The organism is Flavobacterium sp. MDT1-60 (assembly GCF_014844035.1).
Taxonomy (GTDB): domain Bacteria; phylum Bacteroidota; class Bacteroidia; order Flavobacteriales; family Flavobacteriaceae; genus Flavobacterium.
In genome coordinates this window covers 1,672,475-1,729,781 of sequence record NZ_CP062159.1, presented here as the reverse complement: position 1 = coordinate 1,729,781, position 57,307 = coordinate 1,672,475, and the positions used below count along the sequence as shown (strand labels likewise).

The 57,307-nt window shown below is 33.5% G+C and carries 61 protein-coding genes, 3 tRNA genes, 1 pseudogene and 1 riboswitch (2 of these 66 cut by a window edge); of the genes and pseudogenes, 42 read left to right on the top strand and 23 right to left on the bottom strand.

From position 1 onward, the window contains the following. From IHE43_RS07425 to tgt, 8 genes are all read right to left on the bottom strand, one after another. On the bottom strand, nucleotides 1-283 hold the 5' portion of the coding sequence (locus IHE43_RS07425) for a sensor histidine kinase (RefSeq protein ID WP_192187344.1). The gene continues 509 nt to the left of window position 1, outside the view; the window shows 283 of its 792 coding nt (coding positions 1-283); the start codon lies at nucleotides 281-283; the stop codon falls past the left edge of the window. 177 nt (nucleotides 284-460) lie between these two features. Continuing rightward, a complete protein-coding gene (locus IHE43_RS23500) occupies nucleotides 461-679 on the bottom strand; it encodes a hypothetical protein (RefSeq protein ID WP_225585437.1) in 219 nt (72 codons plus the stop codon). Between the two features lie 423 nt (nucleotides 680-1,102). Continuing rightward, a complete protein-coding gene (locus IHE43_RS07415; RefSeq protein ID WP_192187342.1) occupies nucleotides 1,103-1,468 on the bottom strand; it encodes a hypothetical protein in 366 nt (121 codons plus the stop codon). 134 nt (nucleotides 1,469-1,602) lie between these two features. Further along, nucleotides 1,603-3,147 (bottom strand): replicative DNA helicase, encoded by a 1,545-nt coding sequence (dnaB, locus tag IHE43_RS07410; RefSeq protein ID WP_192187341.1) that lies wholly within the window; start codon nucleotides 3,145-3,147, stop codon nucleotides 1,603-1,605. A gap of 140 nt (nucleotides 3,148-3,287) precedes the next feature. After that, complete coding sequence (locus IHE43_RS07405; protein ID WP_026984040.1) at nucleotides 3,288-4,241, bottom strand: acetyl-CoA carboxylase carboxyltransferase subunit alpha; 954 nt, start codon at nucleotides 4,239-4,241, stop codon at nucleotides 3,288-3,290. A gap of 111 nt (nucleotides 4,242-4,352) precedes the next feature. Continuing rightward, the gene (locus IHE43_RS07400) at nucleotides 4,353-5,240 is read right to left on the bottom strand and encodes a DMT family transporter (protein WP_192187340.1); all 888 of its coding nucleotides are present in this window, start codon (nucleotides 5,238-5,240) and stop codon (nucleotides 4,353-4,355) included. Further along, nucleotides 5,227-6,315 carry an LptF/LptG family permease gene (locus tag IHE43_RS07395; protein ID WP_192187339.1) on the bottom strand — a complete coding sequence of 363 codons (1,089 nt, stop codon included), beginning with the start codon at nucleotides 6,313-6,315 and terminating at the stop codon, nucleotides 5,227-5,229. Before IHE43_RS07395 ends, IHE43_RS07400 begins: the two co-directional genes overlap by 14 nt. Nucleotides 6,316-6,399: 84 nt before the next feature. Further along, a complete protein-coding gene (gene tgt, locus IHE43_RS07390; protein ID WP_192187338.1) occupies nucleotides 6,400-7,530 on the bottom strand; it encodes a tRNA guanosine(34) transglycosylase Tgt in 1,131 nt (376 codons plus the stop codon). Between the two features lie 402 nt (nucleotides 7,531-7,932). On the opposite strand from tgt, the gene IHE43_RS07385 reads away from it, so the two are divergent. From IHE43_RS07385 to IHE43_RS07375, 3 genes are all read left to right on the top strand, one after another. Next, nucleotides 7,933-8,229, top strand: a complete 297-nt coding sequence (locus IHE43_RS07385) for a hypothetical protein (RefSeq protein WP_192187337.1) — start codon at nucleotides 7,933-7,935, stop codon at nucleotides 8,227-8,229. Nucleotides 8,230-8,508: 279 nt separating this feature from the next. Then, nucleotides 8,509-9,360 (top strand): transketolase, encoded by an 852-nt coding sequence (locus IHE43_RS07380; protein ID WP_056190628.1) that lies wholly within the window; start codon nucleotides 8,509-8,511, stop codon nucleotides 9,358-9,360. 75 nt (nucleotides 9,361-9,435) lie between these two features. Then, nucleotides 9,436-10,389 carry a transketolase family protein gene (locus IHE43_RS07375; protein WP_192187336.1) on the top strand — a complete coding sequence of 318 codons (954 nt, stop codon included), beginning with the start codon at nucleotides 9,436-9,438 and terminating at the stop codon, nucleotides 10,387-10,389. Nucleotides 10,390-10,469: 80 nt separating this feature from the next. On the opposite strand, the gene IHE43_RS07370 is transcribed toward IHE43_RS07375, so the two are convergent. Together IHE43_RS07370 and IHE43_RS07365 are read right to left on the bottom strand one after the other, a co-directional pair. Further along, nucleotides 10,470-11,423, bottom strand: coding sequence for a hypothetical protein (locus IHE43_RS07370; protein WP_192187335.1), 954 nt, complete (start codon nucleotides 11,421-11,423; stop codon nucleotides 10,470-10,472). Nucleotides 11,424-11,640: 217 nt separating this feature from the next. After that, nucleotides 11,641-12,759 (bottom strand): FKBP-type peptidyl-prolyl cis-trans isomerase, encoded by a 1,119-nt coding sequence (locus tag IHE43_RS07365; protein ID WP_192187334.1) that lies wholly within the window; start codon nucleotides 12,757-12,759, stop codon nucleotides 11,641-11,643. A 79-nt stretch (nucleotides 12,760-12,838) separates the two neighbouring features. On the opposite strand from IHE43_RS07365, the gene IHE43_RS07360 reads away from it, so the two are divergent. Then, on the top strand, nucleotides 12,839-13,228 hold the full coding sequence (locus IHE43_RS07360) for an RNA-binding S4 domain-containing protein (protein ID WP_192187333.1): 390 nt from the start codon (nucleotides 12,839-12,841) through the stop codon (nucleotides 13,226-13,228). Between the two features lie 198 nt (nucleotides 13,229-13,426). Continuing rightward, nucleotides 13,427-13,927 (top strand): phosphoribosyltransferase domain-containing protein, encoded by a 501-nt coding sequence (locus IHE43_RS07355; RefSeq protein ID WP_192187332.1) that lies wholly within the window; start codon nucleotides 13,427-13,429, stop codon nucleotides 13,925-13,927. Here the strand turns inward: IHE43_RS07355 and IHE43_RS07350 are convergent. Continuing rightward, on the bottom strand, nucleotides 13,919-14,437 hold the full coding sequence (locus IHE43_RS07350; protein WP_192187331.1) for a shikimate kinase: 519 nt from the start codon (nucleotides 14,435-14,437) through the stop codon (nucleotides 13,919-13,921). The genes IHE43_RS07355 and IHE43_RS07350 overlap by 9 nt on opposite strands. A gap of 126 nt (nucleotides 14,438-14,563) precedes the next feature. Here IHE43_RS07350 and IHE43_RS07345 point away from each other — a divergent pair. The 18 genes from IHE43_RS07345 (at nucleotide 14,564) to IHE43_RS07260 (ending at nucleotide 26,999) form a co-directional block, all read left to right on the top strand. Then, nucleotides 14,564-14,636, top strand: a tRNA-Lys gene (locus IHE43_RS07345). A gap of 40 nt (nucleotides 14,637-14,676) precedes the next feature. After that, nucleotides 14,677-14,749: transfer RNA gene (locus IHE43_RS07340), tRNA-Lys, on the top strand. Nucleotides 14,750-14,793: 44 nt separating this feature from the next. Continuing rightward, a tRNA-Leu gene (locus tag IHE43_RS07335) sits at nucleotides 14,794-14,876 on the top strand. Between the two features lie 366 nt (nucleotides 14,877-15,242). Continuing rightward, on the top strand, nucleotides 15,243-16,061 hold the full coding sequence (locus IHE43_RS07330; protein WP_192187330.1) for a hypothetical protein: 819 nt from the start codon (nucleotides 15,243-15,245) through the stop codon (nucleotides 16,059-16,061). A 337-nt stretch (nucleotides 16,062-16,398) separates the two neighbouring features. Continuing rightward, nucleotides 16,399-16,722 carry a helix-turn-helix transcriptional regulator gene (locus tag IHE43_RS07325; protein WP_072974366.1) on the top strand — a complete coding sequence of 108 codons (324 nt, stop codon included), beginning with the start codon at nucleotides 16,399-16,401 and terminating at the stop codon, nucleotides 16,720-16,722. Nucleotides 16,723-16,728: 6 nt separating this feature from the next. Further along, nucleotides 16,729-17,196 carry an SRPBCC domain-containing protein gene (locus tag IHE43_RS07320; RefSeq protein ID WP_192187329.1) on the top strand — a complete coding sequence of 156 codons (468 nt, stop codon included), beginning with the start codon at nucleotides 16,729-16,731 and terminating at the stop codon, nucleotides 17,194-17,196. 6 nt (nucleotides 17,197-17,202) lie between these two features. Continuing rightward, on the top strand, nucleotides 17,203-17,583 hold the full coding sequence (locus IHE43_RS07315; protein WP_192187328.1) for a DoxX family protein: 381 nt from the start codon (nucleotides 17,203-17,205) through the stop codon (nucleotides 17,581-17,583). 17 nt (nucleotides 17,584-17,600) lie between these two features. Beyond that, nucleotides 17,601-18,179 (top strand): YdeI family protein, encoded by a 579-nt coding sequence (locus IHE43_RS07310; RefSeq protein ID WP_192187327.1) that lies wholly within the window; start codon nucleotides 17,601-17,603, stop codon nucleotides 18,177-18,179. 29 nt (nucleotides 18,180-18,208) lie between these two features. Then, entirely contained in the window at nucleotides 18,209-18,874 is a 666-nt protein-coding gene (locus tag IHE43_RS07305) for a DNA alkylation repair protein (RefSeq protein ID WP_192187326.1), read from the top strand. A gap of 15 nt (nucleotides 18,875-18,889) precedes the next feature. Then, nucleotides 18,890-19,450, top strand: coding sequence for a DUF4256 domain-containing protein (locus IHE43_RS07300; protein WP_192187325.1), 561 nt, complete (start codon nucleotides 18,890-18,892; stop codon nucleotides 19,448-19,450). Nucleotides 19,451-19,693: 243 nt separating this feature from the next. After that, the gene (locus IHE43_RS07295) at nucleotides 19,694-20,194 is read left to right on the top strand and encodes a tetratricopeptide repeat protein (RefSeq protein ID WP_225585436.1); all 501 of its coding nucleotides are present in this window, start codon (nucleotides 19,694-19,696) and stop codon (nucleotides 20,192-20,194) included. Between the two features lie 130 nt (nucleotides 20,195-20,324). Further along, entirely contained in the window at nucleotides 20,325-21,284 is a 960-nt protein-coding gene (locus IHE43_RS07290; protein WP_192187324.1) for an ion channel, read from the top strand. Nucleotides 21,285-21,359: 75 nt separating this feature from the next. Then, nucleotides 21,360-22,259, top strand: a complete 900-nt coding sequence (locus IHE43_RS07285; protein ID WP_192187323.1) for a MerR family transcriptional regulator — start codon at nucleotides 21,360-21,362, stop codon at nucleotides 22,257-22,259. Between the two features lie 38 nt (nucleotides 22,260-22,297). Further along, the gene (locus IHE43_RS07280; protein ID WP_192187322.1) at nucleotides 22,298-23,764 is read left to right on the top strand and encodes an NAD(P)/FAD-dependent oxidoreductase; all 1,467 of its coding nucleotides are present in this window, start codon (nucleotides 22,298-22,300) and stop codon (nucleotides 23,762-23,764) included. A gap of 4 nt (nucleotides 23,765-23,768) precedes the next feature. Beyond that, nucleotides 23,769-24,608, top strand: coding sequence for a phytoene/squalene synthase family protein (locus IHE43_RS07275; protein ID WP_192187321.1), 840 nt, complete (start codon nucleotides 23,769-23,771; stop codon nucleotides 24,606-24,608). An 85-nt stretch (nucleotides 24,609-24,693) separates the two neighbouring features. Then, a complete protein-coding gene (locus IHE43_RS07270; RefSeq protein ID WP_192187320.1) occupies nucleotides 24,694-25,134 on the top strand; it encodes a sterol desaturase family protein in 441 nt (146 codons plus the stop codon). A 7-nt stretch (nucleotides 25,135-25,141) separates the two neighbouring features. After that, on the top strand, nucleotides 25,142-25,609 hold the full coding sequence (locus IHE43_RS07265; protein WP_192187319.1) for an SRPBCC family protein: 468 nt from the start codon (nucleotides 25,142-25,144) through the stop codon (nucleotides 25,607-25,609). A 94-nt stretch (nucleotides 25,610-25,703) separates the two neighbouring features. After that, nucleotides 25,704-26,999, top strand: coding sequence for a deoxyribodipyrimidine photo-lyase (locus tag IHE43_RS07260; RefSeq protein ID WP_192187318.1), 1,296 nt, complete (start codon nucleotides 25,704-25,706; stop codon nucleotides 26,997-26,999). Nucleotides 27,000-27,092: 93 nt separating this feature from the next. Here IHE43_RS07260 and IHE43_RS07255 read toward each other — a convergent pair whose 3' ends face one another. Next, entirely contained in the window at nucleotides 27,093-28,397 is a 1,305-nt protein-coding gene (locus IHE43_RS07255; RefSeq protein WP_192187317.1) for an AarF/ABC1/UbiB kinase family protein, read from the bottom strand. Next, nucleotides 28,394-29,056 (bottom strand): TetR family transcriptional regulator C-terminal domain-containing protein, encoded by a 663-nt coding sequence (locus IHE43_RS07250; RefSeq protein WP_192187316.1) that lies wholly within the window; start codon nucleotides 29,054-29,056, stop codon nucleotides 28,394-28,396. Before IHE43_RS07250 ends, IHE43_RS07255 begins: the two co-directional genes overlap by 4 nt. A gap of 96 nt (nucleotides 29,057-29,152) precedes the next feature. On the opposite strand from IHE43_RS07250, the gene IHE43_RS07245 reads away from it, so the two are divergent. After that, nucleotides 29,153-30,064: a TIGR01777 family oxidoreductase gene (locus IHE43_RS07245; protein ID WP_192187315.1), complete on the top strand. Its 912-nt coding sequence runs from the start codon at nucleotides 29,153-29,155 to the stop codon at nucleotides 30,062-30,064. 2 nt (nucleotides 30,065-30,066) lie between these two features. On the opposite strand, the gene IHE43_RS07240 is transcribed toward IHE43_RS07245, so the two are convergent. From IHE43_RS07240 to rmuC, 4 genes are all read right to left on the bottom strand, one after another. After that, complete coding sequence (locus tag IHE43_RS07240) at nucleotides 30,067-30,636, bottom strand: YceI family protein (RefSeq protein ID WP_192187314.1); 570 nt, start codon at nucleotides 30,634-30,636, stop codon at nucleotides 30,067-30,069. Between the two features lie 233 nt (nucleotides 30,637-30,869). Next, nucleotides 30,870-31,262 (bottom strand): VOC family protein, encoded by a 393-nt coding sequence (locus IHE43_RS07235; protein ID WP_192187313.1) that lies wholly within the window; start codon nucleotides 31,260-31,262, stop codon nucleotides 30,870-30,872. A gap of 29 nt (nucleotides 31,263-31,291) precedes the next feature. Next, nucleotides 31,292-31,840, bottom strand: a complete 549-nt coding sequence (locus IHE43_RS07230) for an acyl-CoA thioesterase (protein ID WP_192187312.1) — start codon at nucleotides 31,838-31,840, stop codon at nucleotides 31,292-31,294. A gap of 33 nt (nucleotides 31,841-31,873) precedes the next feature. Beyond that, complete coding sequence (gene rmuC, locus IHE43_RS07225) at nucleotides 31,874-33,259, bottom strand: DNA recombination protein RmuC (protein ID WP_192187311.1); 1,386 nt, start codon at nucleotides 33,257-33,259, stop codon at nucleotides 31,874-31,876. Between the two features lie 189 nt (nucleotides 33,260-33,448). Between rmuC and IHE43_RS07220 the strand changes: the two genes are divergently transcribed. The 5 genes from IHE43_RS07220 to IHE43_RS07200 all read left to right on the top strand — a co-directional run bounded on the left by IHE43_RS07220 (nucleotide 33,449) and on the right by IHE43_RS07200 (nucleotide 37,891). Further along, nucleotides 33,449-34,327 carry a protease complex subunit PrcB family protein gene (locus IHE43_RS07220; protein ID WP_192187310.1) on the top strand — a complete coding sequence of 293 codons (879 nt, stop codon included), beginning with the start codon at nucleotides 33,449-33,451 and terminating at the stop codon, nucleotides 34,325-34,327. Between the two features lie 8 nt (nucleotides 34,328-34,335). Continuing rightward, the gene (locus IHE43_RS07215; protein ID WP_192187309.1) at nucleotides 34,336-34,731 is read left to right on the top strand and encodes a hypothetical protein; all 396 of its coding nucleotides are present in this window, start codon (nucleotides 34,336-34,338) and stop codon (nucleotides 34,729-34,731) included. Between the two features lie 49 nt (nucleotides 34,732-34,780). Next, nucleotides 34,781-35,335, top strand: coding sequence for an RNA polymerase sigma factor (locus tag IHE43_RS07210; RefSeq protein WP_192187308.1), 555 nt, complete (start codon nucleotides 34,781-34,783; stop codon nucleotides 35,333-35,335). After that, nucleotides 35,332-37,272 (top strand): hypothetical protein, encoded by a 1,941-nt coding sequence (locus IHE43_RS07205; RefSeq protein ID WP_192187307.1) that lies wholly within the window; start codon nucleotides 35,332-35,334, stop codon nucleotides 37,270-37,272. The genes IHE43_RS07210 and IHE43_RS07205 overlap by 4 nt, the downstream gene beginning before the upstream one ends. 61 nt (nucleotides 37,273-37,333) lie before the next feature. Further along, complete coding sequence (locus IHE43_RS07200; protein WP_370526705.1) at nucleotides 37,334-37,891, top strand: MepB family protein; 558 nt, start codon at nucleotides 37,334-37,336, stop codon at nucleotides 37,889-37,891. 56 nt (nucleotides 37,892-37,947) lie between these two features. Here the strand turns inward: IHE43_RS07200 and IHE43_RS07195 are convergent, their stop codons facing one another. Beyond that, nucleotides 37,948-41,385, bottom strand: a complete 3,438-nt coding sequence (locus IHE43_RS07195) for a T9SS-dependent choice-of-anchor J family protein (protein WP_192187306.1) — start codon at nucleotides 41,383-41,385, stop codon at nucleotides 37,948-37,950. A 213-nt stretch (nucleotides 41,386-41,598) separates the two neighbouring features. After that, nucleotides 41,599-41,934 carry a hypothetical protein gene (locus tag IHE43_RS07190; RefSeq protein ID WP_225585435.1) on the bottom strand — a complete coding sequence of 112 codons (336 nt, stop codon included), beginning with the start codon at nucleotides 41,932-41,934 and terminating at the stop codon, nucleotides 41,599-41,601. Nucleotides 41,935-42,110: 176 nt separating this feature from the next. On the opposite strand from IHE43_RS07190, the gene IHE43_RS07185 reads away from it, so the two are divergent. Beyond that, a complete protein-coding gene (locus IHE43_RS07185) occupies nucleotides 42,111-42,683 on the top strand; it encodes a pseudouridine synthase (protein ID WP_192187305.1) in 573 nt (190 codons plus the stop codon). Between the two features lie 94 nt (nucleotides 42,684-42,777). After that, entirely contained in the window at nucleotides 42,778-43,233 is a 456-nt protein-coding gene (locus IHE43_RS07180) for a tRNA (cytidine(34)-2'-O)-methyltransferase (RefSeq protein WP_192187304.1), read from the top strand. A 203-nt stretch (nucleotides 43,234-43,436) separates the two neighbouring features. On the opposite strand, the gene IHE43_RS07175 is transcribed toward IHE43_RS07180, so the two are convergent. The 3 genes and pseudogenes from IHE43_RS07175 to IHE43_RS07165 form a co-directional block, all read right to left on the bottom strand. Next, nucleotides 43,437-44,213 (bottom strand): ABC transporter ATP-binding protein, encoded by a 777-nt coding sequence (locus IHE43_RS07175; RefSeq protein ID WP_192187303.1) that lies wholly within the window; start codon nucleotides 44,211-44,213, stop codon nucleotides 43,437-43,439. 107 nt (nucleotides 44,214-44,320) lie between these two features. Continuing rightward, nucleotides 44,321-45,288 (bottom strand): annotated as a pseudogene (locus IHE43_RS07170) (iron chelate uptake ABC transporter family permease subunit). 61 nt (nucleotides 45,289-45,349) lie between these two features. Next, a complete protein-coding gene (locus IHE43_RS07165; protein ID WP_192187302.1) occupies nucleotides 45,350-46,492 on the bottom strand; it encodes an ABC transporter substrate-binding protein in 1,143 nt (380 codons plus the stop codon). Between the two features lie 173 nt (nucleotides 46,493-46,665). Between IHE43_RS07165 and IHE43_RS07160 the strand changes: the two genes are divergently transcribed. The 8 genes from IHE43_RS07160 to IHE43_RS07125 all read left to right on the top strand — a co-directional run bounded on the left by IHE43_RS07160 (nucleotide 46,666) and on the right by IHE43_RS07125 (nucleotide 54,363). Beyond that, nucleotides 46,666-47,028, top strand: a complete 363-nt coding sequence (locus IHE43_RS07160; protein WP_192187301.1) for a DUF5522 domain-containing protein — start codon at nucleotides 46,666-46,668, stop codon at nucleotides 47,026-47,028. 30 nt (nucleotides 47,029-47,058) lie between these two features. Next, nucleotides 47,059-47,439, top strand: a complete 381-nt coding sequence (locus IHE43_RS07155; protein ID WP_192187300.1) for a four helix bundle protein — start codon at nucleotides 47,059-47,061, stop codon at nucleotides 47,437-47,439. A 29-nt stretch (nucleotides 47,440-47,468) separates the two neighbouring features. Continuing rightward, entirely contained in the window at nucleotides 47,469-47,975 is a 507-nt protein-coding gene (gene cobU, locus IHE43_RS07150; protein WP_192187299.1) for a bifunctional adenosylcobinamide kinase/adenosylcobinamide-phosphate guanylyltransferase, read from the top strand. A 123-nt stretch (nucleotides 47,976-48,098) separates the two neighbouring features. Further along, nucleotides 48,099-49,778 (top strand): nicotinate-nucleotide--dimethylbenzimidazole phosphoribosyltransferase, encoded by a 1,680-nt coding sequence (cobT, locus tag IHE43_RS07145; RefSeq protein WP_192187298.1) that lies wholly within the window; start codon nucleotides 48,099-48,101, stop codon nucleotides 49,776-49,778. 57 nt (nucleotides 49,779-49,835) lie between these two features. After that, nucleotides 49,836-50,633 carry an adenosylcobinamide-GDP ribazoletransferase gene (locus IHE43_RS07140; protein ID WP_192187297.1) on the top strand — a complete coding sequence of 266 codons (798 nt, stop codon included), beginning with the start codon at nucleotides 49,836-49,838 and terminating at the stop codon, nucleotides 50,631-50,633. Next, a complete protein-coding gene (cobC, locus tag IHE43_RS07135; protein WP_192187296.1) occupies nucleotides 50,618-51,154 on the top strand; it encodes an alpha-ribazole phosphatase in 537 nt (178 codons plus the stop codon). Before IHE43_RS07140 ends, cobC begins: the two co-directional genes overlap by 16 nt. Nucleotides 51,155-51,222: 68 nt before the next feature. Then, nucleotides 51,223-51,426: riboswitch (cobalamin riboswitch) on the top strand. Nucleotides 51,427-51,452: 26 nt separating this feature from the next. Further along, the gene (locus tag IHE43_RS07130) at nucleotides 51,453-53,306 is read left to right on the top strand and encodes a TonB-dependent siderophore receptor (protein WP_192187295.1); all 1,854 of its coding nucleotides are present in this window, start codon (nucleotides 51,453-51,455) and stop codon (nucleotides 53,304-53,306) included. A gap of 4 nt (nucleotides 53,307-53,310) precedes the next feature. Then, nucleotides 53,311-54,363: a YncE family protein gene (locus IHE43_RS07125; RefSeq protein WP_192187294.1), complete on the top strand. Its 1,053-nt coding sequence runs from the start codon at nucleotides 53,311-53,313 to the stop codon at nucleotides 54,361-54,363. A 91-nt stretch (nucleotides 54,364-54,454) separates the two neighbouring features. On the opposite strand, the gene IHE43_RS07120 is transcribed toward IHE43_RS07125, so the two are convergent. Further along, complete coding sequence (locus tag IHE43_RS07120; protein WP_192187293.1) at nucleotides 54,455-55,927, bottom strand: S41 family peptidase; 1,473 nt, start codon at nucleotides 55,925-55,927, stop codon at nucleotides 54,455-54,457. A 231-nt stretch (nucleotides 55,928-56,158) separates the two neighbouring features. On the opposite strand from IHE43_RS07120, the gene IHE43_RS07115 reads away from it, so the two are divergent. The 3 genes in view from IHE43_RS07115 to IHE43_RS07105 are tightly spaced (at most 27 nt apart) and all read left to right on the top strand, a layout consistent with a single transcriptional unit that may run on beyond the window. Further along, nucleotides 56,159-56,668 carry an RNA polymerase sigma factor gene (locus IHE43_RS07115; protein WP_026984094.1) on the top strand — a complete coding sequence of 170 codons (510 nt, stop codon included), beginning with the start codon at nucleotides 56,159-56,161 and terminating at the stop codon, nucleotides 56,666-56,668. Beyond that, entirely contained in the window at nucleotides 56,655-57,113 is a 459-nt protein-coding gene (locus IHE43_RS07110; protein WP_192187292.1) for a hypothetical protein, read from the top strand. Before IHE43_RS07115 ends, IHE43_RS07110 begins: the two co-directional genes overlap by 14 nt. A 27-nt stretch (nucleotides 57,114-57,140) precedes the next feature. After that, nucleotides 57,141-57,307: the 5' portion of a DUF4252 domain-containing protein gene (locus IHE43_RS07105; protein ID WP_225585434.1), read on the top strand. The gene runs 409 nt beyond the window's last position; 167 of the gene's 576 nt are visible here — the first part of the coding sequence; it begins with the start codon at nucleotides 57,141-57,143; the stop codon falls past the right edge of the window.

Here is a 57,307-nt window from a genome sequence, read left to right as displayed (position 1 = left end):
GTAAATGCGTATTTAAAGAGACGATATTGAGTTTAGAACTAATATCATCATGAAGATCTTGCGCAATTCTTTTGCGTTCCTCTTCTTGTGCAACTATAACGGCATGCAACTGTTCTTTTTGATATTGCAATATCAGGTCTCTCTTTTCTAATTCTTTTTGAATAATTTTCTTTCTGGAAAAATAAAAAAACACAATTAAAAATATCGCTAATACCATGAAAAAACATGATGTATATAAAATTATTGCAACAATTTCTTTATCAGGAATTGAGTTACCATTCATCGCAATTGGCATTTATTTATGTTCACTTTTAAATCTTAATTACATTCTGTATTTCTTAGTCCTAAAAAACATTAAATAAACTCCTTACTAACATTAAGCAGTAAAGAGTTATAATATATAAAACGAATCTCTATCAAAACATATATCCAATATAGATTTTATTATAATAAGATTGTTCTATTTCAATTTTTTTCCGGAAAAACTTACTTTCCACTCATATAAAATAAACAATTGGTTGACCGCAACAAAAAACGCATTTAAATTCCAACTTATTAATCTTACTTCCTTACTCAAACCAATCGTAAGATTGCCAACTAAAAATAAAACCGTACTTGCTAATAAGTAAATGATAATTCCTACCGTAATATAATAGTACTTTTTACTGTCTGTAAGCATTTTGTATAAATAAAGTAATGCAAAAACAACAACAAATAACGAAGTTAATACTATCTCGAATAAATTAAATTTAAAAAACAAATCAGGCTCATATATATATTGGATTACTAATAGAAGGGAACCAAAAAACAGAGAAAATGTTATTATTTTTTTCTGAAAGTTATTTTGTAAAAGTGTCTTGTAAAAAAGACCCAATAAAATAAACTGACCAATGAAATAAAGATGAATCAAATAGAGATTATTAATGCTGAACGACGTTAAAACCTCCATTGTTAATTGAATAATTACCAATAGAAAAAGATAAAGAGCATATATCTTAAAGGCTTTTTCATATCTGAAAAAGCCTTTTGCATATAATATAAAATTGATTATTAGAACTAAATAACCAAAATATGTAAAAAAAAGATATAACATCTATTTCAATTAAAAAGGACTATCCGGATCTCCATTAGGTGGACATGGGCGAGTAGCATCATAAACAACATCTCCATCGTTTTCAATTTCATTTGCAGGAAAGACAACATCTCTGTAAATACCTTTTTCATCTAATTTTGTTCCGACAAAAAACAAAATTTGCTCACCAGCATTATTAATTCCTTTGTATGCCCGAACAGCATCAATTGGATTTTCTAATACTGCTTTTAAAGTTTCTAACGGAATAAGATAAGCTGTAATTTTATTCTTCTCATCTTCATCTGAACCAGGAGCCCGACGATATTTTTCTGCCCAAACCTTTGCTTCACTGACAGGAATTTCAACGCTTCCTAAATTTTGTAATTCTTTTGACATAATTTAATTTGTTTTTGGTTATGATTTAATAGCACAATTGATTTAATAACTGCCGCGCTAAACTACTGAATTTTTGTTAACATTTTAACAATTGTTCATAAAAAAAAGCCTTACAAAAGGCTTTTAATTTTTTATTAAAACGGAACATCACTATCATCATCGTCATCATTTAGATTACTACCAAAAGCTTCATTGGCAGAAGGCAAATTTTTAGTGATAAACGGATTGTCATCATGATTCATTTTAGAAGGTAAATCGTCATAACTGCCTGAAAAATCATCAAGGTTATCAAATTTTCCAAGATGACCCAAAAATTTCAATCGAACATTTTCTATACCACCATTACGGTGTTTGGCAATCATAATTTCTGCCTGACCAGCTGTTGGCGATGCCTCATCATCATCCCACTCATCAATTTTATAATATTCTGGTCGGTATAAAAACGAAACAATATCCGCATCCTGCTCAATTGCTCCAGATTCACGAAGATCCGATAGCAAGGGACGCTTACTGGAACCACGTGTTTCAACAGCACGCGATAACTGCGAAAGTGCAATTACCGGAACATTCAACTCTTTTGCCAATGCTTTTAAGTTTCGGGAAATTGTAGAGATCTCTTGCTCACGATTTCCTCCTCCTTTACTATTTCCTCCGGCAGTCATCAATTGCAAATAATCAACAATCACGATTTTGATACCGTGCTGCGAAACCAAACGACGACATTTTGCTCTTAAATCAAAAATAGAAAGTGACGGAGTATCATCAATAAACAAAGGAGCTTTTTCTAAGTTTTTCACCTTGGTACTCAACATCTCCCATTCATGGGGTTCTAATTTACCAGTACGTAATTTCTCTGAAGACAATCCTGTTTCTGATGATATTAATCTCGTAATTAACTGGACCGACGCCATCTCCAAAGAGAATAATGCGACTGGATGTCCAAAATCAATAGCCATATTTCTAGCCATTGAAAGTACAAAAGCAGTTTTTCCCATCGCTGGTCTGGCCGCAATAATAATTAAATCACTCGGTTGCCATCCTGAAGTCAGCTTATCTAAATTAGTAAAGCCAGTTTCAACACCACTCAGACCTTCTTGTTTTGCAATTTCTTCAATACGTTTTTTTGCCTGAAGTACTAAACTCTGAGCTGTCTCAGAACTACGTTTTATATTTCCTTGTGTTACTTCATACAATTTTGATTCGGCCTGATCTAACAAATCAAATACATCTGTTGTTTCGTCATAAGACGCTTCGATAATTTCAGAAGAAATTCGAATCAAACTTCTTTGGATAAATTTTTGAAGAATGATACGAGAGTGAAATTCGATATGTGCCGAAGAAGCAATTTTTTGTGTAAGCTGAATTAAATAAAAATCTCCTCCTGCTAAATCTAATTTTCCATTCTTTTTTAGCTGAGCCGAAACAGTTAACAAGTCAATTGGCTGCGTTTCTGTAAAAAGCTGAACAATTGCTTCAAAAATAAACTTATGAGCATCTTTATAAAATGCATCGGGTTGTAAAATATCAATTACATCATCTACCCCCTTTTTATCAATCATCATTGCCCCAAGCACAGCTTCTTCTAAATCAAGTACTTGCGGAGGTAATTTTCCTTTTTCTAAATTAATAATTGTGGTTTTATCGACCTTTACAGGATTTATGTTCTTGAAATTTTCCATATAGCGAAAGTAACAAAATTTAAAAAAAAATTGCTATCTAGTTATAACTATTAATTGTTTATAAATAAGATCTTTTTGTTCATAACCAAAAAAAAATCCGAAACTGTAAGGCTTCGGATTTTAATTAATCTTGTAAGAATTTACTCTTTATACTCGCCCATATTACTGTATTTGTCCATTCTTTGGGCAATTAAGTCGGCTGTTGATAAGTCTTTCAATTCGTTATATCCTTTGGTAATGTATTCGGCTACTGTTTTAAAAGTAGTTTCGCGATCATAGTGCGCTCCACCTAACGGTTCCGGAATAACATCATCAACTAATTTTTGTCTTTTCATGTCAGATGAAGTCAACTTCAAAGCATCAGCAGCACGTTCTTTGTACTCCCAGCTTTTCCATAAAATTGACGAACATGATTCTGGAGAAATTACAGAATACCAGGTATTCTCTAACATATAAACTTTATCTCCAACACCAATTCCTAAAGCTCCTCCTGAAGCACCTTCACCAACAATGATTGTAATAATTGGCACTTGCAGGCGAACCATTTCAAAAATGTTTCTTGCGATAGCTTCTCCTTGTCCTCTTTCTTCAGCTTCTAATCCCGGATATGCACCCGGAGTATCTACTAAAGTCAAAACCGGGATTCCAAATTTCTCTGCCATTTTCATCAAACGCAAAGCTTTACGGTATCCTTCAGGGTTTGCCATACCAAAATTACGATATTGACGTGTTTTTGTATTAAACCCTTTTTGCTGACCAACAATCATAAACGATTGTCCGTTTACTTTCCCTAATCCGCCAACCATTGCTTTATCATCTTTAAAACCTCTGTCTCCGTGAAGTTCTAAGAAAGTATCACCGCAGATTGCTCTGATATAATCTAAAGTATAAGGTCTGTTTGGATGTCTTGACAGCTGAACACGTTGCCACGCCGTCAGGTTTTTGTATATATCTTTCTTAGTTTGCTCTAATTTTTTGTTGATTTCCTTGCAGGTTGGTGTTACATCAACGTCAGATTCTTTTCCAATTATAACACACTTTTCCAGCTGTTCTTCAAGTTCTTTGATTGGAAGCTCAAAATCTAAATATTCCATGGATTTTTGAATTTTGTTTGTAAATCGAACCGCAAATATAAAAATATTATATCATTGGCACAGTTAATTGTTAGTAAAGTATCAAATTGTGATTTAAAAATAAGTAAACTATTACACTTCTTTCTTATTTTTATAATGTTTAAAAACGCCATTTAATATAACTGTAATTACAATTATTAAGGCACCAATATAAAATTCTGTACTCATTTTCTCCTTTCCTCCAAGTATAAAATAAGCCAGCATAATTCCGTAAACAGGCTCTAAATTAGTCGTTAACATAACTGTGTAAGGCGTTAATTTCTGCATTACTTTTACAGAAGCAGTAAACGCATAAGCTGTACAAACTGAAGCTAAAATGAGCAATAAAATCCAATTATTTAGTGACATTGTAAAAAAATCAGCAGTGAATTTTCCCTGAACTAAAAAATAGATAGAAATAAAAAAAACTCCTGCACCAAATTCATAAAATGTAATAACTGAAGGTTCATGATCTGAAATTAATTTTCCGTTCATCAAGGTAAACAAAACTCCTAAAATAATCGATGCCAATGCATAATACATTCCGTGCAGGTATTTAACCTCAACCTGCATAATCAAAGCTAAACCGGCAATGATTATCAATCCGAAGAAAACTTCGTAGAATAATATTTTCCTTCCGTAAAAAAGCGGTTCTAATAAAGAAGCAAAAAATGCACCTAATGAAAATATCGAAAGTGTGATCGAGACATTCGAAACATGAATTGCTTTGAAAAAGAAAATCCAGTGCAGGGCAATCAACAGTCCCACAAAAATTAATTTAGCAAAAGACTGGGCTGATATTACAAAAGATTGTTTTTTATATACTATAAATCCGGCAAGAAAAATTCCGGCAAGCAGCATCCTGAACCAAACCAAATTTTCAGCATCAATTGTTATTAAGGCACCTAAAATGGCTGTAAAACCCCAGATAAAAACAATTAAATGAAGATTTAAATAACTTTTTAAATTATCGTTTCGCATTACGTAATAGGTAAACTGCCAGAATTCCAAAAACAATATTCGGGAACCAAACAGCTAATAAAGGTGAGAAAGTAGATTTTTCGGCAAGTGTACCAAAGATTTTATCAAAAAACACAAAAGAGAAAGCAATTGCAATTCCGATAGCTAAGTTGGTCCCCATTCCGCCACGACGTTTCATGGATGATACTGCAACAGCAATAATTGTTAAAATGAACGCAGAAACCGGTACACTATATTTTTTATAAAGAACAACCAAGTAAGTATTAATATTTCCTGAACCACGTTTCCTTTCTTTTTCAATAAACTTACATAGTTTTCCGAGACTTAGGGTTTCAGCAATATAAACTACCGGAGTCAGATCCTCTAATTCGAATTTAAAAGGAATATGTTTTTCCGGGCTTTTTTCAATTACATCATTCAGTTCATCAATCGTTCTTTTTGTATAATCATACAAAATATAGGTTTTCTTAACCGGATCCCATTTAATACGGCTTGCCGTAATTTTATATTTCAGTTTTTCTTTTTCAAAATGCTCTAACGAAAAATTAAAAGCCGTTTTAGATTCTTCCTGAAAACTATTAACGAAGATGAAATCATTATCATTAATTTGTCTGTAAACATTGGTGTTTTCGCCACGCATCAGCGCTTTCCCGTTTCCTTTTAAATACGTATATCTAAAATTATTAAACCCTTCACTTGCAGCAGGAACAATGTAAAAACCCATTAAAAGCACAAAAACCGAAACAATAGAGGCACCTATAATATAAGGGCGAAGAAATCGTGTAAAGGAAATTCCAGAACTTAAAATCGCAATAATCTCGGTATTATTAGCCAATTTTGAAGTAAACCAGATAACCGATAAAAACAAAAATATCGGAAACAGGGAGTTCGCAAAATAAATAGTAAAGTTGTAATAATAGTAAGCAATATCCAGAAACGGAATCTTGTTCTCCAACATTTTATTCACCTTTTCAGAAACGTCAATTACAATTCCGATCGGAATAAATAATAAAATCATCACCGAGAAAGTGGCTAAATATCTTTTTAAAATATACTTGTCTATTATCGTCAGCATAGATTTTTTGTTTTTTTTGTTTCAGGTTTCAAGTTTCAGGTTCTCTACGGAACTTGAAACTCGAAACCTGAAACTTGAAACTTTTTATAGTCTTTGGCTCATATTTTTAACCATCATTTCTTTCCATGGTCTAAAATCTCCTGCTAAGATATGTTTTCTGGCTTCACGAACCAACCACATATAAAAACCAAGATTATGAATCGTTGCAATTTGTTTCCCTAAATATTCGTTGGCAGCAAATAAGTGACGTAAATAAGCTTTTGTATATTCAGTATCTACAAAAGTATGTCCCATTTCATCAATTGGAGAAAAATCAGCTTCCCATTTTTTATTTTTGATATTGATGGTTCCGTTTGCTGTAAACAACATTCCGTTTCTGGCGTTACGCGTTGGCATAACACAGTCGAACATATCAATTCCTAACGCAATATTTTCCAAAATATTAATTGGAGTTCCAACTCCCATCAAATAACGAGGCTTATCTTCTGGCAAAATTTCGCAAACTACTTCGGTCATTGCGTACATTTCTTCCGCAGGCTCTCCTACTGATAATCCACCAATAGCATTTCCTTGTTGACCCGAATTCGCAATATATTCTGCCGACTGACGACGCAAATCTTTATAAGTACTTCCCTGAACAATCGGAAAAAACGTTTGTTCGTAACCATATTTATAAGGAACCTTATCTAAATGATTGATACAACGATCTAACCAACGGTGTGTCATATGCATTGAACGCTGCGCATATCTGTAATCACAAGGGTATGGCGTACACTCATCAAAAGCCATTATAATATCAGCACCAATAGTACGCTGAATTTCCATTACATTTTCCGGAGTAAAAAAGTGGTATGAACCGTCAATATGCGATTTAAACTTAACTCCTTCTTCCTTGATTTTTCTATTATTCGAAAGAGAATATACCTGATATCCTCCAGAATCAGTCAAAATATTACGATCCCAGTTCATGAATTTATGCAATCCGCCGGCTTTTTCAAGAATTTCAGTCTGCGGGCGTAAATATAAGTGGTATGTATTCCCAAGAATAATATCTGGATTAATATCTTCTTTCAATTCACGCTGATGCACTCCTTTTACCGAAGCCACTGTACCAACAGGCATAAAAATAGGCGTTTCAATTACGCCATGATCTGTAGTAATACTTCCCGCTCTCGCTTTCGATTGCGAATCTTTTTGTAATAAATCAAACTTCATCTGTTTCTTTTTTCAGTCGGCAAAGATAAGCTAATTTCAGGGAAATTTAATTAGATAATTTGGCAATTAGATAATGATCAACTTGAAACTTGACACGAGGCTTTGCCGAACTGGCGAAGCAAACAAAGAAAACCTGAAACTTTTATTTCATTTGGGCGTTCCCTACGGTCGGGCTATCCGCTTTATTCCCGATTAACAAAAACTACTGCTAAAAAGCCTTGTTTTTCTAAATCGGGAGATATCGCTCCTATCCCTAACGCAAAAAACTGACCTTTTTCAAGAAATAACCAAATGTAAAAGTTACAACATCTACAATAGTAAAGTATAACATCACAACACATTGATTTCTTAATTTTAATGAAATAGAAAAACGAAATAAATATTCATTTAAATATAGAAATCATGATAAATTCAGAAGATAGCAATCCAATCAAAGAAGATCAAATCGAAAGAAATCTGGAAAACTTAGATTATCCGGCAAATGAAGACATTTACAATCAGGAAGATAAATTAGAAGACATTGATCCCGAAGATATTTCCGGCGAAAGAGCTATCAATCCAGACAATCATGAATGGAAACAAAACAGCGATAAAATTGGAAATGACTTAGATATTCCAGGTTCAGAACTTGATGATGAACAAGAAGAAATTGGTTCAGAAGATGAAGAAAATAATTTTTACAGCAAAGGCAACGATTAAATTTTACATATTTAAATCCGATCCCCTTTACTCTTAATTTGAACCATTTTTCAAATTATTTTTTGCCACAGTTAATGGATTAACAAAGATTTTTTAAATCAATTTAATCCTTTGATCTGTGGCATTTTTTTTTGTATGTCTATAAGACTTCAGCGTTTTTTTCTACATCAATAAAAAAAGAGCCAGAATTTAACAATTACGGCAAACTAAAGCAAAAAATCATTTGTCTCCCCGCAAAATAAAAATTACTTTTGCTCCAGTTTAACTTTTACATATAAAATGAAGCCTAACACACAACAATTAAGCGATTTAACTATCCAAGTAAGAAGAGATATTCTTCGAATGGTACATGCTGTCAACTCAGGACACCCAGGTGGTTCACTAGGTTGTACTGAATTTTTGGTAACCTTATACCAAAATATTATGGAGCGCAAAGAAGGTTTTGATATGGACGGAATTGGAGAAGACATCTTTTTCCTTTCAAATGGTCATATTTCTCCAGTATTTTACAGCGTTTTAGCACGTAGCGGTTATTTCCCTGTTTCAGAACTTGCAACTTTCCGATTATTAAATTCTCGTTTACAAGGACACCCAACAACTCACGAAGGGTTACCTGGAGTGCGTATAGCTTCTGGATCATTAGGACAAGGTTTATCTGTAGCTCTTGGAGCAGCTCAGGCAAAAAAATTAAATGGAGACAATCATTTGATCTATACTTTACACGGAGATGGTGAATTACAAGAAGGTCAAAACTGGGAAGCGATTATGTATGCTTCTGCTAAAAAAGTAGACAACCTTATTGCAACTATAGACGTTAACGGAAAACAAATTGACGGAACAACTGACGAAGTTTTACCAATGGGAAGTATTCGCGCTAAATTCGAAGCTTTTGACTGGGACGTTCTTGAAATTAAAGAAGGAAACAACATTGACGCTATCCTTGCAGGTTTAACAGATGCTAAATCAAGAACCGGAAAAGGAAAACCAGTTTGTATCTTGTTATATACTGAAATGGGTAACGGAGTAGACTTTATGATGCATACACATGCATGGCATGGTAAAGCACCAAACAACGATCAGTTGGCAAGTGCTTTGGCTCAAAACTATTCTGCAGATCAAATCGATTACTAAAAAAAGCTATAAGCTTTAAGCAGTAAGCTTTATGCCTATTGCCTACAGCCTATTGCGTACAGCAAAAAGACAAAAATGAAAAAATATACAAATACAGGAAGTAAAGATACTCGTTCAGGTTTTGGAGCGGGAATGACTGAACTAGGTCAAAAAAACGAAAACGTGGTTGCATTATGCGCAGATTTAATTGGATCATTAAAATTTGATGATTTCAAAAAAAATCACCCGGAGCGTTTTTTCCAAATCGGAATTGCAGAAGCTAATATGATTGGTATTGCTGCAGGTTTAACAATTGGTGGAAAAATTCCTTTTACAGGAACTTTCGCTAACTTCTCTACAGGAAGAGTTTACGATCAAATTCGTCAGTCAGTTGCTTACTCTGATAAAAACGTAAAAATTTGTGCTTCTCATGCTGGTTTAACACTAGGTGAAGACGGAGCAACTCACCAAATTTTAGAAGATATTGGTCTAATGAAAATGTTACCGGGAATGACTGTAATCAATACTTGCGATTACAACCAGACTAAGGCAGCAACTTTAGCATTAGCAGATCACCATGGTCCGGCTTATTTACGTTTCGGTCGTCCGGTTGTAGCTAACTTCACTCCTGCTGACGAACCTTTCGTAATTGGAAAGGCAATTTTATTAAACGAAGGAACTGACGTTACAATCGTAGCAACAGGACACTTAGTTTGGGAAGCGCTTATTGCTGCTGAAGCACTTGAAGCAAAAGGAATCTCTGCTGAAGTAATCAACATCCATACTATTAAGCCACTTGATGAAGAAGCAATTCTTAAATCATTAGCCAAAACTAAATGTGTGGTAACTGCAGAAGAGCACAATATTCTTGGTGGTCTTGGAGAAAGCATTTCAAGAGTATTAGCTTTAAACAATCCAACTCCACAGGAATTTGTAGCGGTAAACGATAGTTTTGGTGAATCTGGAACTCCAGAGCAATTAATGGAAAAATACAAACTAAACAATCAGGCGATTGTTGAAGCTGTAGAAAGAGTTATCAAAAGAAAATAATTTTTTTACTTTTCTTACTTTATAAAAAAACCTCGAAAAGTGATTTTCGAGGTTTTTGCTTTTATCTTTTTTATTAAACCCTAATACCACGATAAATCAATAGAGACTCCCGGTACAGATGCACCAACAATACTACAAGTTATCGGACCAGATATAATAAAATTGGTATATAAAATATCCGGATGTGCAGGTGCTGGCAATAATCTCCAGCTTGATATCAAGTAAGTCTGAGTGCCTGTCACTCCATTAATTGTACTAATATTTGATATTAGTGACCACCCTCCAGATGTGCATTCACAAAAATTACTGATTACATTTCTTAAATTAAAAGCTTCTTTCCAAGTACATCTAAACGTTGAACACGATCTATATTGCAATGTTGACCTTAAGAACATCTTACTTGTTTGAATAGCATCGTTTAATACAATAGTCTCATTATACAAGTCTACAACATGTCTAAGCCTACTTCCTGAAACATTCATTTCTTCACTAGAAAATGTTTTTATTCTATTTTCATTAGGAAGAACACTTCTACTAGTTAAACTTTTCTCAGATTTCGAAATACTTAGTAACTGTCCGTATACTTGCAATTTATCTTTTTCATTTAAAAGCTCTTCCGAACTTTTGTTTATTTCATTTTCAGATAGCAAATAAAAATTACGCTCGTTTAACCATAGTACTTTTCCAGCTATTTTAACTTTTGATTCAGAATTTAAAACTGATTTTAAAGCATCGGAATAAATAACCTTTGATTCAGGAATAACATCCCCTTCCATCTCTACTGACTCAGTAGGTACATTTAGCAACGAAACTAAACCTTTTGAAGATACCCATTTTTTAAGCTCCTCACTCTGCAATGCAGCCAAACTTGAATATTCCTTCACAAAAGACTCTTCATTTTTAAAAGATAATACTTTACCTTCCAAAACTGATTCCGAAGTCACTGCTGCAGTAGGGACATCTGTATTTACCTGCTCCTCATTACTACAAGACCAAATAGTAACAGCCAAAAATAATACAATTAATTTTTTCATATCTATTATATTTAATTATTATTCCTACAAAAATATAGTAAATATTCGTAAATAACTTACGTAAAACCATAAAAAACAATCTTTTCTTATAAATAAAAACAACTAATTAACAATCAACAATTTATCTGCAGAAAATTATAAAATCTTTTCACATAATAATAAAAAGTAAAAACCCCGAAATCACTTTCGGGGTTTTTACTTTTATCTGATTTAAAATTTAATTCTTTTGAAAAGGATAAGTTTTATCTAAATGTATTCTTAATCGCGGGAGGTCAGTGTAATCCTCTTTTACAAATGCTTTTGGATTCGTGATAGATTCTGGTTTAGTAGGATCTGTAAGCGCTCCTGTTGGTCTTCTTGGAATACCCCAAATTTCAGATTCATCTGTATTTGGTGTCTTAGGATTATCTAAAATAGGATCGTAAGGGTAATATTTACTTAATCCTGAGTAGGTAGCACCAGTTGGTTTAGTAATTTCAAACCTTGTAGTATAACCATCTCCATCATCATCGGGATCGATAAAATCAGCATTACCATCTCCATCTGTATCGTCGACTAAACTAGCCGGAGGGCTCGGATACGCCACTTTATCACTAAAATCATAAACATAACCATCATGATTAATATCTTCCTGATAATCATATACACCATCAAGATCATGATCTGTTCTCGTAAGATCATACAATTTAAAACTAAATACCAAAGGAGAATATGCTGGAATTGCTGCTGTAGCTGAAGCATAATATGCAAGCCCTGAAGGCAAAAACATTACACCCGCTCCAAAGTTATCATAAGTCTGAACCCCATCACTACCTATCGGATTAGAAGTCCCTATATTAAATTTTGGAAAAATTTCTTTCCAACCATCAACAAAAACTCCTCTACTCCCCTGACCATCTAAATCCCAAATTCCCGGAATGTTATATGAACTATCAAAGACAGTTCCATTTAACAAAGTTCCTGTATATGTTGCATAAATTCTATCAGTATTCATTGGTGCCTGTCCAGTCCCTTTTCTTAAAGTTAAATAATATACTTTATAAGTAATATTATCATTAAAAACATCTCTGGTTTCTAAAGGATAAGTTGTTTGATCCCAAATAGAGATTTGTGTTCCACCCGCAGGAATTTTAGCAATTTTAACATCAAAATCAGCTGTAACTTCCTGAATATAATTAGTCTTTAAATATTTTATAATAGAATCATTGTCTGCTTTATATTGTACGGTATAATCATTTACAGGAACCACTACCGGATCATCGTCATCCTTTTTACTACAAGAAACCAAAGAAATGCCGGCAAGCAATAAAATAAAATAATATTTAAATTTATTCATTATTGTTAATTTTTTAGGTGCGCAAGATACAATATTGATTTATTTTTGTAAAGAATTTAACTTTGATTTTAGAAAAATTATGAGAATAGATAAATACTTATGGTGCGTGCGTTATTATAAGACCCGAAACATGGTAACTGAAGCATGCAAAAAGAACCATATTACTGTAAATGGGCAGGTTGCCAAGCCATCAAAAGAAGTTTTTCCATCAGACAGAATTACCTTTAGAAAAGATCAGATTACACAAATCATCACCGTACTTGACATTCCTGAAAGTCGTGTGGGAGCAAAACTGGTTGATATATATCGCAAAAACGAAACTCCAGCTGAAGCTTATGCACATTTAGAACTATTAAAACTATCAAAAGAACATTATAGAAAAACAGGCACAGGAAGACCAACTAAAAAAGATCGTAGAGATATTGATGAATATGGGAATGACATTATAGATGAGGAGGAGACGGAATAAATTTCAATTTTTTAAATCCCAAATTCCAAAACTAAATGCATAAATAATTTTTAACCTTAAAAATAAATTCAAAAATCCAAAATCTAAACCTCAACATTGGAATTTGGAATTTAAAAAATTAAAATTTCCCTTTTCAAATTGGAATTTGGATTTTTTTTATTGGAATTTAAAATTTGTACTTTAGCAAAAAAATAAATCATGAGCAAAAACATCATCTTAACGAATCAGGAAATCGAACACAAAATAAAACGTATCGCTTATCAAATTTACGAGACCTTTGTCGACGAAGAAGAAGTTGTGATTGCCGGAATCGCTTCTAACGGTTCTGTTTTTGCCCAAAAAATTGCTTTGGCGTTGAGCAATATCTCAACACTTAAAGTTTCGACCTGCGAAGTTAAGGTCGACAAACAAAATCCGCAATCGCCAATTCAGACTTCTTTGACTAAAGAAGAATACCAAAACAAAGGTTTAGTGTTGGTTGACGACGTCTTAAACTCAGGCACAACATTAATTTATGCTGTTCGTCATTTCTTAGACGTTCCGCTTAAAAAATTCAAAACAGCAGTACTTGTAGACAGAAATCACAAAAAGTACCCGGTAAAAGCCGATTTTAAAGGCATCTCACTTTCAACTTCTTTATTAGAGCATGTTCAGGTTGTTTTTGACGACAAAGAGGGTGATTCTGCCTTTTTAAGCTAATAACGCAACAATATCCTCAACCGTTTCTTCGACCGTTTTATCATCAACCACAACTTTATGTTGCGCATGGTTGTAATAAAAGCTGCGATCGAATAAATGCTTCGCGATAAATTCTTTCATTTCCTCTTCATTCATATTGGCAATTAAAGGGCGTTTACTTTTATTGTGGACTAATCTATTATATAAAGTATCTATAGAAGCTTTTAAATAAATAGAGGTAACATCATCTCTTTGTAGTAATAAATGATTATTAGCATAACATGGAGTTCCCCCACCTAATCCGATAATGTTATTTTCTGAAGATTGAAGTAATTCAATAAACATTTCGTGTTCTAATTTTCTAAAATAGATTTCCCCATGCTGTTCAAAAATTTCATTTATAGACAAATTGGCTCTTTTTTCGATGCAATTATCTAAATCTAAAAACGGAATATTTATAATTTTTGAGAGATTTTGGGCAATTGTTGACTTTCCGCAACCCATATATCCTAATAAGATGATTTTTTTCATTTTAATAAAACCCTATAAACTAGGGCGTTGTAGACGTTGGTTAAAAAAAGACAAATTTATAATAAAAATGCTTGCAAATAATAAAATAAACTCCTTATATTTGCACCCGCATTCAAGAAACATAATGACTCGATAGCTCAGTCGGTAGAGCACATCACTTTTAATGATGGGGTCCTGGGTTCGAGCCCCAGTCGGGTCACAAATTATGTGATTAACAGCATAAGTTTCTTGATAGCAATGACTCGATAGCTCAGTCGGTAGAGCACATCACTTTTAATGATGGGGTCCTGGGTTCGAGCCCCAGTCGGGTCACAAAAGGTCGAGTAATTTTTATTACTTGACCTTTTTTCATTTTTGGCCACGTGGAGAAACGGTAGACTTGCCATCTTGAGGGGGTGGTGCTCGTAAGGGCGTGTGGGTTCAAATCCCACCGTGGTCACTATAAAAAGCAAAAAGCCTGAGAATCTACATTCTCAGGCTTTTTTTATGATTAGAAAATCTTATTGAGTTTTTTGGAATCATGTTCAAAAGCTGGGTTCAATTAAATATTCTTGCTCTTCAACGTTGTTTTATTTACATATTCAATGTTCCCATATAAAATCAGAGTATCTTTACCCATGATAGCGATAAAGAATATGCAGATGATTGACCATCTCTCCTTTAACCCTTTTAATAATTCCAAATACTTTTTCAAGTCATAAAGTTATAATAACAAAATTCTATGAATAAACATTCCATTACTGGTTCCATTCCTTTTAGATTATTTATTCGTTTTCGCATTCAACCTTAATAAGCTATAATAATTATGACATTGATATCTAAAGAAAAATTTTCTGAAGCTGCCGGCCTTTCTAAAATTCCTATCCCAGGATTATCCTCTTATTTAATGAAAGCAATGAAAATTGACAATTTAAATACTATTGTAAAGGAAGCTGGTAATCTTGAGGGTGCAGATTTTGCTAATTATGTCTTACTGAAGATTGGCGTAAAAGTCCAATTTGATGCTGCTGAATTACTAAATATCCCTCGTGAAGGAGCTTTTATAGTTGTTGCAAATCATCCCTATGGAGGTATCGAATCATTAGCCTTATTAAGTACAATCGCAAAAATACGTCCTGACACAATGTATATGGGGAATTTTTTATTAAAGGAAATTCCAAATCTTGAAAAATGCATTATTGCGGTAAATCCATTTGAAAATGTGCAAAATTCTGCGAGTATCACCGGATTAAAAATGACGCTCAAAGCTTTATCAGAAGGTATTCCAGTTGCAATATTTCCTGCCGGAGAAGTTTCATCTTATAATTTTAAGACGAGTGAAATCACAGATCCGGAGTGGCATCCTGTGGTAGGGAAAATTATATGCAAAGCAGACGTTCCTATTTTACCTATATATTTTCATGGAAATAATGGTTTTTTCTTCAGTATGTTAAAATCAATTCACCCAATGCTGCAAACTTCAAAACTGATTTCAGAACTATTTAACAAGCAAGGACATATTCTAAAGATGACTATCGGAGAAACCATTTTTTTAACCAGGGTCAGAGGTAAAGTTTCCGATCCTCTAATGTTAAAAAATCTTAGAAGCAAGCTGTACGCTCTCAAAAATCAATTACATAATTAAGAGATTCAAGCTTATCCAGCACTTATGACAAACTGCGAAAATCAAATACTTTTCTTTTCACATCTTTGCCAAGTCGCTTAAAAATCTGGAAATTTTCCAGACAAAAGGTTCGAATTTTGTGCCATCATGACCACGAAAAGGTACCAGGGAAAACATTTTCCCTGGTACCTTTTTCTTTTTACAACATATAGACATTCACTTTTCCTCGCTTATTCCTCTCAACAACGCAGACAAAACCCTCTTTACATTTCATTTACAACTAATTACAAAAAAAATATTTCAAAATATTTGCGTAGTTAAATAACTACACATATATTTGTAGCCAAATAACTTCATAATGAATTTAAGACGAGATGTATTTCAGGCCATAGCCGATCCGACGAGAAGAGCTATTTTACTTTTGGTGACTTCACATTCGATGACAGCCGGTGCGATAGCATCAAACTTTGACACAGCAAGACCTACTGTTTCAAAACATTTAAAAATTCTAACCGAATGTGAATTACTACAGCAAACACAAAACGGCAGGGAAGTACATTATACTATAAATGCAGAAAGAATGAGGGAAGTTGCCGAATTCATTGAACCTTTCATAAAAATGTGGGACGACAGATTCAACAAGCTCGAAGACATCATGAAAAACTATAAACCAGAAAACTAAACCAATATGGAACTAAAAACAAAAATAAGTGCCGAAGACGGAAAACAGGAGCTCATCATTACAAGAGACTTTGATTTACCCGTTTCCTTACTTTTCAAAGCTTATATAGAGCCTGGAATTGTCGAACAATGGATGGGAACTAAAGTGTTAAAACTGGAAAACAAAAAACATGGCGGATATCAATTTGAAACGAGTGATGCAAAAGGAAATGTAGTGCTACAGATAAACGGTACGATCCACGAGTATATTCCCAACCAAAAAATCACCAGAACATTTGAAATGGAAAATTCACCGTTTGCAGTGCAATTGGAGTTTCTGGAATTTGAAGCACTCACAGAAAACACCAGTAAACTAACCATGCAAGTTGTTTATAAATCGAATGCTTTAAGGGACCAAATGATGCAGCTTCCTTTTAAACAAGGTATCAATATGGCACACAATAGACTTCAGGAAATAGCAAATAAATTAAAATAAAATATCATGACAAAGAGAAACAAAATTATATACTGGGTTGCCACACTTTGGCTGGCATTAGGAATGACAGCAACCGGAATAGTGCAAATATTGCAAATAAAAGAAGAAGAAGTAGATATGATGGCACATTTAGGCTATCCTCTTTATTTTCTGGTTCTATTAGGCGTTTGGAAATTGTTAGGCGTTATTGCAATACTAATTCCGAAATTTCCATTACTGAAAGAATGGGCATATGCGGGTTTTTTCTTCGCAATGTCTGGTGCCATTTTATCGCACTTTGCCAAAGGCGACGCAGCCATCGCTTATTTTGGTCCAACTTTATTACTTGTTTTGACTGTTCTTTCGTGGTATTTTAGACCTGCAGACAGAAAAACTATTTCAGTGTAACCTATAAAACAAACAGCATGAATCCGAAAGTTGATTTTTATTTTAGCAAAGCCGGTAAATGGCAGGAAGAATTAGAACAATTAAGAATGATTGCACTTGATTGTCAATTGACCGAAGAGTTAAAATGGGGCACTCCTTGTTATACACACCAAAAAAAGAATATCGTTTTAATACATGATTTTAAAGAGTATTGTGCCTTTTTATTTTTTAAAGGCGCTTTATTAAAAGATACTGAAGGAATTCTGATTCAACAATCGGAGAATGTTCAGGCCGCACGTCAAATTAGATTTACCAGCCTTAAAGAAATTGTCGAGTTAAAAAGCGTTTTGAAAACCTATATATACGAAGCTATTGAAATAGAAAAAGCAGGCTTAAAAGTTGAATTAAAAAAAACTTCCGAATTTCCGGTTTCTGATGAATTTCAAAAGAAATTAGATGAAGATTCGAAACTAAAAAAAGCTTTCGAAGCACTAACTCCCGGTCGTCAAAAAGCTTATCTGCTAAATTTTTCCCAACCAAAACAAGCTAAAACACGAGAGTCAAGAGTTGAAAAAGCGATTCCGCAAATTCTTGACGGAAAAGGATTAAACGATTAATTATCTTTACGGTACAAAACTTAATCAAAATGAAGGCAAAAGAAATAGTTGCACAACTTGAAGCATTAGGCGACGAAAAAATGCGTACGCAAAACAAAAAGCGTGGCGCAGGAGATAATCAGTTTGGTGTTAAAATGGGTGATATTCGAGCCATAGCCAAAAAGATAAAAACCAATCATGAACTAGCGCTTGAGCTTTGGGATACAGGAAATGTGGAAGCCCGTTTTTTAGCTGCCTTAATTATAGATCCAAAAAAGCTTTCAAATGACGACATTGCCAAAATAGTTTCTTCAGAAAAATTCACTCATATTGCCGATTGGTTTTATTCGTATGTCATAAAAGAATATCCGGACAAGGAAACACTACGACAAAAATGGATGCATACATCAGATGTCATGCATGCTCGTGCTGCCTGGAGCCTTACAAGCGGATGTGTAACCCGTAATCCTGAATTAGTTGACATACCGGCTCTTCTTGATCGAATAGAAAACGAAATGTCAAAAGCAGCGCCCGAAGTACAATGGACAATGAATAGCACATTGGCACAAATCGGAATTAATCATCCTGAATATCGTGAGCGCGCTCTTAGTATTGGAGAGAAATTAGGTATTTACCGTGATTACCCGACTTCAAAAGGTTGTACCTCCCCTTTTGCGCCAATCTGGATTAACGAAATGGTTCGCAGACAACAATAAACAAATAAAAATATCATGAGCAAAAATAAATTATCACCGGAACATCAGGAAGAAATCATCAGCATCTTAAAAACGCGTTTTGAAAAAAATAAAACACGTCATGCCGATATTGAATGGAATAAAGTACAAGAGAAATTGCAAGCCAATCCGGAAAAACTCTGGTCACTTCTTGAAATGGAAAAAACCGACGGCGAACCAGATGTTGTTGGTTATGATAAAAACACAAACGAATACATCTTTTACGATTGCGTGGCCGAAAGTCCAAAAGGGCGCAGAAGCCTTTGTTATGATCGTAAAGCTCTGGATTCAAGAAAAGAACATAAGCCTAAAAACAGCGCCATTGATATGGCTGATGAAATGGGCATTGAAATCCTGACCGAAGAACAATACAGAGCATTACAGGAATTAGGAGATTTTGACACCAAAACATCAAGCTGGATCGCCACAACTCCGGATGTTCGTAAATTGGGCGGCGCTTTATTTTCTGATTTCCGTTATGGCAGAACTTTCGTGTATCATAATGGTGCCGAATCTTATTATGCAGCAAGAGGTTTTCGTGGTTGTTTGAAGGTTTAGAATTATTAGGAGCTAATCCAGCCATCCACTGTATCTTTTATGTCCGCCGCGGCGGACATAAAAGGATGTCGTTCCTGTCTGGGTTAGGGCACTCATTTTCAGAAGAAGCCTCTAATTTTTAATTCAAAAAAATTAATTAAATTTAATTACGATTATTTCACGAAAGAATTTCTCTTACAAAATAAAACTTTCATAAATTCGTTTCAGAATAAATTAACCTACTAACTAATCCCAAATTGGTTTATGAAACGATTATTACTCTTATCATTTATTATGATCAACTGCTCAACATGGGCACAATCTGCAACGGCTTATTTTGACAAAGCCATGAAAAAAGCTGAAGCCGGCAACACAAAAGGCGCCATCGCTGATTACACAAAAGCCATCGGCATGAATTCACAGTTTGTTGAAGCCTACCAAAACAGAGGTGTAGCAAAATTCAAACTCAACGATTTAAAAGGAGCGCTCGCTGATTTTAGCAAAACAATCGAATTAAATGACATGAATGCAGATGCTTACACCGGAAGAGCAAATGTAAATTATAAATTAATGAACTTTAAAGAAGCCATTGCAGATTGCACTTCATCTCTCGACTTAAACCCAAAAGATTATATCGCTTACAACTTAAGAGGTTTGGCTTATAACAAAATTGGAGACAAAAAGAACTGTTGCAAAGACTTCTCTAAAGCTATTGAATTGGGCAGTCAAAGTGCCATAAAAAACAAAGCAACATTTTGTAGATAAAACAAAAAAAGCTCATAATATTAAAAAGCAATCTGTAAAAAACACTTTTACAGATTGCTTTTCTGTTTAAAACCAAAAACTATTTTTCATATAAAAGATATCCTTACATTTGCCGCAAAACTAACCATGAATGGCACTTCTTAAAAAAGCAAATAACCAAATACAAACCGATAAAAATTCAGGATTCGGAACCAATGCAAACAGCTACGGTGGTAGATTTGTAAATAAAAACGGAACTCCAAATATCGAAAAAAAAGGAATGAATATCCTGCGCCGTATCAGTTGGTATCATACCATGATCGACATGCCCAATTGGAAATTCATGCTTATTTTATTTACGTTCTATATTGCTATCAATTTTGTTTTTGCACTACTTTATTACGGAATCGGAATTGAACATCTTGACGGAATTGAACAATCACAAAGTGTACTTACACAATTTGGTCAAGCCTATTTTTTTAGCGCCCAAACCTTTACAACAGTAGGTTACGGACATATTAGTCCAAGCGGTTTTTTAACCAGTGCATTATCCGCCGCAGAAGCCCTGATTGGTTTATTAAGTTTTGCCATTGCAACAGGTTTGTTCTTTGGAAGATTCAGCAAACCTACCGCTTTTTTAAAATTCTCTCATAATGCGTTAATTTCTCCATACGGTGAAGGTAAAGGATTAATGATTCGTCTTGTACCTTTTAAAAATACCAATTTTACAGATGCAAAAGCAAAAGTAACACTCGGAATGAGCATCGAAGAAAATGGTGAGAGAACAAACAAATTCTATACTTTAGATTTAGAATTGGACAGAATCAACGCATTATCATTAAGCTGGACATTAGTGCATCCAATAACAGAAAATAGTCCATTGTATAATTTTACCCAAGAAGATTTTAAAAGAATTCATGGCGAAATTTTAGTTTTCATCACAACCTTCGACGACATGTACAGCAATACTGTCGCAGCCAGAACATCTTACACTTTTAATGAGATTATTTATGGCGCAAAATTCGTTACAATGTACAACAGAAGTAAGGATAACTCTAAAACAGTTCTCTATTTGGACAAATTAAATCAGTATGATACTACAAACTTTTAATAATCTATCATTTTGATCAGGTTTTAAATGTAATCTCAGATTTTATTCTATTTTTGTTCATCCAAAATAGTAATAATGATAAACAACATAAAGACCGTTTTTAGCATAAAAGACCTTGAAAATTTATCAGGAATAAAAGCGCATACCATTCGTATTTGGGAAAAAAGATATAACATTCTTGAACCCATGAGAACTGATACCAATATCAGACTTTATAATGTACAAAATTTACAGAAACTTCTAAACATAACTCTATTACACGAATACGGTTATAAAATATCTAAAATTGCTACTTATCCAGAAGAGAAAATTCCGCAACTAGTTCGTGAAATTATTTCAAAAAAGAACTCTCAAAATTACGCCATTACGTCATTTAAGATGGCGATGATGAATTTTGATCAGGAGTTATTCTTTACCACATTTGACTGGCTTATTTCAGAGAAAACTTTTAGTGAAGTTTTTAAAGACCATTTTCTTCCCTTATTAAAAGAATTAGGATTATTGTGGCAGTCCGAAACCATCACTCCGGCCAATGAACATTTCATGAGTCATTTGATTAAACAAAAGATTTTGATTTATACGGAAAGTCTTCAAATATTAAAACCTACCAAAACCGATCGTGTATTTGTTCTTTCATTACCTCTCAATGAAATTCATCAAATTGGATTATTATACATACAGTATGAAATACTGATGAAAGGGTATAAAACCATTTATCTTGGTGAAAGCATGCCAATTGAAAATTTACAGGATCTAACCAAATATTTTGAGAACATTACGTTTGTCTCTTTTATGACTGTTCAGCCGGAACGCAGCATAATTAATCAATATGTAAAATCAATGGGGCAAAAGTTATTAGCAAAAAACAACGAAATCTGGCTTATGGGGAACATGGTCGAGCACATTGACGAAACAGTTTTACCTGAAAGAATAAAACTTTTTTATAGTATGGAGGAGACTCTCGAAAGAATATAATTCATTTTGTTTAAAGTTTTTGTACATTTGTTAAACAAATGAAAAAAACTATCACAATAATAGGTTCAGGCTTCTCCTCTTTAGCCGCTTCATGTTACCTGTCACAGCAAGGAAACCAGGTAACTATTTATGAAAAAAACGAATTTATTGGCGGAAGAGCCAGACAATTTAAAAAAGATGGTTTTACCTTTGATATGGGGCCAAGTTGGTACTGGATGCCCGATGTTTTTGAACGTTTCTTTTCTGATTTCAACAAAAAAACCTCTGATTATTATGAGCTCATCAAACTAAATCCGGCTTATAGGGTTTATTTTGGTGCAAATGATTTCATCAATATTTATGATAATCTCGAAGAAATAAAAATCACTTTTGAGAAAATTGAAAAAGGAAGCGGTAAAAAATTGGAAACCTTTATCAAACAGGCCAAAAGCAATTATGATATTGCAATTAAAGATTTGGTTTATCGCCCTGGTATTTCTCCATTAGAATTAATCACTCCACAAACTGCATTAAAACTAAATCAGTTTTTTGGCAATGTAAGTGCTGATATCCGAAAGAAATTTAAAAATCAGAAGCTAATTCAGATCCTCGAATTTCCAGTTCTATTTCTGGGTGCTAAACCATCTAATACGCCTTCTTTTTATAATTTTATGAATTATGCCGATTTCGGCTTAGGAACCTGGCATCCGAAAACCGGAATGTTTGATGTGATTCGTGGAATCGAGAAACTAGCAATTGAACTGGGAGTTACGATTGAAACCAATTCATCTATTGAAAAAATTATAGTTGAAAACAAAACTGCAACCGGAATCATAATTAACGGAAAGACAATAAAAGCCGACATCATTTTAAGCGGTGCCGATTATCAGCATACTGAAACCTTACTCGATGAAACGCATCGCAGTTATTCAGAAAAATATTGGGAAAGTCGTGTTTTTGCACCTTCATCTCTTTTGTTTTTCGTTGGCTTCAATAAAAAAATAGAGAACATTACACATCACGCTTTGTTTTTTGATGTGGATTTCAACCAACACGCAGCCGATATTTACGATGAACCGAAATGGCCTGACGAACCTTTATTTTACGCCAATTTCCCATCGAAAACAGATAAAACCGCAGCGCCGGAAGGAATGGAAAGCGCATTTTTTCTTATTCCGCTTGCGCCGGAAATTAAAGATACGGAAGAACTTCGCGAAGAATATTTCGAAAAGATAATCGCTCGTTTTGAGCAACTTACCCAACAAGAAATTAGAAATAATATTATTTTTAAAAGATCCTTTTGCAAAAACGACTTTGTAACAGATTATAACGCATATAAAGGAAATGCTTACGGAATGGCCAACACACTTTTACAAACTGCTTTTTTAAGGCCGAAACTAAAAAGCAAAAAAGTTCGTAATTTATATTTTACAGGACAACTAACTGTTCCTGGTCCGGGAGTTCCGCCTGCCTTAATTTCTGGAAAATTAGTAGCTGAGTTAATTCAAAAATCTCTAAGATCGTAAAAAGATGAAAACACTATTTGATACCGTTTCTATAAAATGCAGTAAATTGGTCACCCAAAGCTACAGCACTTCTTTTTCGCTTGCAGTAAAAATGCTTTCTCCAAGTATACGGGATGGCATTTACAGCATTTATGGTTTTGTACGTTTTGCCGACGAAATCGTCGATTCTTTTCACGATTACGACAAAGAAAACCTCATCAATGATTTTGAAAAAGAATATTACAAAGCCATGGAAATAGGAATCAGCCTCAACCCTATTCTCAACTCTTTTCAGCATACGATAAAACAATATAATATCACTGACGATTTAGTTCAGGACTTTTTAAAAAGTATGAAACTTGATCTCGTAAAATCGACCTATAATACTCAAACAGAATACGAAGATTACATTTACGGTTCTGCTGATGTTGTAGGCTTAATGTGTTTAAAGGTTTTTGTTAAAGGAAATAATCAAAAATACGATCAGCTTAAAAGTGAAGCAATGCGTCTGGGATCTGCTTTTCAGAAAGTAAATTTTTTACGCGATTTAAAAGAGGATAATTTAGTTTTAAACCGAAACTATTTTCCGGGAGTTGACTTAAAATCTTTTGATGAAAATGTTAAAACGACCATCATCAAAGAAATCGAAGAAGATTTTAAAATTGCCTATCAGGGAATTGTAAAACTTCCAATCGAAGCAAAATTTGGCGTCTATACTGCTTACATTTATTATAAAAAACTACTTAAGAAACTAAAAAACACACCTTATTATGAAATTGGAAATTCGAGGATCAGGGTTTCAAATTACACAAAAGCGGGACTTTTAGCCCAATCTTTTGTAACTTACAAACTAAAACTAGTCTGATAATTTATAGAGTTAATCTTTTATATTTTTAAGCTAAATTTTCACTCATTTAAATTGCAACTTTAATATTTCAACAAATACAAAAATGATTTCTTTCTTAATCTTTTTCGGTGTTTTTCTGTTCATGGAATGTGTTACCTGGCTTACACACAAATATGTGATGCACGGATTAATGTGGTATTTTCACGCAGATCATCACCAACCTAAATACGAACATGCTTTTGAGCGCAACGACATTTTCTTTGTCATTTTTGCCATTCCGAGTATTGTCCTTTTTTATTTTGGCGTTCAGGGCGAATTCAATTATTTGTTTTTCATTGCCTGTGGCGTAACATTATATGGCATTTGCTATTTTTTAATTCATGATGTTTTGATTCATCAGCGCTTTAAATGGTTTAAAAACACCAAAAACAAATACCTCATCGGGTTACGAAAAGCGCATAAAATTCACCATAAACATTTGGGGAAAGAAGAAGGAGAATGTTTCGGAATGTTATTTGTTCCTTTTAAATATTATAAAATGTAAGTGATTTATGAAAGTATACAAAATAGAAACCGTTCAACATGTAAATGCCAGCGTTGAAGAATGCTGGGATTTCTTTTCAAGCCCAAAAAATCTTCACACAATCACACTCGATAATATGAGTTTTGAAATTCAGGATTTTGACGGTAAACGAATGTATCCCGGACAAATTATTACGTATACTTTAAAACCTCTTTTAGGAATTAAAATCAATTGGGTTACGATCATTACAGTTTGCAAAGAAAATAGATATTTCATAGACGAACAGCGTTTTGGACCTTATGCTTTATGGCATCACAAACACTTTTTTGAAGCTACAGAAGATGGAACAAAAATGGTTGATATCGTACATTATGCCTTACCGTTAGGATATTTAGGCAGAATAATGAATAGGCTGGTTGTAAAAAGCAAACTGAAAACCATTTTTGATTATCGCCATAATAAAATTGAAGAATTGTTTAATTCAAAAGTATATTAAAAAAATATTTTTTGCCACAGATCAACACAGATTAGAAATCCTTTATAAATCTTCGAAATCTGTGGCAAAAAACCTCAACGCAGAATTTTAAATAATGGCAAAACAAAAAGTCACCCTTTTCTGGTTTAGACGCGATTTGCGCTTAGAAGACAATACCGGATTATTTCACGCTTTACAATCAGATTTTCCCGTAATTCCGCTATTTATTTTTGATGATGATATTCTAGAGAATCTTCCTAAAAATGATGCCAGAGTAAGTTTTATTTATGACTCGCTTCAAAAAATAAATGAACAGCTTCATACGATTGATTCTTCGATTTTAATCAAAAAAGGAAAAACTATTGAAGTTTGGAAATCACTTTTAGATGAATATGATATTCAACAAGTTTTCTTCAACAAAGATTATGAACCTTTTGCGATAAATAGAGATTTAGCGATTTCATCACTTTTAAAAGATAATAATATAGAATCCCTTTTCTTTAAAGATCATGTCATTTTTGAAGAAAAAGAAATCACAAAAGCAGACGGACTTCCCTATACCATTTACACGCCGTATAAAAACAAATGGCTGGAAAAATACCATCTTTCAGGTGGCTTATCAGAATATGATTCAGAATCACTCCTTAGTAATTTTGCTGCAAATCAATTTCCATTTCCGGAATTAACAGCAATCGGTTTTGAAAAGAGTACAATAAAAGTGCTTCCTCATAACTTAACACAAATTACCAATTACAAAGAAACCAGAGATTTCCCTGCTTTAGACAGCACTTCTTATCTTTCACCTCATTTACGTTTTGGAACTGTAAGTATTCGAAAATTGGTGAATTGGGCCAATCGAAAAAATCAAACATTTTTAAGCGAATTGATTTGGAGGGAATTTTTTATTCAGATCCTTTTCAGTTTTCCGAATGTTGTGAATCACAATTTTAAATCAGCTTACGATGGCATTCAGTGGAGGAATAATGAAGATGACTTTAAACGCTGGTGTTCCGGAACCACTGGTTACCCAATGGTTGATGCCGGAATGAGACAACTTAATGAAACCGGCTATATGCACAATCGCGTTCGTATGGTTGTAGCCAGTTTTTTATGCAAGCATTTGCTCATTAACTGGCAATGGGGTGAAGCTTATTTTGCAGAAAAATTATTAGATTTTGAATTGGCTTCGAACGTTGGAAACTGGCAATGGGCCGCCGGAACAGGCTGTGACGCCGCACCCTATTTCAGAGTCTTTAATCCCGAAATTCAACAAAAGAAATTTGATGAAAAAGGAATCTACATTCGAAAATGGATTCCTGAATTTGATTTGGGTTACAACGAACCAATGATTGATCACGCTTTTGCGAGGGACAGAGCGATTGTAACTTATAAGAAGGGAATCATTAAATAAATTCCAAATTTTAAATTCCAAATTCCAAGTATTAGTATTAGTATTGTTTCGTTACAATTGGAATTTGGAATTTTTATATTGGAATTTTCCAGTCTAGTATTTCAAATAATTCGTCACCACAATTTTCGCTTTCAAATCAAACATTAAATTGTACAAACCAAAGAAAGTTCGATTCATGTAAATAAAGTGCTTAGAACCGCGATTTCCGTTCATTTTTTTGAGGTTGGTATCGTTTGAGAAACGTTCACCTAATTTGGCAATGCTTTCGAAAAAAGTTTCATCGGCAAAATCGAAAGTTTCATTTTGAAATGGTTTTGTGAAAAGTGACAGCAAATCATGAAACATATCTGTAAAATACTCAATTTCTGAAGGGGAATCGTCTGGACGAAGAATTTCCAATTCGAATAATTTCTGATTAAAAAGCGTTTGATCTGTAATTACATTTTTATTAATTAATTCAAAATAAGGCTCGTAAAACTCATTCGGAATTTGTTTCATACAACCAAAATCCAATGCAATTAATTGATTTTGATCATCCACTAAAAAATTTCCGGGATGCGGATCAGCATGGACTTTTCGCAAAACATGAATCTGGTACATATAAAAATCCCAAAGTGCCTGACCTATTTTATCGCCAACTTCACGATCTGTATTCTTGGCCGTAAATTCAGAAAGATGAATTCCGGTCATCCAGTCCATCGTGATGATTTTCTCTGATGAAAACTCAGGATAATAATTCGGAAAAATTATATTTTCAATTTTACTGCAGGCTTTAACTACTTCCTGACTTTGTTTTAATTCTAATAAATAATTGGTTTCTTCTATCAATTTATCTTCAACTTCCTTAAAATATTTATCCGAATCTTTTCCCTGTAGATTAAACATTCTGATTGCGATGGGTTTTACCAAAGCCAAATCTGAAGAAATACTATTAGCAACTCCCGGATATTGAATTTTAACCGCTAATTTTTTATCGTTTTTCTTTGCCAAATGCACTTGTCCAATACTAGCTGCATTTACTGAGTTAGCATTGAATTCATCAAAAATCTCATAAGGTGTTTTTCCGAAATTCGTTTTAAATGTCTTTAAAACCAACGGAGCCGAAAGTGGTGGAACAGAAAATTGTGATAATGAGAATTTCTCGACATAGGCCTGAGGCAAAAAGTTTTTGTCCATGCTTAGCATCTGGGCTACTTTTAGTGCGCTGCCTTTCAGGCTTTTTAATCCATCGTAAATATCTTCGGCATTATTTTCATTGAGTTTATCACGTGTCAAATCAGAATTCACCATTTTTTCAGCATAATGCTTTATGTAGTTCACTCCTACTTTTGCACCGGTTTGCACCAATTTGCTGGCTCTTTCTATTTTTGATGTTGGTATATAATCGATTGTTTTCATTGTTTGCTGTATATTTTTTCTTTGAATAGAAATTTTCCAAAATCTATCAAATGATTTAGTGGCGCAACATTCATTAATTCAAATGAAGCATTAACTGATTTTTCGATAAAAATATCTGTTTTCTCAAAAGCTGCAGATTCATCATCCATCCAGAATTTTATCGTCATCATTAATTGTAACCAAGCTGACTCCTGAATTCCTTTTTCCTGGAATTTTTGAAATTTCTCCTGCTCAAGTCTGTAATCGTCTGTCAGGATTTCAGAAACATACTCTTTAAACGATTCACGAAGAGAGGTCAGTTGCACTAAATTTTTCAATGGATTTCTGTCGAGTTTCAACGATTGTAAAACATAACTTCTGTTGGCTGTCAAAACCTCGAAGAAAGTGAAATAAAAACTCAACATTTTATTCTTCATATCGTATTCCTGATAATCTGAATTTTTATGAAGTACATCAATTGTATTGACTAAAAAGAGTCTGAAAATTTCTTTTTCTAAACCTTCCAACGTTCCAAAAAAGGCATAAAATTCCGCTTCTGTAAAATCATTTTCTTTTGTAAAATGATAAACTGATTTTGGTTTTTGTCCCTTTTCTAAAACTTCACTCATGTACATTGAAACAATATCTTCTTTGCTGATTATCTTCTTTTTAGTGGCCATCTCATTTAAATTTAGAATTTGTCCTAAAGGTAAGCAATGTTTAAGTATCTTTACTTATGCTTAAACAGGATGCACTGTTAAATATATTATAATATCATGGCTAAAAATGTTTTACTAACCGGAGGAACTGGATTTATTGGTAAACATCTTACAGATGTACTTATTGACAGTGGTTTTTCTGTATCTATTTTAAGCCGTTATCCAAGAAAAAATACGCCATCTATTACTTACTATAAATGGAATTTAAAAGATAATTTTATTGAGAAAGAAGCCATACTGAATGCGGATTATATTATTCATTTGGCTGGTGAAGGAATTGTAGAAAAACGTTGGACTAAAAAACGTAAAAAAGCAATTTTAGAAAGCCGTATTAAACCTATCGAACTTATCTTTTCTATTTTAAAGGAAAACAATAAAACTTTGGACGCTTTTATTTCAGCCTCTGCCGTTGGAATTTATGGGGCTAATACAAGTCAGGAAATTTGCACCGAAAACACACCTCCGGCAAATGACTTTTTAGGAACAACCTGCCAAAAATGGGAAAATACTGCCGATCAAATTACTTTATTGGGAATAAGGACAGTCAAAATAAGGACAGGAATTGTTTTGGGAAAAGATGAAGGCTTTCTCAAAAAAATAACGCCAAGTTTTAAAGCCGGATTTGGTGCCATTTTAGGTTCCGGAAAACAATATTTACCATGGATTCATGTAGAAGATTTATCTCAGATTTATTTGAAAGCATTAGTTGATGCTGAAATGCAGGGTGCGTACAATGCCACTATTACCGACAATACAACAAATGCAACCCTTTCAAGAATTCTGGCGCATTTGTACGGATATAGCATTTGGCTTCCAAATATACCGCCGTTTTTAATCAAACTTGGATTAGGTGAAATGAGCATTGCTGTTTTAGAAGGGCAAAGAGTTTCTTCTGAAAAAATACAAAAAGCAGGTTTTGAATTTCAATATACAGATATTGAAGCAACACTCTCTACCAGCTTGTCCTGATTTTATTTCAAGGTCACCAGGAAAGCATCTTCGTTTCGTATCACACCAATTAAATCAGTATTGGCCGTTTGTGAAATTTTCTCGGCTATTCTATTAGGGATTTGAATATTAAAATCAGAAAACGCAATTGGAAAATCAGAATGAATCTGGATTCCCTCATTTACTTTTTTTAAAAAAGCTTTCACTTCAATTTCTCTCGATTTTCCGCGAACGGTCAATTTACCCTTTATCGTATATTCTTTTTCAATTTCATTAATATCTTTCAAATCAAATTTGGCAATTTTACCTTTAAAAACCGCTTTAGGATAGCGATTACTTTCCATATAATTGTCGTTAAAATGTTCTTGCATCAAGTCCAGTTTAAAACGAAAATCTTTGACAATAACAGTGCAGATGAAAACGCTTGTTTTAGGTTCCAAAACAATCGCAACAGATCTATTTACAGCTTTTATTTCCTCAAATAAAGGCACAGAAGCTTCAAAATTCACAGTTCCGGTAGTGGTTGTAAATTTTTCCTGAGCAAATAAAGAAAATGCTGAAAAAAGCAGGATTAATAATGTAGTTCTTTTCATAATCGTCAGCAATTAAACAATTATGTCATTCGGTTTTTTTAGTAGGATTAACTAAAAAAGGAATCAGATTTTATAAAAATCGAATGGCAATACTCCGTGAAAATATAGTAACTTATCTATACACTTAAAGTTACGAAATTTTCAAGCTACTAATTGCCGAATTATGCTAAATATTTGTGAAATGTTTTATTGAGGTAAAATGTGAAATGTTGTTTGTGAAATGCTTTTCTAAACTATTCCATTTCAGTACAAATCTCTATTAAAAAGCCATCCAGATCCCTAACATAAGCCACAATTTGTCCCCATGGTTTTGCAGTTGGCTCTTTTACCAGCACCGCTCCAAAAGAAGTCGCTTTTTGTACCAACTCCAGAACATCGTCTGTAATAAAACCAATTTCAAATGCAAAAGGTTTATTGTCTAAGTTACTTTCAACAAAACCATCTTTTAGGTTCTGAGCAGCCAGGTTTTTCGAGGCAAATGAAAGTGTCGTTTCGCCTGTGATTAATTCACCATAATCATGTTCCGGAGTTATGAATTTTCTTGAAAAACCAAATACATTTTCATAAAACACAATTGACTCTTCTACATTTTCTACATATAAAATTGTATATCTAAATTTTACCATTTGACCTGATTTAATTGAATTCTTTATTCCTAACTAATTTCTAAAAGTACATTATATTTATCTAAACTTGCTAAATCCTCAATCGAATTTACATTGGTAATTTTAGCATGTTCTTCAACTTCTTTTCGTACCTCAATATGTTTAACTGCTTTTCTAAAACGACGAACCTCTTCTAAATTAGATAAAATAAGTCCGGGAACGGCGACACTTTTTCCTTCCTTGTCTTTGGCCACCATTGTAAAATAAGAAGAATTACAATGTTTAACAGCTCCTGTCTGGATATTTTCTGCTTCAACACGAATCCCGACAACCATCGAGCTTCTTCCAACGTAATTCACCGAAGCTTTCATGGTAACGAGTTCTCCAACTTCAATAGGTTTCAAAAAGTTTACTGTATCAACAGAGGCCGTTACGCAATAATTCCCGCAAAATTTCGAGGCCGAAGCAAAAGCAATTTGATCCAGTAATTGTAAAATATATCCCCCGTGAATTTTACCGCTGAAATTGGTGTGCGATGGCAACATTAATTCGGATATACTTATTTTCGATGAAGAAACGGGTTTGAAATCTGCAGTCATATAAATTGTGGTATTATTAAGTAGGTAAATATTTTAGTTTAGTAATTGATTTTCATCTGTATTTGAGGCTCTTGCAATAATGTTTTCCGGAAGCGCCTTTTTTGCCTTTGCTCCCATTTTCTTTAATTTTTCGACACTCGAAATTAAGTTTCCTTTTCCGTCTACCAATTTATTCATGGCACTGTCGTATTCATTTTTGGTGTCTTTTATTTTGTTTCCAATTCTAACCAAATCGGCAACAAAACCTTCAAATTTATCGTATAAAGCTCCGGCTTGTCTGGCAATTTCAAAAGCGTTTTCCTGCTGTTTCTGGTTTGCCCACATACTATCGATAGTTCTTAAGGTCGCCAATAAGGTACTTGGCGTTACAATCACAATATTTCGATCAAATGCTTTATTGTATAAAGCTGAATCTTCATTTAATGCAATAGCAAAAGCCGGTTCTATCGGAATAAAAAGCAAAACAAAATCAGGGCTTTCAATTTGATACAAATCATGGTAATTTTTATTTCCGAGTTGTTCTACGTGTCTTTTAATAGAATTGACGTGCTCTTTTAAATAATCAATTTTAAGAATTTCAGATTCCTCATTGATCCATTTTTCGTAGGCTACCAAAGAAACTTTAGAGTCTACAATCATTTTTTTGCCGTCGGGCAAATTGATTACAACATCAGGAAAAACGCGAGTTCCTTCGTTATTTGTAAAACTTTGCTGTACTTCATATTCACGTCCTTTTTCTAAACCTGATTTTTCTAAAACACGTTCTAATACCAACTCTCCCCAATTTCCCTGCATTTTACTGTCTCCTTTTAATGCCTTAGTCAGGTTTAACGTTTCTTTACTCATTTGGGCATTCATTTCACTTAATCCCACAATCTGCTGACGCAAAGCCGCGTGATAATCGATGCTTTCTTTGTGTGTTTGTTCTACTTTTTGCTCAAATCCATGAATCTTATCCTGCAATGGTAACAAGATATTTTTCATGTTCTCGCTGTTCTGTTCCGTAAATTTAGCCGACTTTTCTTCAAGGATTTTATTCGCCAAATTTTCAAATTCTTTAGTAAACTTTTCCTGAAGTTCTGTAATCTCCGCTTTTTGTTCTTTATGTCTTTCCCATAAATTTTCAAAATCTACTTCCTTTTTAGAAAGCTGGATAGCCAAACTATCTTTTTCAGTTCTGATACTTTCTTTTTCTACATTATTTGATTGTAGTACTTTTTCAAAATTTCTTTTTTCATTTTCAAATTGCTCTTTCTGCAATTGCAATTGATTGATATTAGCATTTAGTCTTTCCTCTAAACTTACCTTTTCTGATTGAAATTTGGCCGAAAACAGCATTCTTCCTAAGTAAATACCCAGCAACAAAGCCACAACAAAAGCCACAACAAAAGCCAATAAAAAGGGAAGAAAATCAAACATAACTAAGTTCTTTTTTACGTAAAAGTACGCAATAATACGTAGTGCTTAATTTTTAAAACTAAAATTTCACGAATTATTGTCCATCTCAAATTAAATAAACATTCTCAAAAAAATATAAAAAAATATTTCTGCACGCAACCATTTAAAAAAAACACATCTACTAAATATAACCTATTAAAATATTACCCAATGAAAAAATTAATGTTAAGCTTGTTTATAGCTTTTGGATTTAGTGCTTGCTCTCTTAGTAATGATGACATGAATAATGTAGATTGTGGAGTAAACACAGAAGTAGCTTTTACAGGATTTCCACTTTTATGCAATTACGCTGTCAAAAGTTTACCTACTAACCCTGCTGCCATCGTAGTAAACTCAACTGAAAGAATGGAGTACTACTTTACAAAACACGAAAATACTTGTACTGTTGCAAGTGACCCTAATATCGATTTTACTCAAAAATTCTTAGTGGGAATTTTTGCCGGAGCAAAACCTACAAGTGGTTATGCTATAAAAATTACAAGTATTGTAGAAAATAATTGTCAAATTGTAATTAATTTTTACGAAAAAAGTCCACAGAATGGCGAAACTTTATCATCTGCACCTACTTATCCATCAGATTTTATTTTGATCCCTAAAACGTCAAAACCGATTGTTTTTAACAGAACAACAGAGAGCTCTGACAACATCGTAATTGGAAGTTTTAACAGTAAATGTATAGGTACAGATTGTCAAAAATTCTTCCAGCTAAACAATTACAATATTCAAAAATTTCAAAATGTAGTAGCAGGTAATTATGATTTTAGCCAATATAAATACAGTACTACTACAAAAAGAGACGAGTACACTACGTTTTCGAAAAGCATACCAACTGAAATTTTAAACTTAAAAGGACAAACTAAAACATACGGAACGCCGGACTCAGCTGATCAGGGCGGAATCTATTTTGAGTTTACTCAGGGAGCTGTTGTTACCAAAATTTATATCGACAACGCCGACACAGCAGATCAAAGCACAGAGGTTAAACTTTTCAAAAAAACTATCCAGGATAAAATCACCAGTTTAAAATAATTAAGATTATGAAAAAACATTTTCTATTTTTTATTGTATTTGGCCTTTTCACTGCAGCATATTCATTAGAGACGAAAGGTTATGCCGGTTCTATTATAAACACCTGGATTTGGGAAAAATCAATTGGAGGATCAAGTAATCCTTATACAGCAACACCAAAGACCAGTGGTTTCAACAAGAAAATTGTTTTTACCCCTGAAGGGAGAGTTATCACTTATAAAAATGATGTAGAAATTAGAAACAGTGCCTACCAAATAGAAAAAGGCATTGGCTTTTTTGACCATTCAGAGCATGACCTGATTACTTTTGAAGGCAAAACTTATATCATAGAAAACCTTGATAATCAAAACTTAACAATCGTTAGCAATAACCAGGATGCTACTCGTAGTATTTATAAAAGGTAGTTTTTTAAGTTAATAAAAACTATTTTTACAGAACCAAATTTAACCATTTTTGAAAGACGATTTAGAAAAATATATCAGGCAATGCATGCAAAATGACAGGGAAGGACAACTGAAAATATATCAGTTGTTCTCTCCTGTCTTGTATGGTATTTGCCTAAAATATATGAAAAACGAAGACGATGCGAAGGATGTTTTCCAGGAAGCATTTGTTATTGTTTTTCAGAAAATTGGTCAGTACAAATTTGAAGGGAGCTTTGAAGGCTGGTTAAAACGTATTTTCATAAATAAGCTTATCGAAACTTTAAACAAGAAGAAAAAAGAAAGTTTCTTTTTGGATGTTTTTGATCCTGACACCGATTTTACTGAAGAGGAAGAATTAGATACAATTCCGATAGAGCAAGAAAAATTACTGGAATATATTCGGGATTTACCTGATCAATACCGGACTGTCTTTAACTTGTATGTTTTTGAAAAGATGAAACACAAAGACATAGCCGAGTTACTAAAAATTTCAGAAGGAACATCAAAATCAAATTTAAACAGAGCGAAGGGCATTTTGCAGAAAAGGATTTTGAGCTTAAAAAAAAATTTTAAAATAGCATGAAAAAGCAGAATATAGAAGATATTTTTTCATCAATGGAAAACTTTTCAAGTGTTCCACCCCCTGAATTGTGGGCAAACATTGAGGAAAAACTTGACAAACCAAAAAAGAAAAAGAGAGCTATTCTTTGGTGGTCAGCAGCGGCATGCCTGTTATTAGGCTTGTTACTGCCTTCTGTTTTATATTTTAGCTCAAACAACGGAATCAAAACTATAAATAATGGTGCCCGAGGAAACAATAGTGTTGTTATCGATGAGCACAAAAAAAACAGTAACAATACAAAAACAATAGCTACAGAAAAGGATATCGAAAATAAGTCAGGAATTGTACAAAGTTCTTCTATAGAAAGCTCAAAAAACAGCTCTGGTAATTCTGAAGGAAATCAAACAACAGAAACTGCAGTAGCCCATGCTGATTCTAAAAATAAAAGCAATCCTGGTTCTTCAGATGCAAATCTAAATTCAAAAAAAAGAAATACAAATCAAACTGTAGCTGAACAAACAGCTGTTTCAGAAAAAGGAAATCAATTCAATTCACTTTCGAAAAATAAAAATTTAAATGCTGAAAAAAGAAATGGAAATCAGACTGTAGCTGAGAAAACTTTTAGAACCGGAAATCAAAATCAGTTCAATTCTTTTTCAAAAAATAAAAACTTAAACGCTGAGAAAAGAAACGGAAATCAGGCTGTAGCCGAAAAAACGTTTACTACCGGAAATCAAAATCAGCTCAATTCTTTTTCGAAGAATCAAAACATAATCCCTGAAAAAAGAAATGGAAATCAGGCTGTAGCCGAGAAAACGTTTACTACCGGAAATCAAAATCAGTTCAATTCTTTTTCAAAAAATCAAAACTTAAACGCTGAGAAAAGAAATGGAAATCAGGCTGTAACCGAGAAAACTTTTAAGACCACAAAACAAAGTCAATTTAATTCTTTTTCAAAGGATCAGGTGCCAGGTTCTATTTTTGAAAATCAATTGAATTCAAATCCTGCAGCTATTGCTTTAGGAAATTCAAATTCAGTTTTCAACAATAAAGAAAAAGTAATAGCTGACCGCAAAAAAGAAGCTACAACAACAACTGTTAAAACAGAAAAAGCCATTGCCGATAATGCTCCCAAAAGCAATTCTAAATTCAGCAATGTTTTGAGTAAACAAGATTCTGTTCAGTTGGCAGAACTTCAAAATTTAGAAAAAGGTATAACTCCTGAAGAGAAAAAAGGAAGAGAAAAAGATCCTAAAACGGCATCAAAAGCTGAAAAATGGGCTCTTGAAGTTTTTGCAGGAATTGCCAATTCTGAAAATTATAAAAATGACAAAACTTTAGGCAACGTAAACGACTCGAAACAAAGTAGTACTTACGGTGTTAAAACTAAATATAAAATCAATAAAAAATGGGCAGTTGGTTCTGGTTTTAAAATCAATGAATTAGGTCAGAGTGTGGCTAATGTCTCTTATATAAAAACTGCCGACAATGCTTTTTTAACTACTGGTGATTATTTTATGAAAAACCCAACAGTTCCTCAAATTGCAAGTAATGATAGTTATGTATTAGTTTCAAACAGCACTAAAAATGCCGTAAGCAGTAGTAATGTACAAAGTGGAAATTTAGATCAAAGTTTACGATATGTTGAGATGCCTTTAGAAGTTTCGTATGCTGTTTTTTCTAAAAACAAAGCTTCTATCAGTTTGAATACAGGTGGTTTTATTGGTAAATTAATATCTAACAATGTTGCAATAGATGGAAATTCATTAGGTAAAAATGTAAACGCAAATGATTTTGTATACGGCTCAACGTTAAGTAGTACAGTGCAATACCGGGTTTACAAAAAAACAAATGTTTTTGTTGAACCTGCAATGAATTATTATGTAAATCCATTAAACAGTCAATCATTTAACCAATTTCAATGGGGAGTAAATTTCGGACTAAATGTTTCATTTTAAATAAAAAAAACCATATATTTAACACCCAAAAACCTACGTAACCCCTAAACCTACTATAATTTTGAAAACAAGCTTAAAAGCGAGTCTTCTCAAAATGATCGTAAAAAACCATTGGACAAATCACAAATCTATCCCCAAAGATTTGCTTTTAGCCAAAGAACTGGTTTATGATTGTTTTGATTTTGACTGTTCGCAACCGCAGCAGGAAAGCGAAAGCATTGATTACAGTGCTTATCGTTTCTATCTCAATGAGAAATTTATTTGCTACAGAGAAGCCAAAATTACCCCAACAAAAACTGGCCAATTTGTTACTTTGTGGAAACGAAGCAGATTAGGAACAATTGAACCTTTTGATTCAACTGATTTAATCGATTTTGTTTTTATCAGCGTTCGAAAAGATGATCTTTTTGGGCAGTTTATTTTTCCTAAAAATGTGTTACTTGAAAAAGGAATCTTTTCGACAGCAACCAGCGAAGGAAAAAGAGCTGTAAGAGTTTACCCGCCTTGGGATGAAACAAACAACAAACAAGCTAAAAAAACTCAGAATTGGCAGTTGAAATATTTCTTTGAAATAACTCCTGAACCGGATTTTGATACTTTTAGAGAATTAGTTAATTAGTATAAAAAATGGCTGTCTATTACTGGACAGCCATTTTTACTTAAATGTATTTCTGTTTATTTTTTTATGATTTTATTGCTATAAATAACGTTATTGTTTTCACTTAAGGTATAAACATAAATTCCGGATCTAAGATTGCCTAATTGAATTACAGCATCGTTTTTTTCCTGAGTTCCTTTAATTTCAATTGGATTTCCAACTAAATGTCCTGAAATATCATAAAGTCGTAATTTTAAAATTTTATCCTCTTTCATTTTTACTGTCACATTTACAACATCAGTTGCAGGATTAGGATAGGCTTGTACAAAATATCCATTATTTGTTCCGAAATCAATTGTAGACAAAACATCTTTTTTCAATTCAAAACGGGCAATTACAGGACCATGATCTGAAGTTGTATTGGTATAGTTGGTAATATCATTACGCGGATCATAAACAGCAATTGAATTCGGAATATATTGATCTGTCAATTCATTAGAAATAACAATATGATCCAAAAATCCATTTGAACTCAAAAAGCTATAGGCACCAGCCTTGCTAATCTCTAAAGTAAGTGTATTATAACGGTTTTTATCTTCAACTATTTTTTGATATGACGAAGGATTTCCTGCAATAACAGATGCTTTGACATCATCATTAAAATCTCCCAAAATCATAAAATTAGCATTTGGAAACTCAACATCCAGACTGTCTTTCAATAATTCAGCATCGTATTTACGCATATTATATCTGGAAATATCTGATCCGCTATTGGCGCGTGCGTGAAGATCAATCAGATTAATCTCTTTTTTAATTCCTCCAATATTGGTTTCTATTTTAACTAAGTAAGGCAAACGTCCTGATGAGAAAAAACTAGAACTTGTGTTAACCGTAGAAGTCGTTCCTGGATAATTTGGTAACGTTTTTGTTCCTGCACGAACTTCATCATATAATTTCTTAAACATAACACGCGTACTTTTTACTGTAGTAGTTTGAGTGTTATAAAGAACCACTAATTTTTGGGGAGGAAAATTAGGATCAGCAGCATTAAACGAATACGACCATGATGTTGAAATTGATTTATCAAATGTTTTTCCGTTGATATTAATTTTCTGAATCAAAATATCTAAAGACGGATCATCTGAAACTTCCTGAACAACATAAACATCGGCATTTAATTTGTTCATCACTTTAGCAACATTTTCAATTTGTAAAGTGTCATCTGTTGGACCGAATTCAACATTATCTGTACCTTTTACATCAGTACCAAAAAACTCCAGATTGTAGGTTACAATATCAAAAGTATCCGCTTTTAGCAATGAAGATCCTGTTAAAGATCCTATTTGTTTATTTAGACCGGTACCGGTAACCGTTAAAGTGCCAGATATAGTCAAAGTTCTTATAGAAGGCGTAAATCGAACATAAACTGTTTTTCCAGCCATTGCATCAGCTGAACTTATTAAAACATCTGACTGGAATGAAGTATTATCCAAAGACAATTGGTAATCTGCCGGAGCTTTTAATGTAATGTCATTGTAACCCTCTGCTTTGAAAACAAAAGACTGACTTGCTGATATTGTATTAATACTAACTTCTCCAAAATCTAAAATAGGATTTGCTGCCACAAAACCCGCTTCATTTGTTATAGCAACATCGTCTAATGACCATTCTTCCGCATTATTTGCTCCTCCGGCTGTAGTTACATAAACCCACGCCACATAAGTATTGTTCGTTTTGTACGGTCCTAAATTTATAAATTGCGATTGTTTATAAGTACCAGTAATAGTTGGGAAATCCCCTGGTATTTCTGTCCACGTTGCTGTTTCCGGATTGCTTTTACCATCATAATTAACAGAAACCATTAATTTCAAATCAGAACCTACGTAAAACTTGCGGGAGTAAAAAGATAATAATGGAATTTGACTAAAATTATCCAAACGCAATCTTGGTGAAATCAGCCAATCTTTGCTTGCACCACTATCAGAATACCCGTTAACAAGTATTGCCCCGGTTCCCGAATTGACGTTTCGCGCCACTGTTGTACTCGTCCACTCATTTGCAGTCCCAGCTACGTTATACTGTGTCCATCCACTATTGGTTAGAACGGCCGGATCATTAAAACCCTGCAAATACGGATTAATTCCTGTTCCTGAAAGAGTAACTATTTTGCTTGTCGCTCCCGTTGATTCGTGTGTTATCTGTCCGGACAAATTACCCGTAGCAGTTGGTGTAAAACGAACATAAACAGTTTGTGCTGCATTTAAAGCAAAATCAGCTATGGCGTATGTTAAAGAAGTTCCAAACGCAGTATTATCTTTAGAAATAGTAAAATTTCCTGTAGCAGTAACTGTAACGTTAGCCGAAAGATTAACTGCCTGAATTTGATAGCTTCCACTTTCTGAAGTAAAGCCTGTTTCTGAAAACCCTAAATCTAAAGAAGCAACAGTGGTTGTTACAGATGGAACTATTGCGGCGGCAGTTGTAGCATCAACTTTTACAACAGTTGTCTGAACGTTACCATATGGATCTTCTGAAATAGAAAAAACAGAATAAGCAGTACTAATTGAAAGTCCGGTAAAACTTTTTAGATATACCTGAGTTGGATCTATAATATCAAAAAAACCGGATTGTAAAGCCGGAGCGTTATTAGCATCCTGACCCGCTTTTACTTGAACTACACTTGGAGTCGCACTTCCGCCAGGCAGTAAAACATAGTAAGTTTTTCCGATTTCATCTAATTTATTGGAAAAATCGAAACTGTTTGATAAAATATTATCTGCTTTTGGATAGCCCGCAACGCTTACTGGAGCAACTATATCACTTTTTATATCTATATTGTCTATTGCAAACGATGGTCTTGAACCTGATCCGGAAACTTGTCTTGAAATCCATCTTATTTGAACTTCAGGCTGATTGTTGCATTCAGCAGGTAACGTAATCTTAAAAGTTTTTAAATTTTGAGGAGTGGTAACAGCCGTTATTTGTGAAACTTCATTGTTAGAATATAAGGTTGTCGGTAATGTAGTAAAAGAAGCTGTATTACCAATCCTATATTGCAGGACCATTTCATTAATACGATTAGACGAAGTTCCGCTTATTACTGTTCCGTAAGGATTACGAAGTGTCATCGCATCATATTGAACCTGAATCGCTTTTTGATTTGTAGCATCAAAAGCAAATCCAATTGTCAAATCAAGATTACTATTATTTAAAAAACCAATTTTTCCATCATAATTATGAAAATTGCCACTACTAGTAGACGCTGTGCTATTTGCTATCAAAGGTCTATCTGCTATTAAAGTAGCATTTGTATTAAAAGCTGATCCTGGCGATATACTTGCGGTCCAGCCTTGAAAACCATCCGGATATGCTGTATCAACAACTCCTAATCCATTAAAATTTTGTGCATAAGGCAATGTTTGTTTTGTTGGAAATGTCTGAGCAAAGACAGACACCGAGCAATAAAAAAAACTTAAAAAAGCCATTAAATGGCGAACTGAGTAGATCTTTTTCATAGGTTAAGACATAGAAATTTAGATGTTAAAGTTATCGCCTTTAAAGTTAAGATAATATTGTCAAAACTTAAATTAATTGTAAGATTTTTAAATCATGTATAAAACGTAAAAACTTATCTATTCATAAAACCTGACAAAAAAAGCTGCCTGAAATTCAGGCAGCTTTCATTTTATTTTATCAAATTTATAGATTGACTTAATGAACAAAGAAAATCACTCATCCAGTTTCATATTTCCCCTGTCCTCATGACTTTCCGGATTTGAATTAGGATAACGATTTGGCGTAATATCTGAATTCCGATCTTTATTTTCGACTGTTTTTTTTGCTTCTTCTTCCGTGGACACCCCACGATTCGCATTTGGATTATTTGAATTTATATCTTTTGAAGTTTCTTGGAAACTTTCGTTTTCATTTCGGACTCTGTCTACGATTTCTTTGTTTCCACTTTTGTCAGTTACTACTTCTTGTTTTATTTCTGATTCATGAAATTCAATATCGTGTGGAATATTTTTCCCTTTCGATTCATCGATGTTTTTTTTGTGTTCCATTTATTTTTTTGGAACCTAGATTGTTATTTTCCATGACATTATATTTTTTCATTACTACATAATATTACGAATTTTAAATGGGAAAAATAAGACCTTTAACATAGCTTTTGGTTATTAAATAATTATTCTTTACTTGAATTGAAAACAAAACTATCTTTGCACTTTAAAAATAATACATGCATCATCACTTCATTCTTTTTAAACCATACGGCTATTTAAGCCAATTTATTTACGAACTAAAGAGAAAGAAAAAGCTTTTGGGTGAATTATATGATTTTCCTGAAGGTACCATGGCAATTGGCCGCTTAGACGAAGATTCTGAAGGATTGCTTTTACTTACAACCGACGGAAAAGTAAGCGAACAAATAAGAAGCAAAAAAGTAGACAAGGAATATTACGTTCAGGTTGATGGGGTGATAACTCCTGAAGCGATTGAAGAATTGCAAAAAGGTGTGGAAATTGGTTTTGATGGTGGAAAATATAAAACTAAACCTTGTAAAGCCTTTATTGTTACCGAAATTCCTGATTTTGGGCCAAGAGCCAAAAAAATAAGAGACGAACGTCATGGCCCAACTTCCTGGGCTTCTATAACCATAAATGAAGGCAAATTCCGTCAGGTTCGTAAAATGACAGCGGCGGTCGGTTTTCCAACTTTAAGATTAGTTCGTGTTAGAATAGGAAATGTATATTTGCAAAACTTAAAAGCTGGAGATGTTCTGGAAGTTTCAGATTTTAAATTAGAAAACTAATTAGAAAATGTGTCAATTAGATAATTTGAAAATTAGATAGTTACAGACTAACATCTAACATTTAACATCTAACATTTAACAAATAACTTAAAAAATGCTAAACGTTGTTCTTGTAGAACCTGAAATACCAAATAATACTGGAAATATTGGACGCTTATGCGTGGGCACAGAAAGTCGTCTGCACTTAATTCATCCCTTCGGATTTGTGATTAATGATAAAAATCTCAAACGTTCCGGTTTGGATTATTGGGTACATCTTGATGTGACCGAATATCAAAATATAGAAGAATGGATTCAGCAGATTCCTGATCAATCACGTGTTTTTTTGATGAGTTCGCATGCAGAGAAATCATATTTAGAAACCGATTTTCAAGATGGAGACTGGTTGGTTTTCGGAAAAGAAAGCGTTGGTTTGAGCGCAGCAGTTTTAACACGTTTTGAAAATCATCTAACGATTCCGATGTCGAAATTAATCCGTAGTTTTAATATTGCAAATTCTGTGGCTTTTGTAGTTGGTGAGGCTAAAAGACAAATTGGGTTGAAGGTTTAATTTATTTTGAAACTCCAGAGGAGCTTAATGTTTATAGCTATAATATTTTACCACAGGTTAAAACTCCAGAGGAGCGATATAATAATTTTTATTTTGATGGATAAATATTTCACCCCTATGGGTTCTGCCAAAATGCCTTTATCATTCTATAAATATAATGTCCCGCTGGGACTCATAATTAATTGAGATTAATAAAAAGTATTCTAAGTAATCACAAACTTCCCTTTTTCAGCATCAAAAATAATATGCTCGTCTTTAAACAAAGTAGCGAAACTTCCTTTTGAAATTAAATTACATGGTTCATCCTGAACAACAAATTCCGGCGTCATTATGATCATTTCATCGCTTAACTGAATCGCCAAATCGATATCGTGTGTTGAAAATAAAATACATTTTTGAGTTTCCTGTGTCAGCTTTTTTAGCAATTTGAAAAGCGAAACTTTATGTAATAAATCGAGATGCGTTGTAGGTTCATCGAGAATAATTAAAGGCGTGTCTTGTGCCAAAGCTCTCGCAATTAAAACCTTTTGCAATTGACCGTCACTAATCTCAAAATGTCTTTTTTGTGCCAAATGTTCAATTTGCGTTAATACCATCGCTTCCTGAACTTTTTCTATATCTGTTTGAGATAAAGTTCCGATCCAATCCGTGTATGGCTGTCTTCCCAAAGCCACTAATTCAAAAACAGAAAGATTGCTTGGTGGCAATTTCTCGGTTAAAACCAAACTTAGATTTTGTGCTAAATCTAGAGGGTTATAAGTATTTATGTTTTTTTCATTCAGAAGAACTTTCCCTGACAACGGTTGTTGAATTCCGGTAATGGTTCTCAATAAAGTTGATTTCCCAATTCCGTTTGCACCAATTAATGAAATGAGTTTTCCTGATGACAGATTCAAATTAAGATTTTCAGCAATAGCCACAGTTGCTTTCTTGGACTTATAGCCAATGGTTAAATTTGAAGTTTCTAGAATTGTTTTCATTTTTTTTTAAGATGCTAAGGTTCTGAGATACTAAGGAGCTAAGATTTTTTAACGATTTAACATCTGCGAAGATCCGTTTAATCCGTTTAATCCGTGGCCAAACATTATTACTTAAAATTTCTTTTTCTTATCAATAACCAAATTACGACCGGTGCACCAATTATAGACGTAATTGCATTTATTGGAAGTGTAACATCAAAGCCCGGCATTTGAGAAACTATATCACAGAATAATACAATAATAGCTCCAAAAAGCAATGTACTCCAAAACAAAATCATATGGTTACTGGTTTGAAAAGTCAGTTTTGCGATATGCGGCACAGCTAATCCAATAAAAGCTATCGGGCCTGCAAAAGCAGTGATGCTTCCGGCTAAAATACTGGTTGCAAAAATAATGATCAAACGGGCTTTATTGAAATTCAATCCCATGCTTTTTGCATAATTTTCGCCCAAAAGCAAAGCATTTAAAGGCTTAATACTAGCCGCGCTTAAAACTAAACCAAAAAATACACTGACTGCCAAAACTATAATTGATTTCCAGGAAAGATTGCCAAGATTTCCTAATGACCAAAAAGTGAATTTCTGAAGCTGTTCGGCTGTACTAAAATAAGTTAAAACACTCACGATTGCGGTTGTAAAACTTCCGAACATTAATCCAACAATTAAGATTGCCATCGTATCCCGTAAACGTTGCGAAACGACTAAAACCAACAATAAAACAAGTGTACTGCCTAAAGTTGAAGCCAAAACAATTCCGTATGAAGATAATGCGATTGTTCTCAAAAAGAAGGCAAAAATCCAGCACCAAGAATCACAAAAGCCACTCCGAGACTTGCACCTGAACTTAATCCTAAAACATACGGCCCTGCAAGCGGATTTCTGAATAAAGTCTGCATCAACAAACCGCTTATTGAAAGTCCGGTTCCGACTAAAATCGCTGTAATCGCTTTTGGCAAACGGTAATTGATAATGATATATTCCCAAGTCGATTTGCTAGCTTGACTTCCTGTTAAGCTCGTATAAACATCTCTAAATGGAATATTAACGGAACCCAAACTAATACTCGCAAAAAACATCAGAAGAAGTCCTAAACCCAGAACGATAAATAAAATGGTATTTCTTTCTTTGTTTGCCAATTTAATTCAGTTTAGATGCAAAAGTAAACTCATAACTCGGCAGTAAATCCGGATGAAAAATTTTAATATAATCTTTCAAAACCAAATCTGGTCGGCTTGGCGATAATTCATAATAAATGGTTCCGCCAGTTGCTCCAAACTTACTTTCTAAAGTATAGATTGATTTATTCTTAAAAGCGTCAAACTCACTGTAATGCGGATTTGCTTTTTGTAATTCGTCTAAAGTCAGAAAAGATCCAGAAGCAATCCAAACATTTGCTGTTTTGGCTTTATCTAATACTTTTTCGAATGACAAACCCTGACTTCCGGTTCCTTTTAAATCGGCCCATAAATAATTAGACTGTGCATCTTTCATAAATTGCGCCACCCAGCTGTTTCCTTTTGCCACATACCAAACATCCTCATACATAGAACCATATAAAACTGTCGTCGTCGCAGGTTTATCAGCGACTAATTTCTTAGCCTGATTGTAGCTTGTTACAATTTTATCAAACAATTCTTTGGCTTTCTCTTCTTTACCAAATAAGGCTCCGTAGAGTTTAATCCATTCTGCTTTTCCAAGTGGAGATTGTTCCATCCAGTCGGCCTGAATCATTACGTTTAAACCACTTTTTGTCAAATTATCCAGCATCGGATTGTTATTGTCAACTCCAAAAGTTACAATCAAATCTGGAGATAATTCTATTAATTGTTCAATATTTAATTTTTCATTTTGTCCAACGTTTTTCACAGAACCTTTATCAATTAATATTCTGGTTTTTTCAGATGAAATATAATCGGTATGTGGAAAACCAACTAGTTTATCTTCTACATCCAGCATTTCAAGATAGGGAATATTAGTCGTTGATGTCACCACAATAGATTCTAAAGGAACTTTTATCGTAGTATAATTTTGTAAACTATCCGGAACTTTAGCTTCTTTTTCTTTTAAAATATAAGTAAAATTTTTATTTGCATTTGGCCACGGATTTGTCACTGTTACTACTGAAAATCCTTCGTGTTTTACGATAGAAAGTCCAGAAGCATATTCAATACTATTTTTAGCAATTGGAGATTTTGCAACTTCAGCAGTTTCATTTTTTTTACATCCGATTAGAAGAAAAAAAGATAGAATAATAATGGATTTAGGTACTAAATTTTTCATATACTGGTTATACTATTTTGGAATATGAAATCGTTAATATGCAATATCGGCACAGATTTTGAATATCACAATTTCATTATTTAAATTTTCGATAGCGACAAAGGTAAGGCAATTTCTATTTTTTTTGTTTACCTTTATTCTTACAAATTTCAACAAAATTATCTTTTATATTTATGAATACCACAAAAACCAAAGTTTGCTCAAGTTGTGAATCTACTTTTAGCTGCGGAGATATTTCTGTTGAAAACAAATGCTGGTGTAATGATTTCCCTCCTATTTTTAATCTTTCTGAAGGAGGCGATTGTCTTTGTCAGACTTGCTTTAAAGAAGCCTGCGTAGACAAAATAGATGCTTATGTCGAGACTATGACTCCAAAAAAAGCACTACAAAATAAAGCACTATCTTTACCAAAAACTGCAAAACTTATTGAAGATATCGATTATTATAAGGAAGAAGGCACTACAGTTTTCACTAGTTGGTTCCATTTGAAACGAGGCAATTGTTGTGGTAATGATTGTCGCCATTGCCCTTATTAAGTGTTAATTATAAATTGTTAGTTGTTAATTATGAAAAACAACATAATCAAAGACAAAAGTTTTGATTTTGCCATCCGAATTGTCAAATTATATCAATATCTATGTATTGAGAAAAAAGAGTTTATACTTTCTAAACAACTACTACGATCTGGAACAAGTATTGGTGCAATGGTTAGAGAAGCAGAACACGCTGAAAGTAAAAATGATTTCATTCATAAATTTGCTATTGCGCAAAAAGAAGCAAATGAATCAATTTATTGGCTAGAATTATTAAAAGCTACTGATTATTTAAATGATAAAGAATTTGAAAATATCAACAGTGATGCCATTGCAATTTTAAAACTAATAACAAGTATTCTGAAAACCACAAAAAACCAACTCATCTCCAAAGCAGTTTCTACTTCAAATTAACAATTCACAACTAACAATTAATAATTAAAATGATTTACTTAATTACCGGAGGCGAACGATCAGGAAAAAGCAGTTATGCCCAAAATTTAGCATTGAAGCTTTCTGATACTCCAATGTACTTGGCAACGGCCAGAAAATGGGATGACGATTTCCAAACCAGAATCGACCGACATCAGTCAGAACGCGACGGGCGCTGGACTAATATTGAGAAAGAAAAATATTTAAGTGAAATTAATTTTTCAGGGAAAGTAGCTTTGATTGATTGTGTAACGCTTTGGTTAACCAACTTTTTTACTGATCATAAATATGATGTAACTTTAAGTTTGGAAGAAGCCAAAAAAGAATTTCTGGCAATTGCAAATCAGGAAAACGCAACACTTATTATTGTGACCAACGAAATTGGAATGGGTGTTCATGCCGAAACTCATATCGGCAGAAAATTTACAGAACTTCAGGGCTGGATGAATCAGTTTTTGGCTTCAAAAGCAGATGAAGTTGTTTTGATGGTTTCGGGAATTCCGGTAAAAATTAAATAAAATTCCAAATTATAAATTCCAAATTCCAAGGCACTGCCTTAACTTTACATAAATTCAAACATTCAGATTGATTTTTGAAATTGGAATTTGGATTTTTTTTATTGGAATTTTAACCTCAACAACATGACTTATTTAGATGATATTTTAAAATCGCGTCGTGATACCAGACATTTTACCGCTGATGAAGTTCCTGATGAAGTTATTGAAAAAGCTTTACAGGCCGGACATTGGGCGCCATCTGTTGGACTAACGGATGCTACACGTTATTATATCATTAAATCGGCAGAAGTAAAAAACGCTATCAAAGATTTATTCTTGGATTATAATATGAAAGCCGAATCGCTAACGGATAATCCTGAACAAAAAGAACATTATAAATCTTTAAAACTGGAAGCTATTGAAGAAGCGCCAATCGGACTTATTATCGCTTATGACCGTTCCGTTTTAAATCAATTTACAATTGGAACTGTTGGTAGTAATGAAGCGGTGAAATTTAGTTCAGTTTGTGCGGCTCAGAATATTTGGCTTTCACTAACGGAACAGGGTTACGGAATGGGCTGGGTTTCAATTTTGAATTATCATCAGTTTAAAAACATACTCGATTTACCAGAAAACATTGAACCTTTGGGTTATTTCTGTGTTGGAAAACCAGCCACAAATTATGATAATCAGCCGATGTTGCAACAATTGCATTGGAAACAGAAATCAGAAACACCGATTTGTTCAGAAATTAAAAATGTAACCAAAAGTTATATTTCTGATTTGAAATTAAAATCTCAAACTGAGCTTGAGAATAAAAATGATTTCAGCAGACTTTTACAAGAAAAAATAGACGGCAAGACCAAACCCGTTGGCGCTTTAGGGACTTTGGAAACTTTAGCCTTTCAGATGGCAACGGTTTTTGAAACTTTAAATCCGAAAATTATAAATCCGAATATTGTTGTTTTCGCAGCAGATCACGGAATTGCAAATCACGGTGTGAGCGCTTATCCACAAGATGTTACCCGCCAGATGGTTGGTAATTTTCTGGAAGGCGGTGCAGCGATAAACGTTTTCTGCAAACAAAATAACATTCAGTTATCAATTGTAGATTCGGGCGTAAATTATGATTTTCCGACGAATACCAATCTGATAAATGCCAAAATCGCGAAAGGAACGCAATCATTCCTCCATGCTCCTGCTATGAGTGAAATCGAATTGCAGTTGTGTTTTGAAAAAGGAAAATCAATAGTCAAAGATATTGCTAAAACGGGTTCGAATTGCATCGGTTTTGGTGAAATGGGAATTGGGAATACTTCAACTGCGTCCGTTCTAATGAGTCTTTTAACTGATTTCTCTATTGAAGAATGTGTCGGAAAAGGAACCGGAGTTGAAAATGAAAAGCTAATTCAGAAAAAGCAATTTCTAAAAAAAACAATTGAAAATTATTCCGGTCAAGCCGAATTAAAAGAACAACTGGCTTATTTTGGAGGTTTTGAAATTATACAAATGGCAAGCGGAATGCTGACTGCGTTTGAAAACAAAATATTGATTTTAGTTGACGGTTTTATTTGCAGTGTGGCTTTTTTAATTGCTTCTAAAATGAATCCTGGCATCATAAAAAATGCGGTTTTTTGTCATTGTTCTGCTGAACAGGCACATCAAAAATTACTTCAATATTTAAATGCAAAACCAATTTTAAATTTAGATTTACGTCTGGGTGAAGGAACAGGCTGTGCAATTGCTTTCCCGATTTTGAAATCGGCTGAAGCTTTTTTGAATGAAATGGCTAGTTTTGAGAGTGCGGGAGTAAGTAGGAAATGATTAGTCTCAGTCTCGGTTTTCATTCGCAGTTTTAAATCTTAAAAATATCTTTCATAAATGAAAAAAGAACTACATATTTTCTTCACCTGTTTAATGTTTTACACCCGAATTCCATGTCCTAAAAACATTGATCACAATCCTGAATATTTAAATAAAGCCACACGTTATTTTCCTTTTATTGGATGGATTGTTGGGAGTATTTCTTTTTTAGCTTTTTATATTTTCGCTCAATTTTTATCTAGTGAAATTGCGGTTATTTTGGCTATAATTGCTTCTATTCTAACAACTGGTGCTTTTCATGAAGATGGTTTTGCAGATGTTTGTGATGGTTTTGGTGGAGGCTGGACGAAAGAAAAGATTTTGATGATTATGAAAGACAGTGCCATTGGCGCTTACGGAGCAATTGGATTGGTTTTATTGTTTTTATTGAAATTCAAATTGCTTTCTGAGTTAATTTCTATTTCTCAGATAGAAAGTTATAATGGAATTCTTCAAATTTTTCTTTTATTTATATCCGCTCATGCTTTAAGTCGTTTGGCTGCTATTTCAATCATTTTCACACATGAATATTCACGTGATGATGCTACGAGCAAAAGCAAACCAATTGCTAAAAAACATAGCTGGAAAGAAATTCTCGGAGCTTTTTTCTTTGGTCTATTACCTCTTTTAGTGCTTTCTTATTTTCAGTACCAATTCTTACTTATTTTAATTCCTGTTTTTATAACACGCTATTTTTTGGCACGTTATTTCCAAAAATGGATTGACGGCTATACTGGAGATTGCCTTGGCGCCACACAACAAGTTTGCGAAATTGTTTATTATTTAAGCTTTCTTTTTATATGGAAATTTATCTAGTTCGCCATACCGAAACTGCTTGTGAAAAAGGCATTTGTTACGGGCAATCTGATGTTGATTTAACAGAACCTTTCGATTCTATTTTTGAAAACATTCTTTCTCAACTACCTTCAGAAGCAATTATTTTTTCAAGTCCGTTGAAGCGATGCGTTACTTTGGCTAAATATATTCACGACAACATCAAAACGCTATCTTACCAAAAAGACAAACGTTTGATGGAAATGAATTTTGGCGATTGGGAAATGAAAAACTGGAACGATATTCTGCCCGAACAACTTAATCCATGGATGGAAGATTTTGTCAATTTTCCGGCTTCAAATGGAGAATCTTTTGTGGAATTACATAACCGCGTTGAAGGCTTTTTAACTGATTTAACTTCAAAAGAAATCAATCAACCTGTCATTATTGTTTGTCATGCCGGAATCATCAGAAGTATCTTATGTCATCATTCTTCCTTACCCTTAAAAGATGCTTTTCAAAACAAAGTAGATTTTGGTGAAGTCATTAAAATCGAGCTATAAGAATGGTTTTGTTTAGAATTTGACTTAAAAAGTAAAACAAATTTGATAATTCAATATTTTTAACTTTATCTTTGCCCGAAATTTAAGGTTGTGTTTTAATTATAAAAACACATTAAAAGGGAATCAAGTAATCTTGAGCTGTACCCGCAACTGTAAGCTAAGTTCTGAAAAGAATGCTTGTTGTTAACTACAAAACCACTGTTCGCCTAGCGAATGGGAAGGTAAACAACAAGACGCAAGCCAGGAGACCTGCCTTTATAACAAATATCGAACTCTCGGGAAAAAGAGTGTAGAAATTATGACTTTAAAAAAACGTTTCGCTTTTTGTTTGCTGTTGCTGTGCCAGATTCTTTTGGCGCAAAATGATTCTATTACAAAACTGAAAACGGTTGTAGTTTCTGACGCTAATCTTAAAAAATATTCCACTTCACAATCGGTTTTAAAGCTTAATGATTCTGTCATCAATAAAAATGAAGCTTTATTAACGGATCTTTTAAATTTCAATTCAACCATTTATTTCAAAGAATACGGACGCGGCATGCTTTCGACAGTTGCCTTTAGAGGAACAACTTCATCGCAGACAGCTGTAATCTGGAACGGAATCAACATCAATTCTCAAATGAACGGAAGTACTGATTTTAATACAATTTCAGGTTCCGATTATAATTCGGTTAGCGTAAAAGCCGGTGGAGGAAGTGTTATTTATGGAAGTGGCGCCGTGGGAGGAACTGTACATTTAAATAATGATTTGAGTTTCTACAAACGTTTTGAGAATAATCTGAAATTGGATTACGGGAGTTTCAATACTATCGGAATCAATTATAAAACTACTATTTCGAACGAAAAATGGAGTGCTCAGATTGGTTTTTCTAAAAACAGTTCGACAAACGATTACAAATACCTGAATCAATATACCTGGAAAGGCGAACAGCGCTGGAACCAAAACGGACAATATGATGTTTTTACCATGAGCGCCAATTTAGGTTATAAATTTGATGCAAAAAACAGTTTAAAATTATACAGCCAAACCTCTAACACAGACCGAAATACTTCGCTAATAACAGAAACAGAAACCAAAAGCAAGTACGTTAATGGCTTCAATCGAAATTTATTGGAATACGATGGGAATTTTGGCAAGTTTACTACCAATTTAAAAACCGCCTATATTTTCGAGAACTATCAATATTTTGCCGATAATTCGACTAATCAATATACTTTCGGAAAAACGGAAAGCTTTATTGCTAAAGGTGATTTAGGATATACCTTTTTTAAATCGACACAAATAAACGGAATTTTAGATTACAACCGAACCAAAGGTTTTGGAAGTGGTTTTGGTGATAATACCAGAGAAATTAGTTCTGCAGCATTATTGATAAAACAAGATTTTTCAAAAGATTGGAAAAGCGAATTTGGCATCAGAAAAGAATTTACGGATAATTATAAATCGCCTGTTTTATTCTCTTTGGGATCTTCTTATCAATTTGGAAAATTATATAATTTGAAATTGAATTTGTCCCGAAATTTCAGAATTCCAACCTTCAATGATTTGTATTGGGAAGAAGGCGGAAATCCGGATTTGAAACCTGAAAGTTCTTATCAGGCAGAAATTGGAAATGTGTTTACTTATAAAAACATTTCGTTTACGCAGACTTTCTACTATATCAAAATCAACGATTTATTGCGTTGGGTTCCCGGAAGCAACGGAATCTGGACACCGCAAAACACAGATAAGGTCAATACTTACGGAACCGAAACTTTATTGAGTTGGAAAAAACAGTATGGCAAAAATTATTTTGGCGCCAATGCCACTTATGCCTACACGGTTTCGGAAGATCTGGAGACAAACAAACAACTCTTTTTTGTTCCTTTTAATAAAGTTACGGCAGCAGTTTCTTATTCCAGAAATACTATTTCAGCTTATTATCAATTTTTGTATAACGGTTTTGTCTATAGACAAGCTGATAATGATCCAAATGAAATTGTAGATGCTTATATGGTTTCAAATATAGGAATCGATTATGATTTTAAATTTTTAAGCTCTTTCAAACTAGGATTTCAGGTTTTAAATCTTTGGAATGAAAATTATGAAAGCCTTGAAAACAGACCAATGCCAGGAAGAAATTTTAATATGTACTTAAACCTTAAATTTTAATATAATGAAGTTAACCAGATTATTTTTAGTAGCATTAAGCGTATCGCTTTTTGTTTCTTGTTCAAACGATGATGACAATAATGATCCAAAAGGAGTATATGATAATGGTTTTTTCATCTTAAACGAAGGAAATTCTGATGGTGGTTCAGTTTCTTTCGTAAGTGATGATTTAGCCAATTTTACAGCAGATGTTTACAAAACCGCAAATGCTACTGACTTTGCTGGAGTATATCTTCAAAACATCTTTTTTGATGGAGATAAAGCGTATATCATTGCTGGTGGATCAAACGTAATTAACGTTGTAAACAGATATACTTTTAAATTAATTGCAAAAGTTGAAACAGGTCTTGCTAACCCAAGATACGGAGTTGTAAAAGACGGAAAAGCTTATGTAACGAATGCAAACACTTACTCATACATCAACCCGGCAACTGGAGATACTGATGATTATATTGCAGTAATTGATTTGGCTACTAATAAAGTAGAATCTAAAATCGAATTGGGCGCAACTGCAAATAGAATTTTATTGGAAAACAATAAATTATACATTACAGATTCTTCTAATGATAAGGTATTGGTAGTAAACCCTGCAACAAAAACATTAGAAACTCCGGTAACAATTGGTTACAGTGGTGACAGTATGGAAGTTGAAGATGGTATTTTATATGTTTTGAGAGCTCCTTATGGTAATAATAGAAGTGAAATTGTAAAAGTAAAATTATCTGATAAGTCGGTTACTAAAATTACTTTCCCTGCATCTTTAGACAGAGCCGGATACTTAGACATTTATAATGATAAGGTTTATTATACCTCTAACAACTCAGTATACGCAATTACGACTAACGCAACAGCAGCTTCAACGACAGCAATTGCAACTGCAAGTCTACCTGCAGGCGGTTCAATTTATGGTTTTGCTGTAAACGATGATAAAATATTTATTGCTGATGGTGGTGATTTCGGATCCAACAGCAAAGCTTACATCTACAACTTAAGTGGAAGTTTGCAAAAAGAATTAACGGTTGGTGTAGGACCAAATGGTTTTTACTTCAACGATTAATACCTTTATTTTTAAATTAGTTTTTGGATTTTTTTTGTAAAAAAGGCTTTCATTTCTGAAAGCCTTTTTTCCTTTTTATTCCTATTCATATCTATTTCAATGCTCTTAAAAGCCCTTCCGGTGCCTTTTCAATATACATTTGATTTCTTATTCCGTTCATTGCTTTAACATTAGTAAACGTTCTTAAAGCTTGCGTTCTGTCTTGTTGTATTTTCTTCGCGGTTGAACCTGTAATTTTAGAAATTGTTAAATTCAATAAAGGTTCAGATGGATCTCCTAAAACCCCCATATTGGTAATATATTCTAATTGCTCATAAGTTGGGGCTAACCCGTCTGTATATTCTCCAAAACCAGCAGAGTTTACAATTTTTAAAACTAAAGGTTGCATAGCATATTTATGATTTGGATTTCTGTTTGTTTTCCCGAAACTAGGTGAATCATACAAAGTAACTGAACCTACATTTTTACCAACCGTCGTCTCTCCTACCTGAACTACAGAAATATAAGGTACAAGTCCGTTGATAACCAATTCACTTGCAGAAGCAGTTCCATCTGTAGTAATGATATATATTTTAGATAAATTCAGGCTATTGATTGCAGCTCCGTCTATTTTATCAGGAAACCTGACATTCAACGATTCCGGATCTTCGCTTTCGTAATATTCATTTACCTTTGGATTCCATTTTTCTTTAGCAAAAATTTTAGTAGCAAACTGACCAGTAATCATACTTGCTAATCTTGATGCTGTTTGAATCGAACCTCCACCATTATATCTTAAATCCAAAACAAAATCAGTTATTCCTTGTGATTTTAATGTAGCAAAAGCATCATTAAGCTGGGCATCATAATTAGCATAAAATCCGTTATACATTAAATAACCAATTTTATGGCTTCCCGATACAATTACTTTATTGATAAAAATTGGATTTTCATCTAATGTAGTTTTAACCAAAGCCACTGTTTTACCATTAGAAGTAATGGTTGTTCCATTGATAGTTGCCATATTCAGTGTATAGCTGTCAGCATTCAAAAGTCCCTGATAATTTGAAACTGTTAATTGTGTTCCGTTTACGGCTGTAAAAAGATCACCACGTTTAATATCTTTAGTTGAAGCGTCAGAATTTGGAATAATGTAACGAACAAACCCAACTAATTCTGTTGTACTTCCCGGTTTGTAACTCAATCTAAAATCTACTCCATCATTTTTTGTAGTTCCCTGAAGTTCTCCTTCCAAAACAGTATAATCGTCAACAATCCAGCTAAAACGGTCAATTGCCTGCCCTTTTGGGAATTTACTACTTGGTTTATTCAGTAAATCCTGAAATAAATCATCGGGTTCAGAATATCCTTTTAAAAAAGAGTTAAGCGCTTCCTGAGAGCTAAAACGATCATCAGCTAAATTAGGAACATCAGGTTGCCATAAGTAAAACTGATTCAATCCTTTCCAGATAAAATCATTCACTTGTAAATCTGCCGGAGCAGCAACATCATCCTGATCTTCGCATGATTGCAGCGCAAAAGCCAGCAAAAACACAAGCAATAAACTCTTTAATATTGTTTTCATATAGGTATGTATAGTAGTATCAATAATATATTAACGTAAAAATACTACCTTTAGTTTTAACTATATTCAGTTTAAGTTATTTTTTCAAAAAAAAATCACAAACACGCTGTAACAAAAATAATAGTGCCTCGTCTTGACTATATAAGCGTACTTCTAAATATTGGTTAATTGAAAAAAATCATAATTCAGGAAGTAACGTATAACCGACCAAAAACCAACAAATAACCAATTATGAATCAAGTTGCATTTATAGAATTGATTAATCCTTTTAAAGACAAAGTTTTTCGTCTGGCAAAAAGATTACTCACTAGTACTGAAGAAGCTGAAGATGCAACACAGGAAGTAATGGTGAAATTATGGAACAAAAAAGAGAATTTAGACGCCTATAATAATATAGAAGCTGTCGCGATGACAATGACCAAGAATTATTGCCTGGATCAGTTAAAATCTAAAAGAGCCGGAAATTTAAAAATCGTTCATAATAACTATACAGATCGTGAACCACAGTTAGACAAAAAACTGGAAGATTCTGATAGTTTGGAATGGGTCGAGAAAATTATAAATCAGTTGCCCGAGCAACTCCAAATATTAATTCAGCTTCGCGATGTTGAGCAATATGAATTTGATGAAATTGCGAAAATTGTCAACATGAATGAAACTGCTATTCGGGTAGCACTTTCGAGAGCGAGAAAAAAAATAAGAGAATCAATGGTTAATACACACAGTTATGGAATTAGATAAAATAGAAAATATATTAGAAAAATACTTTCAGGGAGAAACTAGTATTGCAGAAGAAAAAGAATTAAAAGAATACTTTTCTTCGCCGAATGTTGCGCAGCATTTGGAGCAATACAAACCAATGTTTGGTTATTTCTCTCAGGTAAAACAACAAAAATCAACGCAGGAAATACCACTACAAACTAAAAAACGAAATGTGGCGTGGTTATCAATTGCAGCTTCAGTTGTTGTTTTACTAGGAATAGGAACCTTTTATTATGTGAGCCAGGAAACTACAACTCCGATTGTAGCGCAATCAGAATTAGGAACCTATGATGATCCGGAGGAAGCCCTTGCCGCAACGCAAAAAGCTTTGGCCTTATTATCAAACAATGTGAATGTAGGTATTGAAAGTGTACAATACATTCAGGAATATGAACAATCAAAAAACAAAATTTTTAAACAGTAATTTAAATCAATCAAAAAAATAAACAAAATGAAATCAACGATTCACGAATACAAAAAAAACAATAAAACTAGCATGAGTAAAAATTTCATCATAACACTAGTTTTCGCATTCGTTAGTACCACTTTTTATGCTCAGGGAGCATTTGACAAATTTGATGGTCAGGACGATGTAACCTCAGTAATTGTAAACAAAAA

Bases quoted from the DNA above. Each gene is read 5' to 3' on its own strand.
- IHE43_RS07350 (WP_192187331.1), bottom strand. From the start codon at position 14,437: ATGAAAAAAATCATCTTATTAGGATATATGGGTTGCGGAAAGTCAACA.
- dnaB (WP_192187341.1), bottom strand. From the start codon at position 3,147: ATGGAAAATTTCAAGAACATAAATCCTGTAAAGGTCGATAAAACCACA.
- IHE43_RS07120 (WP_192187293.1), bottom strand. From the start codon at position 55,927: ATGAAAACAATATTAAAGAGTTTATTGCTTGTGTTTTTGCTGGCTTTT.
- IHE43_RS07380 (WP_056190628.1), top strand. From the start codon at position 8,509: ATGAAGCCTAACACACAACAATTAAGCGATTTAACTATCCAAGTAAGA.
- IHE43_RS07175 (WP_192187303.1), bottom strand. From the start codon at position 44,213: ATGAAAACAATTCTAGAAACTTCAAATTTAACCATTGGCTATAAGTCC.
- IHE43_RS07310 (WP_192187327.1), top strand. From the start codon at position 17,601: ATGAATCCGAAAGTTGATTTTTATTTTAGCAAAGCCGGTAAATGGCAG.
- IHE43_RS07155 (WP_192187300.1), top strand. From the start codon at position 47,059: ATGAAAAACAACATAATCAAAGACAAAAGTTTTGATTTTGCCATCCGA.
- IHE43_RS07275 (WP_192187321.1), top strand. From the start codon at position 23,769: ATGAAAACACTATTTGATACCGTTTCTATAAAATGCAGTAAATTGGTC.
- IHE43_RS07235 (WP_192187313.1), bottom strand. From the start codon at position 31,262: ATGGTAAAATTTAGATATACAATTTTATATGTAGAAAATGTAGAAGAG.
- IHE43_RS07205 (WP_192187307.1), top strand. From the start codon at position 35,332: ATGAAAAAGCAGAATATAGAAGATATTTTTTCATCAATGGAAAACTTT.
- IHE43_RS07285 (WP_192187323.1), top strand. From the start codon at position 21,360: ATGATAAACAACATAAAGACCGTTTTTAGCATAAAAGACCTTGAAAAT.
- IHE43_RS07245 (WP_192187315.1), top strand. From the start codon at position 29,153: ATGGCTAAAAATGTTTTACTAACCGGAGGAACTGGATTTATTGGTAAA.
- IHE43_RS07270 (WP_192187320.1), top strand. From the start codon at position 24,694: ATGATTTCTTTCTTAATCTTTTTCGGTGTTTTTCTGTTCATGGAATGT.
- IHE43_RS07365 (WP_192187334.1), bottom strand. From the start codon at position 12,759: ATGAATAAATTTAAATATTATTTTATTTTATTGCTTGCCGGCATTTCT.
- IHE43_RS07160 (WP_192187301.1), top strand. From the start codon at position 46,666: ATGAATACCACAAAAACCAAAGTTTGCTCAAGTTGTGAATCTACTTTT.
- IHE43_RS07415 (WP_192187342.1), bottom strand. From the start codon at position 1,468: ATGTCAAAAGAATTACAAAATTTAGGAAGCGTTGAAATTCCTGTCAGT.
- IHE43_RS07395 (WP_192187339.1), bottom strand. From the start codon at position 6,315: ATGCTGACGATAATAGACAAGTATATTTTAAAAAGATATTTAGCCACT.
- IHE43_RS07385 (WP_192187337.1), top strand. From the start codon at position 7,933: ATGATAAATTCAGAAGATAGCAATCCAATCAAAGAAGATCAAATCGAA.
- IHE43_RS07330 (WP_192187330.1), top strand. From the start codon at position 15,243: ATGACATTGATATCTAAAGAAAAATTTTCTGAAGCTGCCGGCCTTTCT.
- IHE43_RS07265 (WP_192187319.1), top strand. From the start codon at position 25,142: ATGAAAGTATACAAAATAGAAACCGTTCAACATGTAAATGCCAGCGTT.
- IHE43_RS07375 (WP_192187336.1), top strand. From the start codon at position 9,436: ATGAAAAAATATACAAATACAGGAAGTAAAGATACTCGTTCAGGTTTT.
- IHE43_RS23500 (WP_225585437.1), bottom strand. From the start codon at position 679: ATGCTTACAGACAGTAAAAAGTACTATTATATTACGGTAGGAATTATC.
- IHE43_RS07290 (WP_192187324.1), top strand. From the start codon at position 20,325: ATGGCACTTCTTAAAAAAGCAAATAACCAAATACAAACCGATAAAAAT.
- IHE43_RS07320 (WP_192187329.1), top strand. From the start codon at position 16,729: ATGGAACTAAAAACAAAAATAAGTGCCGAAGACGGAAAACAGGAGCTC.
- IHE43_RS07295 (WP_225585436.1), top strand. From the start codon at position 19,694: ATGAAACGATTATTACTCTTATCATTTATTATGATCAACTGCTCAACA.
- cobT (WP_192187298.1), top strand. From the start codon at position 48,099: ATGACTTATTTAGATGATATTTTAAAATCGCGTCGTGATACCAGACAT.
- IHE43_RS07300 (WP_192187325.1), top strand. From the start codon at position 18,890: ATGAGCAAAAATAAATTATCACCGGAACATCAGGAAGAAATCATCAGC.
- IHE43_RS07315 (WP_192187328.1), top strand. From the start codon at position 17,203: ATGACAAAGAGAAACAAAATTATATACTGGGTTGCCACACTTTGGCTG.
- IHE43_RS07185 (WP_192187305.1), top strand. From the start codon at position 42,111: ATGCATCATCACTTCATTCTTTTTAAACCATACGGCTATTTAAGCCAA.
- IHE43_RS07180 (WP_192187304.1), top strand. From the start codon at position 42,778: ATGCTAAACGTTGTTCTTGTAGAACCTGAAATACCAAATAATACTGGA.
- IHE43_RS07255 (WP_192187317.1), bottom strand. From the start codon at position 28,397: ATGAAAACAATCGATTATATACCAACATCAAAAATAGAAAGAGCCAGC.
- IHE43_RS07360 (WP_192187333.1), top strand. From the start codon at position 12,839: ATGAGAATAGATAAATACTTATGGTGCGTGCGTTATTATAAGACCCGA.
- IHE43_RS07195 (WP_192187306.1), bottom strand. From the start codon at position 41,385: ATGAAAAAGATCTACTCAGTTCGCCATTTAATGGCTTTTTTAAGTTTT.
- cobC (WP_192187296.1), top strand. From the start codon at position 50,618: ATGGAAATTTATCTAGTTCGCCATACCGAAACTGCTTGTGAAAAAGGC.
- IHE43_RS07250 (WP_192187316.1), bottom strand. From the start codon at position 29,056: ATGGCCACTAAAAAGAAGATAATCAGCAAAGAAGATATTGTTTCAATG.
- IHE43_RS07405 (WP_026984040.1), bottom strand. From the start codon at position 4,241: ATGGAATATTTAGATTTTGAGCTTCCAATCAAAGAACTTGAAGAACAG.
- IHE43_RS07115 (WP_026984094.1), top strand. From the start codon at position 56,159: ATGAATCAAGTTGCATTTATAGAATTGATTAATCCTTTTAAAGACAAA.
- IHE43_RS07325 (WP_072974366.1), top strand. From the start codon at position 16,399: ATGAATTTAAGACGAGATGTATTTCAGGCCATAGCCGATCCGACGAGA.
- IHE43_RS07280 (WP_192187322.1), top strand. From the start codon at position 22,298: ATGAAAAAAACTATCACAATAATAGGTTCAGGCTTCTCCTCTTTAGCC.
- IHE43_RS07400 (WP_192187340.1), bottom strand. From the start codon at position 5,240: ATGCGAAACGATAATTTAAAAAGTTATTTAAATCTTCATTTAATTGTT.
- IHE43_RS07230 (WP_192187312.1), bottom strand. From the start codon at position 31,840: ATGACTGCAGATTTCAAACCCGTTTCTTCATCGAAAATAAGTATATCC.
- IHE43_RS07220 (WP_192187310.1), top strand. From the start codon at position 33,449: ATGAAAAAATTAATGTTAAGCTTGTTTATAGCTTTTGGATTTAGTGCT.
- IHE43_RS07130 (WP_192187295.1), top strand. From the start codon at position 51,453: ATGACTTTAAAAAAACGTTTCGCTTTTTGTTTGCTGTTGCTGTGCCAG.
- IHE43_RS07140 (WP_192187297.1), top strand. From the start codon at position 49,836: ATGAAAAAAGAACTACATATTTTCTTCACCTGTTTAATGTTTTACACC.
- IHE43_RS07355 (WP_192187332.1), top strand. From the start codon at position 13,427: ATGAGCAAAAACATCATCTTAACGAATCAGGAAATCGAACACAAAATA.
- IHE43_RS07260 (WP_192187318.1), top strand. From the start codon at position 25,704: ATGGCAAAACAAAAAGTCACCCTTTTCTGGTTTAGACGCGATTTGCGC.
- tgt (WP_192187338.1), bottom strand. From the start codon at position 7,530: ATGAAGTTTGATTTATTACAAAAAGATTCGCAATCGAAAGCGAGAGCG.
- IHE43_RS07165 (WP_192187302.1), bottom strand. From the start codon at position 46,492: ATGAAAAATTTAGTACCTAAATCCATTATTATTCTATCTTTTTTTCTT.
- IHE43_RS07240 (WP_192187314.1), bottom strand. From the start codon at position 30,636: ATGAAAAGAACTACATTATTAATCCTGCTTTTTTCAGCATTTTCTTTA.
- IHE43_RS07305 (WP_192187326.1), top strand. From the start codon at position 18,209: ATGAAGGCAAAAGAAATAGTTGCACAACTTGAAGCATTAGGCGACGAA.
- IHE43_RS07215 (WP_192187309.1), top strand. From the start codon at position 34,336: ATGAAAAAACATTTTCTATTTTTTATTGTATTTGGCCTTTTCACTGCA.
- IHE43_RS07370 (WP_192187335.1), bottom strand. From the start codon at position 11,423: ATGAAAAAATTAATTGTATTATTTTTGGCTGTTACTATTTGGTCTTGT.
- IHE43_RS07125 (WP_192187294.1), top strand. From the start codon at position 53,311: ATGAAGTTAACCAGATTATTTTTAGTAGCATTAAGCGTATCGCTTTTT.
- IHE43_RS07110 (WP_192187292.1), top strand. From the start codon at position 56,655: ATGGAATTAGATAAAATAGAAAATATATTAGAAAAATACTTTCAGGGA.
- cobU (WP_192187299.1), top strand. From the start codon at position 47,469: ATGATTTACTTAATTACCGGAGGCGAACGATCAGGAAAAAGCAGTTAT.
- IHE43_RS07190 (WP_225585435.1), bottom strand. From the start codon at position 41,934: ATGGAACACAAAAAAAACATCGATGAATCGAAAGGGAAAAATATTCCA.
- rmuC (WP_192187311.1), bottom strand. From the start codon at position 33,259: ATGTTTGATTTTCTTCCCTTTTTATTGGCTTTTGTTGTGGCTTTTGTT.